The 57,671-nt window shown below is 47.7% G+C and carries 44 protein-coding genes and 2 tRNA genes (2 of these 46 cut by a window edge); 22 read left to right on the forward strand and 24 right to left on the reverse strand.

The genetic code is table 11. The annotated features are described in order from the left end of the window. Positions 1 to 3,145, forward strand: the 3' portion of a protein-coding gene (locus CWM47_RS14650) for a chemotaxis protein CheB (protein ID WP_100988743.1). 1,460 nt of this gene lie to the left of the window's left edge; 3,145 of the gene's 4,605 nt are visible here — the last part of the coding sequence; its start codon lies beyond the left edge, outside the window; its stop codon occupies positions 3,143 to 3,145. Positions 3,146 to 3,352: 207 nt separating this feature from the next. On the opposite strand, the gene CWM47_RS14655 is transcribed toward CWM47_RS14650, so the two are convergent. After that, on the reverse strand, positions 3,353 to 4,309 hold the full coding sequence (locus tag CWM47_RS14655; protein WP_100988744.1) for a hypothetical protein: 957 nt from the start codon (positions 4,307 to 4,309) through the stop codon (positions 3,353 to 3,355). Between the two features lie 277 nt (positions 4,310 to 4,586). Here CWM47_RS14655 and CWM47_RS14660 point away from each other — a divergent pair, with 277 nt between their 5' ends. The 3 genes from CWM47_RS14660 to CWM47_RS14670 all read left to right on the forward strand — a co-directional run bounded on the left by CWM47_RS14660 (position 4,587) and on the right by CWM47_RS14670 (position 8,579). Next, on the forward strand, positions 4,587 to 6,746 hold the full coding sequence (locus CWM47_RS14660; protein WP_100988746.1) for a nitrite/sulfite reductase: 2,160 nt from the start codon (positions 4,587 to 4,589) through the stop codon (positions 6,744 to 6,746). Between the two features lie 91 nt (positions 6,747 to 6,837). After that, positions 6,838 to 7,590 (forward strand): uroporphyrinogen-III C-methyltransferase, encoded by a 753-nt coding sequence (cobA, locus tag CWM47_RS14665; protein ID WP_100988748.1) that lies wholly within the window; start codon positions 6,838 to 6,840, stop codon positions 7,588 to 7,590. A gap of 272 nt (positions 7,591 to 7,862) precedes the next feature. Beyond that, positions 7,863 to 8,579 (forward strand): beta propeller repeat protein, encoded by a 717-nt coding sequence (locus tag CWM47_RS14670; RefSeq protein WP_100988750.1) that lies wholly within the window; start codon positions 7,863 to 7,865, stop codon positions 8,577 to 8,579. A gap of 60 nt (positions 8,580 to 8,639) precedes the next feature. Here the strand turns inward: CWM47_RS14670 and CWM47_RS14675 are convergent, their stop codons facing one another. The 4 genes from CWM47_RS14675 to CWM47_RS14690 form a co-directional block, all read right to left on the reverse strand. After that, positions 8,640 to 8,831, reverse strand: a complete 192-nt coding sequence (locus tag CWM47_RS14675; RefSeq protein WP_100988752.1) for a hypothetical protein — start codon at positions 8,829 to 8,831, stop codon at positions 8,640 to 8,642. Positions 8,832 to 8,992: 161 nt separating this feature from the next. Next, on the reverse strand, positions 8,993 to 11,044 hold the full coding sequence (locus CWM47_RS14680) for a beta-L-arabinofuranosidase domain-containing protein (RefSeq protein ID WP_100988754.1): 2,052 nt from the start codon (positions 11,042 to 11,044) through the stop codon (positions 8,993 to 8,995). A 184-nt stretch (positions 11,045 to 11,228) separates the two neighbouring features. After that, complete coding sequence (locus CWM47_RS14685) at positions 11,229 to 12,443, reverse strand: DUF5009 domain-containing protein (protein ID WP_100988756.1); 1,215 nt, start codon at positions 12,441 to 12,443, stop codon at positions 11,229 to 11,231. 109 nt (positions 12,444 to 12,552) lie between these two features. Further along, entirely contained in the window at positions 12,553 to 14,409 is a 1,857-nt protein-coding gene (locus CWM47_RS14690; protein ID WP_100988759.1) for a M61 family metallopeptidase, read from the reverse strand. 177 nt (positions 14,410 to 14,586) lie between these two features. Between CWM47_RS14690 and CWM47_RS14695 the strand changes: the two genes are divergently transcribed. The 3 genes from CWM47_RS14695 to CWM47_RS14705 all read left to right on the forward strand — a co-directional run bounded on the left by CWM47_RS14695 (position 14,587) and on the right by CWM47_RS14705 (position 20,650). Continuing rightward, positions 14,587 to 17,658 (forward strand): tetratricopeptide repeat protein, encoded by a 3,072-nt coding sequence (locus CWM47_RS14695; RefSeq protein ID WP_100988761.1) that lies wholly within the window; start codon positions 14,587 to 14,589, stop codon positions 17,656 to 17,658. Positions 17,659 to 17,762: 104 nt separating this feature from the next. Further along, positions 17,763 to 19,445: a hypothetical protein gene (locus CWM47_RS14700; protein WP_100988763.1), complete on the forward strand. Its 1,683-nt coding sequence runs from the start codon at positions 17,763 to 17,765 to the stop codon at positions 19,443 to 19,445. Between the two features lie 20 nt (positions 19,446 to 19,465). After that, positions 19,466 to 20,650, forward strand: a complete 1,185-nt coding sequence (locus CWM47_RS14705; protein ID WP_100988765.1) for an HU domain-containing protein — start codon at positions 19,466 to 19,468, stop codon at positions 20,648 to 20,650. 124 nt (positions 20,651 to 20,774) lie between these two features. On the opposite strand, the gene CWM47_RS14710 is transcribed toward CWM47_RS14705, so the two are convergent. The 5 genes from CWM47_RS14710 to CWM47_RS14730 form a co-directional block, all read right to left on the reverse strand. Next, positions 20,775 to 21,638: a sigma-70 family RNA polymerase sigma factor gene (locus CWM47_RS14710; RefSeq protein WP_009282104.1), complete on the reverse strand. Its 864-nt coding sequence runs from the start codon at positions 21,636 to 21,638 to the stop codon at positions 20,775 to 20,777. Between the two features lie 75 nt (positions 21,639 to 21,713). Further along, positions 21,714 to 23,840 (reverse strand): polyribonucleotide nucleotidyltransferase, encoded by a 2,127-nt coding sequence (pnp, locus tag CWM47_RS14715; protein ID WP_100988767.1) that lies wholly within the window; start codon positions 23,838 to 23,840, stop codon positions 21,714 to 21,716. Between the two features lie 151 nt (positions 23,841 to 23,991). Beyond that, positions 23,992 to 24,267 (reverse strand): 30S ribosomal protein S15, encoded by a 276-nt coding sequence (gene rpsO, locus CWM47_RS14720; protein ID WP_093822608.1) that lies wholly within the window; start codon positions 24,265 to 24,267, stop codon positions 23,992 to 23,994. 68 nt (positions 24,268 to 24,335) lie between these two features. After that, positions 24,336 to 25,826, reverse strand: coding sequence for an LptF/LptG family permease (locus tag CWM47_RS14725; protein WP_100988769.1), 1,491 nt, complete (start codon positions 25,824 to 25,826; stop codon positions 24,336 to 24,338). A gap of 98 nt (positions 25,827 to 25,924) precedes the next feature. Further along, positions 25,925 to 26,317 (reverse strand): START-like domain-containing protein, encoded by a 393-nt coding sequence (locus CWM47_RS14730; RefSeq protein WP_100988771.1) that lies wholly within the window; start codon positions 26,315 to 26,317, stop codon positions 25,925 to 25,927. A 114-nt stretch (positions 26,318 to 26,431) separates the two neighbouring features. Between CWM47_RS14730 and CWM47_RS14735 the strand changes: the two genes are divergently transcribed. The 9 genes from CWM47_RS14735 to CWM47_RS14775 all read left to right on the forward strand — a co-directional run bounded on the left by CWM47_RS14735 (position 26,432) and on the right by CWM47_RS14775 (position 37,595). Continuing rightward, positions 26,432 to 26,505 (forward strand) — tRNA-Met (locus tag CWM47_RS14735). Positions 26,506 to 26,660: 155 nt separating this feature from the next. After that, positions 26,661 to 26,894, forward strand: coding sequence for an ISAon1 family transposase N-terminal region protein (locus CWM47_RS40660; RefSeq protein WP_240625910.1), 234 nt, complete (start codon positions 26,661 to 26,663; stop codon positions 26,892 to 26,894). A 186-nt stretch (positions 26,895 to 27,080) separates the two neighbouring features. Continuing rightward, complete coding sequence (locus CWM47_RS14745; protein ID WP_100988773.1) at positions 27,081 to 27,326, forward strand: hypothetical protein; 246 nt, start codon at positions 27,081 to 27,083, stop codon at positions 27,324 to 27,326. A 479-nt stretch (positions 27,327 to 27,805) separates the two neighbouring features. Beyond that, positions 27,806 to 30,889, forward strand: a complete 3,084-nt coding sequence (locus tag CWM47_RS14750; RefSeq protein ID WP_100988775.1) for a glycoside hydrolase family 3 N-terminal domain-containing protein — start codon at positions 27,806 to 27,808, stop codon at positions 30,887 to 30,889. A gap of 290 nt (positions 30,890 to 31,179) precedes the next feature. Next, positions 31,180 to 35,082 carry a T9SS type A sorting domain-containing protein gene (locus CWM47_RS14755; RefSeq protein WP_100988777.1) on the forward strand — a complete coding sequence of 1,301 codons (3,903 nt, stop codon included), beginning with the start codon at positions 31,180 to 31,182 and terminating at the stop codon, positions 35,080 to 35,082. 86 nt (positions 35,083 to 35,168) lie between these two features. Further along, on the forward strand, positions 35,169 to 35,603 hold the full coding sequence (locus CWM47_RS14760) for a nucleoside deaminase (protein WP_100988779.1): 435 nt from the start codon (positions 35,169 to 35,171) through the stop codon (positions 35,601 to 35,603). Positions 35,604 to 35,659: 56 nt separating this feature from the next. After that, the gene (locus CWM47_RS14765; RefSeq protein ID WP_100988781.1) at positions 35,660 to 36,274 is read left to right on the forward strand and encodes a superoxide dismutase; all 615 of its coding nucleotides are present in this window, start codon (positions 35,660 to 35,662) and stop codon (positions 36,272 to 36,274) included. A gap of 113 nt (positions 36,275 to 36,387) precedes the next feature. After that, positions 36,388 to 36,463 (forward strand) — tRNA-His (locus CWM47_RS14770). A gap of 253 nt (positions 36,464 to 36,716) precedes the next feature. Continuing rightward, positions 36,717 to 37,595 carry a MerR family transcriptional regulator gene (locus CWM47_RS14775; protein WP_100988783.1) on the forward strand — a complete coding sequence of 293 codons (879 nt, stop codon included), beginning with the start codon at positions 36,717 to 36,719 and terminating at the stop codon, positions 37,593 to 37,595. A 9-nt stretch (positions 37,596 to 37,604) separates the two neighbouring features. Here CWM47_RS14775 and CWM47_RS14780 read toward each other — a convergent pair whose 3' ends face one another. Then, on the reverse strand, positions 37,605 to 38,570 hold the full coding sequence (locus tag CWM47_RS14780; protein ID WP_100988785.1) for a YheT family hydrolase: 966 nt from the start codon (positions 38,568 to 38,570) through the stop codon (positions 37,605 to 37,607). A 53-nt stretch (positions 38,571 to 38,623) separates the two neighbouring features. Here CWM47_RS14780 and CWM47_RS14785 point away from each other — a divergent pair, with 53 nt between their 5' ends. Beyond that, the gene (locus CWM47_RS14785) at positions 38,624 to 39,067 is read left to right on the forward strand and encodes a hypothetical protein (protein ID WP_100988787.1); all 444 of its coding nucleotides are present in this window, start codon (positions 38,624 to 38,626) and stop codon (positions 39,065 to 39,067) included. A 4-nt stretch (positions 39,068 to 39,071) separates the two neighbouring features. On the opposite strand, the gene CWM47_RS14790 is transcribed toward CWM47_RS14785, so the two are convergent. The 6 genes from CWM47_RS14790 to CWM47_RS14820 form a co-directional block, all read right to left on the reverse strand. After that, positions 39,072 to 39,842, reverse strand: coding sequence for a glycosyltransferase family 2 protein (locus tag CWM47_RS14790; RefSeq protein ID WP_100988789.1), 771 nt, complete (start codon positions 39,840 to 39,842; stop codon positions 39,072 to 39,074). Positions 39,843 to 39,957: 115 nt separating this feature from the next. Beyond that, positions 39,958 to 40,926, reverse strand: coding sequence for a glycosyltransferase family 2 protein (locus CWM47_RS14795; RefSeq protein WP_100988791.1), 969 nt, complete (start codon positions 40,924 to 40,926; stop codon positions 39,958 to 39,960). Between the two features lie 264 nt (positions 40,927 to 41,190). Next, the gene (locus tag CWM47_RS14805) at positions 41,191 to 42,138 is read right to left on the reverse strand and encodes a glycoside hydrolase family protein (RefSeq protein ID WP_100988795.1); all 948 of its coding nucleotides are present in this window, start codon (positions 42,136 to 42,138) and stop codon (positions 41,191 to 41,193) included. A 51-nt stretch (positions 42,139 to 42,189) separates the two neighbouring features. Then, a complete protein-coding gene (locus CWM47_RS14810) occupies positions 42,190 to 43,263 on the reverse strand; it encodes an NAD-dependent epimerase/dehydratase family protein (protein ID WP_100988796.1) in 1,074 nt (357 codons plus the stop codon). A gap of 249 nt (positions 43,264 to 43,512) precedes the next feature. Next, on the reverse strand, positions 43,513 to 43,791 hold the full coding sequence (locus CWM47_RS14815; protein WP_100988798.1) for a hypothetical protein: 279 nt from the start codon (positions 43,789 to 43,791) through the stop codon (positions 43,513 to 43,515). 74 nt (positions 43,792 to 43,865) lie between these two features. Further along, the gene (locus CWM47_RS14820; RefSeq protein WP_100993881.1) at positions 43,866 to 45,623 is read right to left on the reverse strand and encodes a M3 family oligoendopeptidase; all 1,758 of its coding nucleotides are present in this window, start codon (positions 45,621 to 45,623) and stop codon (positions 43,866 to 43,868) included. Positions 45,624 to 45,803: 180 nt separating this feature from the next. Here CWM47_RS14820 and CWM47_RS14825 point away from each other — a divergent pair, with 180 nt between their 5' ends. Together CWM47_RS14825 and CWM47_RS14830 are read left to right on the forward strand one after the other, a co-directional pair. Next, positions 45,804 to 46,178, forward strand: a complete 375-nt coding sequence (locus CWM47_RS14825) for a BlaI/MecI/CopY family transcriptional regulator (protein WP_100988800.1) — start codon at positions 45,804 to 45,806, stop codon at positions 46,176 to 46,178. 58 nt (positions 46,179 to 46,236) lie between these two features. Then, positions 46,237 to 48,435, forward strand: a complete 2,199-nt coding sequence (locus tag CWM47_RS14830) for a M56 family metallopeptidase (protein ID WP_100993882.1) — start codon at positions 46,237 to 46,239, stop codon at positions 48,433 to 48,435. Between the two features lie 88 nt (positions 48,436 to 48,523). On the opposite strand, the gene CWM47_RS14835 is transcribed toward CWM47_RS14830, so the two are convergent. The 3 genes from CWM47_RS14835 to CWM47_RS14845 form a co-directional block, all read right to left on the reverse strand. Continuing rightward, positions 48,524 to 49,594 carry a ferredoxin--NADP reductase gene (locus CWM47_RS14835; RefSeq protein ID WP_100988802.1) on the reverse strand — a complete coding sequence of 357 codons (1,071 nt, stop codon included), beginning with the start codon at positions 49,592 to 49,594 and terminating at the stop codon, positions 48,524 to 48,526. 132 nt (positions 49,595 to 49,726) lie between these two features. Continuing rightward, positions 49,727 to 50,572 (reverse strand): N-acetylglucosamine kinase, encoded by an 846-nt coding sequence (locus tag CWM47_RS14840; RefSeq protein WP_100988804.1) that lies wholly within the window; start codon positions 50,570 to 50,572, stop codon positions 49,727 to 49,729. A gap of 58 nt (positions 50,573 to 50,630) precedes the next feature. Next, entirely contained in the window at positions 50,631 to 50,879 is a 249-nt protein-coding gene (locus tag CWM47_RS14845; RefSeq protein ID WP_206170643.1) for a cytochrome b5 domain-containing protein, read from the reverse strand. A 108-nt stretch (positions 50,880 to 50,987) separates the two neighbouring features. On the opposite strand from CWM47_RS14845, the gene CWM47_RS14850 reads away from it, so the two are divergent. The 3 genes from CWM47_RS14850 (at position 50,988) to CWM47_RS14860 (ending at position 53,566) form a co-directional block, all read left to right on the forward strand. Further along, complete coding sequence (locus CWM47_RS14850; protein ID WP_100988806.1) at positions 50,988 to 51,434, forward strand: hypothetical protein; 447 nt, start codon at positions 50,988 to 50,990, stop codon at positions 51,432 to 51,434. 168 nt (positions 51,435 to 51,602) lie between these two features. After that, a complete protein-coding gene (thiL, locus tag CWM47_RS14855; protein ID WP_100988808.1) occupies positions 51,603 to 52,622 on the forward strand; it encodes a thiamine-phosphate kinase in 1,020 nt (339 codons plus the stop codon). Positions 52,623 to 52,744: 122 nt separating this feature from the next. Continuing rightward, positions 52,745 to 53,566, forward strand: a complete 822-nt coding sequence (locus CWM47_RS14860; RefSeq protein ID WP_100988810.1) for a cyclase family protein — start codon at positions 52,745 to 52,747, stop codon at positions 53,564 to 53,566. A 92-nt stretch (positions 53,567 to 53,658) separates the two neighbouring features. Here CWM47_RS14860 and CWM47_RS14865 read toward each other — a convergent pair whose 3' ends face one another. The 4 genes from CWM47_RS14865 to CWM47_RS14880 form a co-directional block, all read right to left on the reverse strand. Beyond that, entirely contained in the window at positions 53,659 to 54,570 is a 912-nt protein-coding gene (locus tag CWM47_RS14865) for a serine hydrolase (RefSeq protein WP_100988812.1), read from the reverse strand. Between the two features lie 60 nt (positions 54,571 to 54,630). Further along, a complete protein-coding gene (locus CWM47_RS14870) occupies positions 54,631 to 55,209 on the reverse strand; it encodes a hypothetical protein (protein ID WP_100988814.1) in 579 nt (192 codons plus the stop codon). A gap of 125 nt (positions 55,210 to 55,334) precedes the next feature. Then, a complete protein-coding gene (locus tag CWM47_RS14875; RefSeq protein WP_100988816.1) occupies positions 55,335 to 56,408 on the reverse strand; it encodes a mannose-1-phosphate guanylyltransferase in 1,074 nt (357 codons plus the stop codon). A 151-nt stretch (positions 56,409 to 56,559) separates the two neighbouring features. Further along, on the reverse strand, positions 56,560 to 57,671 hold the 3' portion of the coding sequence (locus tag CWM47_RS14880; protein ID WP_100988818.1) for an efflux transporter outer membrane subunit. It continues 373 nt past the right edge of the window; only the last 1,112 of its 1,485 coding nucleotides appear in the window; its start codon lies beyond the right edge, outside the window — the gene reads right to left on this strand; the stop codon is at positions 56,560 to 56,562.

Raw genomic sequence — 57,671 nt, forward strand, 5'->3', positions numbered from 1 at the left:
CTCTGTTATGCCGATGGTAAGCCATCTCAACGATGGATTAGGCACGTCGTCCATACAGAGCAATACCCTGTCAATCAAAGATATACATAAAAAAAGTAACCCAGTTCCACATGGGCTACGAATTCATTCAAGCCAGGAGGCAGATGATGAACAAAGAATTACTCACAATCGGACTATGCAAACACCTGGCCAGCCTGACGATTTGGACCAACGCGTCGACGAGTTATTGAAACGATACACGCCTGCTTCAGTAGTTGTGAATAAAGATATGGAGATTCTGCGGTTTCGGGGGTCAACGAGCTTGTTTTTAGAACCCGCTCCCGGCAAAGCCAATTTTAACCTGCTTAAGATGGCCAGACCTGAGTTAGTCTTCGATTTACGAAACGCCGTCAGTAAAGCCATGAAGTCGGATCAGGCGATATCGAAAACCGGGTTGCAAATGCAGGTTCGGGGACAAAACTATCAGGTTACCATTAATGCCGTTCCGTTTCAGTCGCTAACTCTGGAGTCGTTTATTCTGGTTCTTTTTGAGGAAGTTGTCCCAACAGTGCTTCCCGTTACCGCCCCCGCTCAACTTCGAAACCAGCGAATAAAGGAATTGGAAGCCGAACTCGCCACCATGCGTGACGATATGCGTTCGATGCTCGAAGAACAGGAAGCCGGTCGGGAGGAACTGCAATCGGCGAATGAAGAGATTATCAGTTCGAATGAAGAACTTCAAAGCATAAATGAAGAACTGGAAACCAGCAAAGAGGAAATCCAGTCGAACAACGAAGAACTGCAGACCATTAACCAGGAATTGCAGCTGAGCAACGATCAGTTGTCTGAAGCCTACGATTACTCGGATGCCATTTTTGGCACCATCCGGGAAACGGTACTGGTACTCGACAAAGACCTTCGGGTACGAACGGCCAATCGGGCTTTTTACAAAACATTCCGTATCGAACCCGACGAAACCGTTGGGCGGCTGCTTTACGAACTGGGAAATCGACAATGGGATATACTGGCACTGCGAACATTGCTCGATCAGGTAATTGAACACAACATGCCCATACAGGGGTATGAAATGAACCATTCGTTTGCTGAGTTAGGGGATAAAGTGCTCCGGCTGAATGCCCGAAAGGTTATTCGGCTTCAGGGACAGGCGGCTATTCTGCTCGCCATTGAAGACATTACTGACCACAAACAGGTACAACGATTACTCGAATTTCTTCAAAGTATTATTACCCACGCTCCCGTTTCGATCCAGTTGTTTAAAGCGGCACGAAATGAGCGCAATACAATTATCGATTTTCAGCTTGTTCCATTGGCCAGCGAATTAGGCCAGCGTGAAGTCCAAACGGTAGAAGAGTTATACAAGACCAGTTACAAAGCGCTTTACAACGATACGCAACAAAGCAGCCTGTTTTCCCGGTATGTGCAGGTCGTTGAATCCGGCGAACCACTCCAAACCGAACTACCATACGGCGAAAAAGGGGATTCTGGTTGGCATTTGATATCAGCCAATAAATTTGATGATGGTTTTTTACTGGTTAGCTCCGACATAAGCGATCGAAAGAAAGCGGAAGAAGCTGATGCCCAACGAGAAAACCAGTTACGCCGGTTGCTGGAAAACACACCCGATGTCATAACCCGCTGGGACAAAAATCGGCAACTTGTTTATGCTAATGCTGCCTTCGAGGGGCGAATTGGCAAAGCAACCCCCCTTATTCTAGGCCAAACCTTTCTGGCGATGGGCCAGCCCGAATCGATCGCAATGCCGTACATGGCAAGTTTGCAGGAGGTGCTCGAAAGCGGACTGCCCAAAGAACATTACAACGTTTTCCCCAGTCCGGAAGGCACTATTTTCTTTCATACCCAGATGGTTCCAGAACTAGGGGCAGATGGGTCGGTAGAAGGCGTTCTGGCTATTGCCCGCGATATTACCCAGTTGAACGAAGCCGCTAATCTGAAACAGGCTTATGAAACCATTCTGAAGGCTGCGCTGGATCGAAAAGCGCAATCGGAACGGCTTCAATTTATTCTTGATTCCTCGCAAGCTGCCATCCTTACCCTAACGCCGGTCTACAGCGACGAGTCAGGAGAAGAATCGAACCGGCTGATCGATTTTCGCTTCGAGATGGTGAACCAGGCACTGGCTACGTTTATCGGGCAGCCCGCCAGTGTGCTCCCCGGAACCCGAATAAGCCATTGGTTTCCAATTGATTTACAGGGAGATACCTTACTGCAGAACTGCATACAAACCTATTTGACGGGACAAATCCATCGGATTGAGTGGCATTACCCCAGTCAGGACCGGGATAAATGGTTCGATATGGTTATATCCAAAGTTAACGACGAGCTCCTGATCACGTTCACCGATTTCACCGAACTCAAGCACCTCCAGCAACAACTCGAAAAGTCGATAACCGACCTCCAGCGATCAAACGCCAGTCTGGAACAATTTGCCTACGTAGCCAGCCATGATTTGCAGGAACCCCTTCGAAAGATTCAACAATTTGGCACGATCATTCAGGCCAATTATGCGCCTAATCTGGGCGAAGATGGTGCCGATCTGATTAGCCGGATGCACTCGGCGGCATCGCGACTACAAGTCATGATCAGGGATGTGCTGGCTTACTCGCGGCTGTCGGGAAAACGGGAAATCTTTATACCCGTTGATTTGAATATCGTTGTCAACGAGGTCATCACTGACCTTGAAACTACCGTTGCTGACCAGAAAGCTGTCGTTCAGGTCGATTTGTTGCCAACAATCAACGGTGATAAAGCCCAGCTTCGGCAGTTATTCCAGAACCTCATCAGTAATGCCCTTAAATTCGTCACCACCGACAGAGTACCAGCGGTGATCGTTTCTTCCAGACTAGTGGTTGGGTATGAAGCTGGCATGGTTCTGTCTCCATCCGATGAAAACAAACGGTTTGCCCTGATTGACGTAACTGATAACGGAATCGGATTTTCACCGGATCAAGCTGAATTGATCTTCCAGGCGTTCCAAAGGCTGCACGGTAAAACGGCCTTTGCCGGTACGGGCATTGGCCTGGCTATTGTGCAGAAAGTGGTTGAGAATCATAAGGGGTACATTGTCGCCGAAGGCCGACCGGGCGAAGGCGCTACGTTTCGCGTACTGCTGCCTGTGGATGTATAATGCATGAACCATGAATACTCTGGCTTACACCTATTTATAGATAGAGTAAAAAAAGGTTTAACCACAGAGACGGTCCGCCGTTGCAGCACAAAGGGCACAGAGTTGTCCAGTGGGGGATTGTCTACCCCATTGGACAACTCTGTGCCCTTTGTGCTGCAACGGCGGACCGTCTCTGTGGTTAAACCTTTTTTTAGCCTGGTTGAAATATCAGCTGACCGCTTTGGTTGACCCACGGTCAAAAAAGGGCCGAATGAACAAGAACGTCAGCAACCAGAAAAACGCAGGTAACAGTACGAGCGAATAATCCGGACCATAATCGGTCGACATCAAATCATCAACAGATTCGTCGAACAGGGTAATTAACGTATCCCCGGGCTTTAGGGCATCATAATCAGCCTCGCTGATCGGAATGACCCGTTCACGCTGTTGCTGCGCAATGGTCGCTTCATATCTATACCAATCAGGGCCTTTGGAGGAATGGTGCCCCACCACTCGTTTACGTGTATCGAGCACATGAACAGGCAACACGATCCCGTGTGCTTTGATGTGTTGATAATATTGAACGTATGCCCACCCATCGTAGGTCAAGAAAATGGCCGCAATCGCCAGGCTGGCAACAAACAGGAATCGGGCAATAGCGGATAAAAACGGTACCGGAATAATCGTAACGATGAGGCCTGTGATACAGAAAAATGAAGCAATAGAGAGTAGCAGACAAAACAGCAACAGCCGATGCTGATTAGTAAGATCACGAATGCTCGTCCACTCGATCAGGCGTGATTTTCGTTTCGATTGATCAAACCGAACTTCGTGACCAGGTTGCCGAAAGGCATCATAGCCGGGATGGTATAGCAAGTTTACCTTGTCTCCTCCCCCAACATAGGCACTATCCATAACGAAGCGGCTCTGATAGGTCTTCCCTTTGTAAGTAACGGTTAGATAGGTACTATGGCTCATGATGTCCCGCCACGACCGCTGTTTCTGGTTAGCTTCATCAACGCTCAAGGCAACCAGATGCCCATGCTGCTCAAATTCGTCCTGTAACTGTCCCTCTTGATAGAATTCCCAGGAAATCCAGGTTAATCCGCCCAAAATAACCGCGACAACAAGCGAAAAAAGAAAACTGTATAGGCGGCTTGCCGCTGTCAAAAGTCGTTGTACCATCGGGATTAATCGAACGAATCCTATAAAGATAAAGGAATCAGGGAACGGCTAAATAGACCATTTCGTAAACGGTACAAAAAGTTGCTGCCCAGATTAAAAGCGCCAAAATCACATAGCTTCATAACCTATACTTATCGACCATAACGATAAGTAGGGCTAATAGCGAACTAAATTGGCGTTAAAAATACTTATACTTGCACATGAACTAGAACGCCGGGACTTCCGGCGTTTCGTTTTATTATTTTAGTTGATTAAGTCTATAGACTACATACTACCTATGTCTATCCAATTGACCGACAACGTTAGCCAGGCTGCCCGGCGCGATATACTGGATCTGGAACAAAAGATCAGTTCCTTCCGCTCGGGCGATATTGCCGACGAAGCTTTTCGTAAATTCCGGCTTACCCGTGGCGTTTACGGCCAGCGGCAGCCCGGCGTTCAGATGATTCGCATCAAACTGCCTCATGGACGCATTACGGCTGCTCAACTTGTGCGCATTGCCGACCTGTCGGACAAATATGCGACGGGAAATCTTCACGCCACAACCCGGCAGGATATCCAGCTACACTTCGTGAAACTGGCGGATTCGCCCCAGCTTTGGGCCGAACTCGAAGATGCGGGCATCACGCTAAAAGAAGCCTGCGGTAACACGGTTCGGAACGTGACGGGCTCTGCCCGCGCTGGTGTCGATCCGTTGGAGCCTTTCGATATTACGCCCCACGCCTATCATATTTTTGATTATTTCCTTCGCAATCCCATTTGCCAGGACATGGGCCGGAAATTCAAGATCTCGGTTTCGTCAAGCGAAAAGGATTCGGCTTACGGCTACATGCACGATGTAGGTCTCGTTGCCCGTGTGCAGGATGGCAAACGTGGATTCAAAGTGATGCTGGGCGGTGGGCTTGGCGCACAGCCGTTTTCCGCACAGACAGCTTATGAGTTTCTGGAAGAAGACCGGGTAATTCCGTTTATTGAAGGAGTCATTCGGGTATTCGACCGCTACGGCGAACGCCAGAAACGCCACAAAGCCCGCATGAAGTACCTCCTCAACGACATTGGGCTGGACGAATTACTGCGCCGGGTGGCTGAAGAAACACCTGCCTTAAAAACTAAACTTTTTTCGGTCGACGATTCCCCGTTTTCGGTGAGCGATCAGTATAATGAACGTCCTGAAGTGACTGGCTATCAACTGGATACTGACAATCAAAAACTAGCTAATTGGTTTAAAACCAATGTTTTTGAACAGAAACAGGCCGGTTGGTACGCTGTTCAACTGCGGGTGCTATTAGGCGATATGAACGCAGAAACGGCCCGGTCACTGGCGGAAATTGTTAGCAAATATGCAGCCGATGACATTCGGGTTACGGTCAATCAGGGCTATTTACTTCGGTTTATCCGGCCGGAAGACCTGCCAGCCGTATTCGAAGCCCTCGACGCGTTAGGGTTGGCGAATCCCGGTTTCGACACCACAGCCGACATTACCACATGCCCCGGCACAGACACCTGTAACCTTGCCATTTCGAGCAGTTATGGTATTACCCGGGCGCTTGAAACAATGATGCACGACGAGTTTCCTGATCTGGTCTTCAACGACGACATCAAAATCAAGATCTCGGGATGCATGAACGGCTGTGGTCAGCACTCGGTGGCGAATATCGGCTATCACGGCTCATCGCTTAAGAATGGCGCGTATGTGTTGCCTGCGTTGCAGGTATTACTGGGCGGTGGTTTCAATGGCAAAGGTGAAGGATTGATTGCCGATAAAGTCATTAAAATACCGGCAAAACGCGGTCCTGAGTCCCTCCGCTCTTTACTCCGCGATTTTGAAGCCAACACATTCGATGGCGAATATTACAGCGATTACTACGCCCGGCAGGGAAAAAACTATTTTTATCAACTTCTAAAACCCATCGCCGATCTGAAAACACTGGTCGACAGCGATTACATTGACTGGGACCATACCGAACAGTACGTAACAGAAGTTGGTGTTGGCGAATGCGCCAGCGTGTTGATCGACTTAGTTGCCACCACCTTAACCGAGGCAACCGAAAAACTGGGCTGGGCACAGGAAGCTTTCTCGGATGGTCGCTGGGCCGATGCGCTTTATCACGCTTATAACGTATTCATCACCGGCGCAAGGGCCGCGTTGATGAGCCGCGATATTCCAACCAATACGCAGCACGGTATTGTCAGTGATTTCGACAAAAACTTTGCCACCGGTACGGCAAACAACGAATTCAACTTCCACAAGGCTGAAGGCGATTTCAAAGCACTGGTCTTCAGCATAAACAAACAGGAACCTTCTGAGGCTTTTGCCCAACAGTTCCTGGCACAGGCCGAAATGTTCCTGCAAACCATTCAAGCCTTCCGCGAAGCGCAAATTGAGCGGGAAGGCACCCCCGAATTGCAGGAATTAAGCCAGGCACAGGATAGCTAAAGGTGAAAGAGCGAAAGAGTGAAAGAGCGACAATTAATACGCCATCCACTCATTCGCTCTTTCACTCTTTCACTCTTTCGCTCTTTAAACAATGAAACTCACTCTCGTAGGAGCTGGGCCAGGTGACCCGGATTTAATTACGGTAAAAGGCATTAAGGCGTTGCAACAGGCCGATGTGGTGATGTACGACGCGCTGGTTCATACAGACTTGCTTGATTATTGCCGCCCCGATGCCCTGAAGGTTTACGTTGGAAAACGGCGTGGAGCCTATTCGTGCATGCAGGAAGACATTAACCCCCTCATTGTGCATTATGCGCAACAATACGGCCATGTTGTACGATTGAAAGGGGGTGACTCGTTTGTCTTTGGCCGGGGTTTCGAAGAAATCGAGTTCGCCCGTCAGCACGGGATCGACACGCAGGTGATACCGGGCCTGTCGAGCAGCTATGCCGTACCGGCTTCGGCGGGTATTCCGCTAACGACTCGGGGGGTTTCAGAAAGCTTTTGGGTGATAACGGGAACGACCAAAGCCGGGCAACTGTCGAACGACCTGCATCTGGCAGCCCAATCGACCGCAACGGTGGTAATCCTGATGGGCATGCATAAACTTGCCGACATCATGGCGGTATTCGCCGGTAGTGGTAAATCCGAAACGCCCGTTGCTATTATCCAGAACGGTACGCTGGCCGACCAGCAAAAAGTCGTTGGTCGTGTTCAGGATATTTTAGAGAAAGTCAACGAATCGGGCATTGGTAATCCGGCCATCATCGTCGTGGGTGAGGTAGCGGGGCTTTCATTGACCGAGCTACAGACGATACAATCGGTTAATCAAGTTCCATACTAGAATAGGATGTTTACGCAAACCTGTTCGTGATCATGTATATAAAAGAAGCCCTTTCTGTGTAGTGAGGGCTTCTTTTATATACATGATCTACTATTTCAATACTTAGTTAAATTGACAATTCGGACCTACCAGGCGAAAAAATAGTGAATTTGTGATTTAAGAATTTACTTATTATCAATTATTCATTTTAATTTGATCTATTAAATAAGCACCACTTGGTTACGAGCCTATAACTCAGCAAAAAAGTAAATTTCCTTTCTAAACTTAAACGTATGAGAACCCTTTTTTGCTTCTCACTCCTCTTATTCCTTTTATCCTGTAAACCTACGAACGTAGAGACCATAGCCCCCGAGTATCCAGACTGGTACACTATTCAGTCGCCTATTGATAAGGAACTACAAAGCGTGTGGGGTAATCGCGATAAAACCTTAGTAATAGCCACCTTCTCTGAGGTATTTCGCTCCACCGATCAAGGAAAAAGCTGGAAAAAAGTTCTTCAGCAATCCATCGGCATATTCGGCTTGGTTTCCTATAAGGATACTCTATTTACGCTGAATGGCTTGCTCAATAGCCGTTATCTGGTTAACCCAGGTAATTACAGTATCGATGATGGGAAGAACTGGCAACGGTATACCCGACGAAATCCCGTCTTTGACCCATCAGAAAATGGATCGAAAACTGCGTATTCAATTAACCCGGTCACGACGGCAAATAGCCTACAGTATACCATCAACCAGGTCTTTTTAGATGGCCCCGCTGCTACAACGGGCATCTTTGAAACGCCGGGTGTTATCAGGTCTGATGGTCGACGTATTGACCTTCCTCAGCTTCATCAATTACATAGTCTGTATCTTGATGACCAGGAGCGGCTTTATATTACAGGAACGGATGCAGTTTGTAGTAGCGGCCATTCGGGGCAAAGTTTTTCATTTTGCAACAGCAAAAATGGTCGGGGGGTGGTTTATATATCAAAAAGACCACAGCCTTAGCTTTACAAAACCTGCTTGCTGCGCCTGGATAGATGGTTTATGTTGTACTCGGTGCTAACTCTAAATGTTCGTCTTGGCTGTTTTCCTGCCTGATTTTCCGTAGAATAATAAAGCAAACAAGGCTTCACCCAAAATAGGCGTGGCTATCGCAATCATAATGGCAAATACCGAGGCTACCATAATACTCAATCCCCGTAAAGGTGTGACAGTCGAATCGTCTAAGTCCTGATGGCTTGATTTGGCTTCTTGCATACGTTTGTTAGTTTTCCTGAAAATACTATAAAAAAGTACTGGTTGCGGGGTTAAAAATAAATTAGTTAACCAAACAATACCATCAAAACGCTAGTCGAATAAACGAGTGTAATTAGCCTTTTGCAGGAATTAGTCCATTGGTTCCAGCTATTAATCCTACCTCATTTCCTCACCACCGGAAATTGTGAGATTCGCAGGGTTGTACAACCGTAAGGCACCAGACTTATTTCCTCTTCCTCTTTGGCTGTTTCCAACCCGCTGGTTATGCTGAACGGAATAGGCCCTGTCATGTCATTGTAAAGCTGCCAGGATGGTATGCGCCGGGCTTTGACCCGAATTTCTGAAGGTGCATTGTCCAAATTCCAGGGGAAGGCGTTCACCGTTTCTTTTGTGGTAACTTTCAGGGCTTTTTCCAATTGATTTTCGGGCACGTCGACAAGCCCGTAATTCCAGGGTGTTGTCGGCCGAACTTCAATGTATTGGTCGCCATAGTTTATTGGGTCTTTTTCATTTTTTACCGTTTTTGACTCCTCTCCCATTTTCAGGGCGTAGGTCAGTGGACCACGCTCTATAGAGGTTGAATTTTCATACCATTTGCTGGTCTTTACGTGCATGGGTAAGTGTAACTCAACCACATCGCCGGATTTCCAGACACGGTTTACCGCCACAATCTGATTACCGGCAATTTCTTTCCATGTTTTCCCATTGACCAAAATCGTTGCATGTCGGCACCAGGCCGGAATACGCAAATGCAACGGAAAATTGAGTGCTTTCCCGATGGTAGTAGCCTTCAGCGTAAATTTTACGGTTTCCTCGAAGGGGTAATTGGTTTCTTCCACGAAGGTCACTTCGGTGCCATTTCCTACGTAAGCCTTTACCTCGCTGGGCGAATACACCAGGGCAGCAAGGCCTTTGTCGGGCCGCCCCGGCGTACCGGTAGCATACCAGAGGTTTTGAGTAAACTTCGGCCACCCCTGGTGCATATTCGACGTACAACAGGGATAACCCGTTAGTAAACCCATGCACACATCGGTACCGCCATGATTTTGATCGAAATTTCGAACATGCCGGGTGAGCATCACCTGATTTGCCTGTTGAAAATACTGTCGGCCCATAAAATCGTCGGTAACCTGGGCGGGCAGGGCGTTGAAGGCAATTTTCTCTAACTGGTCGGCATACGCAACGCTTCCGGTTATATTCAGCATACTTTCCAGACTAAACATCATCTCGACAGCACTGCACAATTCGGAACCCTGCGTCGGATTGTTTCCATGTAGAGCCTCATCGCCCCCGTAAAGGCCATGCGCCATACCGTTGAAGTGACGATTGTCGGCAAGTCCCTTATCGACAGCCTGTACGTACTTTTGATCGGGATGTTGCTGGTAATAAATCAGTGGCTCTTTGATACCCTGTGCCAGATTGACACAATGGATACTCCCCTGTTCGCTCAACATGTTCGTTTTCAGAAAGCCGTTCGTATAATCGAAGGTTTGCTTATGGATTAAATCAGCAAGGTCGAGCAGGAATTTATCGCCGGTTTGGTTGTAGAGCCAGTAAACGACCATCAAGTTGTCGCCACCACGATAGCGAGCCCAAAACGTCCAGTGATCGAGCGGGTGTTTTGGGAGTTCTTTTAATTGGTACGCAAAGTAATCGGTCATCAGCCTGATCACCCGCGGGTCGCGCGTTGCGGAGTAGTATTGCTTCAAAATCTTGAGCATGACCATTTTAGGCCACCAATCCTCACAATTGTCCCGTTGCAAGCCTGCTTCCTGTGGGTAATTTTTTAACGGTCCGAAATAGCCGTTGGGTTGCTGGCTGTTGATGGCCCACTCTATCCAGGGCTTGGTTTTTGCAATGAGTTCCTGATCGTCCAGGAGGTAGGCCAAGGGTAAAAGGCCGTCAATCCAGTAGGGCCCCCGCTCCCATTGGTCGCCATCGCCCCCGAGCCAGCCGTTGCGTTTACCCATCACAAGTGGATAAAGTTCGTCAAGCCGTCCGGAAGCACCTGTCTTTTGTCGAAGCAGCATTTCCTTCAACCACCCCTTCGCTTTGATCGCACCTAACGGCAATTCAATGTAGGGATTGGGGCGCAGGGGTTTCCGATTGTTGATGTAGGAGACAACTGGTGAAGGGGTAGCGGTGTTTTTTGGCTGGGCGAAGGTCTGACCCAGAAGCCCCAAAAAAAGCAGTAACGGAAGAGGTAGGCGCATAAATACGTACAGAATTGATAAAAAGGGATGATGAATAATGTAGAATTGTTAAATTCAGACAATCAGTAGTTTATCTTTTTTTATTTCATTCTTCATTATTCATTCTACACTATTAACTATACATTCAAGGCGTGCTCCTGTAAAGGTTACTGCCTGTTCGCCGGGCTTTTCGGGTTTGGCTGACTTATAACTTTAGTCGAATCCCGATTTTATTAAGTAATCCAGTAATCCAAACGCACAGAAGGGCGAATAAAAAGGATTTTAGCAGACCAACGCCACCCGTCAACAAAACTTTGGGTAAGTGAAGGTTTAGCAGCGTTGTAAAGGCGTAGGCAAAATATGGGATCAGGTAGCATAACAGGGTATCTGTGCCAGCGGGCTTAATAAACGTAAACCAGTTCGCATTTTTACCCTCATCAACCAGCCAGTAGATGGCCGTAAAGATCAAAATTGTGAGAGCACTACACAGAAATAACCAGGCGGGTGTAGCTGCCAGTTTACTGAGACCCCAGAATGTGCGGGTGTACATCGATAAACCGATCAGGGCGATAGACACTATGACGAAAACAAGTGTCATCCGTTTAGACTCACCCTGCTGGCGGTACTGTTGAAAAAGAGTGGAGAGGACCACGCCCCCCATCGTCAGGCCTGCCATGGTGCCTCGGCTTATGGCACTGGGAATGAACGAAATAGCGTTGGGAAGCAGTTCGGCAGACGCGATCATGCTTAGTAAGCAAAAACCGGCCCAGGCAGCGACTAAAACGCCAATCCGGTTTTGGGAAAAAACAGTTACCAGAGCTGCGGCCAGATACGACCAGCCAATGAGGCCCAGAATTCCCCACCAGTGTGTTGCGAATCGACTTCCCTGTTCGCCCCGATACATGAAGGCCATGCCAACCAGGATGCCTATTGCCACTAGCTTACCTGTCAGCACTACCCACTTAGTTGCCGTTTTAGGGTAGGCATTCCAGAGTACGATAAAGCAAATACACGCTACTACATTCCAGACCAGTCGGTGCATTCCGGTAGCCGCTTCATCGATCGACTCCCCGTTAACCAGATAAACGCCCATTACCAGCAAGGCAACCGAGCGCATGATGACATGACCAATAAGTGCAAGGTCTGAGTCACCCTTTTTCCGTCGGGCGTTAACCGCAAACGGGAGCGACATGCCTACGATGAACAGAAAAGCAGGAAATACTACATCAGCCAGTCCCATACCATCAACTCCGCCCGGCACGTGCTCTAGCCAGACGGGAATATCGGTGAGCGACCACAGGTCATTGACAAAAATCATCAGGATCATTGTCAGGGCTCGTAAAATATCGATTGAGTCGACCCGCATGGGTATCGTGAGCGACCGCGCTGGTTGTGCAGGAACTGTTTCTGGTAGAGGCATACTGTGTTTTTGGTATTCTGCTACAACCTACAAAAAAATAAGACAGGCTCAGTGGATTACTAGGCCTGTCTTATTTTAGTACTCTTGAAGCCCAGCCTAAAATAAACCTTTAATTTATATACAGCCATTTCGCATATAATGCCTTTTGCGCGGCAGTCTGGTTCTCTACGGGTTCAATCCGGTAGCTAACCAGCGGATTCTGTGTTAAGGTAACGGGGATTTCGCGAAGAAGCCCGGCCCGGTTAACCAGCACGATTATCTTATCGCCCACCTTACGACCGCTAATAAGGCGCAAAAGGTCATCACCCACGCGAACACCGTTTACGGATATAATTTCATCGCCAACATTTAAGCCATCCGTATACGCTGCTGATCCACGCCGAACACTGGAGATCGTTGATTTACCGTTGGCCGGGCTGGTCGCTGCCCCCAGAAAACCGTCCTGCACTTTAGCCGCTACGTTGGTCAGTTTCACCCCCACAGGTTCAAAGTAGGCATTGTAGTTTATAGGCTCTGATGTGTTCACACCGATGTTGAAGAAGTCATCGAGTTTACGACCGGCAACCTGTTCGGCCGCCTTACGAAACTCGTCATCCGTAAACCCTCGCTTTTGCTTTTTGTAGTATTCAGCATACAGGAGCCGTAGCAGATCGTCCATGTTCCGTTGGCCGTTGGTTCCTGCCAGAATGGCCAGGTTTAACAACGATCCCAACACGCTGCCCTTGCTATAATAGGATATCGTTGTATTGGCCGAGTTTTCGTTTGGCCGGTAGCCTTTAATCCACGCATCCCAACTCGACTCAGCCGCCGATTGAACGCGCGTACCCGGTTGATTTTCAATTTCGGTAATGCTGCTGGCGACCAGATTGAGGTAAGCCTCCGGCGTATGAAACCCGGCTCTTCGCAAAATATACTCCTGATAAAATGAGGTACATCCTTCTGATAGCCAGAGCATATGGGTATAATTCTCGTTCTCGTAATCGAACGGTCCCAGCGCTACCGGCCGGATGCGCTTTACATTCCAGAGGTGGAAATACTCGTGAGCAACCAGCGAGAGAAAGCGTTTGTAATTCGCGTCGGTGGCGTAGGCATTGCGTGTCGTTTCGAGGGTTGTTGAATTAAGGTGTTCAAGACCGCCCCCACCCGGCGGAATGTGATGGACAATAAAGGTATAGTGTTTGCAGGGGTGTTCGCCTACAACCGTGGCAGCAGCTTCGCAAACGCGCTTGTAATCGGCCGATAAACGTTGCTGATTATAGTCTACATCGCCAAACATAGCCACCGTATGCGGAACGTTGGAAGCCGTGAAGCTGAAGGTTTTCTGATTACCAATCTCAATGGGGGAATCGACCAATATGTCAAAATCGGCTGCTTCAAACGTATTTGCCTGTCCATCGACTGGTTCAAGTCCTGTTGTTACGCTCTTCCAGTCTTTGTAGGGTTGCACCACCACGCGCAGGGGAATCGTCTTGAGTGCATCATGATACATAAATACTCCGGCAGGGGTTACGTAACCGTGGTCTGCATCAACGAAACTCGTTCGCACAGTTAACTCGTTTGCATACACCCGGTAACGAATTGTCAGGTTGTCCTCTGATGAATAGACGCGCCAGGCATTTTTCCGAATTTTATCGCTCGAAACAGCTTTACCACCGGCAGAGGCCGTGAACGCTTCTACATTTTTGGCGTATTCGCGAATCAGATAAGAACCCGGTGTCCAGACGGGCATTTTGATGTCTAGGTAGCCATTTTTCTTCGCATTTGTGGCACTTGCCACGTTTTTCAATTGCATTTCTACCTCGAAATAGTGCGTCTGTGGCTCGGGCATCGATAGCACGTAGGTCACAGTTGGTGAGGCTGCCGGAGGGGTTTCCTCATCGGCAATAACAGGCGTAGCAGTTGATGAAAATGGAATAAAAAATGTCCAGACAGTAAGTAAATACAGAAGCCGGGCGTTTTTTTTCATACGGAAACAGGAATACCTTCGTTTTTTGTCCAGATTTGACGTGATATTTGTCAATTTATCGGCGAAACTACGACGCAAATCAGACAAAAAGTAGTTTCAGGGTCAATGTTTCAGGTTTATGCACCGAACGCTACCCATTGAAACTGAAACCTGAAACATTGACCATAATTTTTCTCTATGCCCTATTCATCCGCCCACCTGGGTCAACACCAATCGCTCCATACGCGAATCAGTCGGTTGCTGATTTTACTGTCCCTTGGGTTTTTTACCATCCTGTCGGCTTCGGCGCAGCGAACGCAAAGTAATGCCGAACCTGATTACCATTATCGAAATGGCCTTGAGCTCTTCGAGAAAGCCAATTATGCGGCTGCCCGATACGAATTCCGGCAATACCTTGAGCCCCGACGGGCCGGTGGCTCCCAGACGCTGCTCACGACCGGCGATCAGAATGCGGTAGAAGCTGAGTATTACATTGCCCTCACCAGCCTCTATATCGACGAACCGGGTGCTGAACTCCTGGTGGACCGTTTCGTTAAAAATCATAGCCAGCACCCAAAGGCCGGCCAATTATACGGCGATCTGGGAACGTACTATTATGCCCGACAGGATTATACAAAGGCGATTGATTTCCTTCAGAAAGCGGTATCGCAAGGCGGCAGTTCGGCGCAGCAAACGGCCTTTAAGTATCAGTTGGCCCTCTCCTACTACAACACCCAGAATTTACAACAGGCTTTACCATTACTAAATGAAGTAAAAGTTGATGCAAACTCACCCGATGCACCAGCCGCTTCGTATTATGCCGGTGTGATCAACTTCCGGAACCGCAACTACAACGAAGCTGTCGCCGATTTCCGACGGGTCGAAAACAACCCTACCTACCAAAACCAGGTCCCTAACTGGATTGCTCAGTCCTTGTATAAGCAACGTCGGTATGATGATCTGCTAACTTATACCGAACCGCTCCTCCGTCGCAACAATGGAGCGGGCATGACCGAAGTGGCCCTCTTTACTGCCGAAGTTTTTTATCAGCAAAACCAGTTTGCCAAGGCCATTCCGTATTATAAACAATACATCAACACGGCGGGAGCTAAAGCGCCGGGAGCGGTGAAGTTCCGCTATGGACAGTCGTTGTTCCGCACGGGGGCTTACAATGACGCCATCACGCAACTTAAAACGTTGACAGGCGGCAAAGACACTACGGCTCAATATGCAGCGTACACCCTCGGTGTCAGTTACTTACAAACTCAGAACCCGACCTATGCGTTAAATGCATTCGATCAGGCCGGGCGGCTGACGTTCAACCGGGATATTCAGGAGGAAGCGCGTTTCAATCACGCCAAACTACAATTAGATCAGAATAACGGGGCCGATGCCGTAAAAGAACTGACGGCTTTTTTGAAGCAGTATCCCGATAGTAAGTTCGAGAATGAAGCGAACGAGCTGGTTGGCGAAGCCTATTATGCGTCGAATAATTACCCGGCGGCCATTGCCTACATTGAAGGCCTCAAACGCCGGACGCCTAAAATCAACGCGACCTATCAACGGTTGACCTACAATCAGGGTGTAAACGATTTCAATGCCGAACGCTACCAGCAGGCCGTTGCCAACCTAGACAAATCCCTGAAATTTCCGGTCGATAATGACCTACAGCAGGCCGCTCAATTCTGGAAAGCCGAGTCATATTCGGCGGGTAAGCAATATGATACCGCCATCCCCTTATACGCCAGTATTTCTAAATCGGGGTCAGGAAACTACGCGGCAAAAAGCCTGTATGGGTTAGGCTATGCCTATTACAACAAAAAGGATTACACGAAAGCGCTGCCCTATTTCCGTGATTTTGTGAATCGTGGCGCTGATGCCGACGACCGGTCTCAAGTGCAGGACGCAACAATCCGGCTTGCCGATTCGTATTTTGTGACGAAACAATACGAAAATGCCCTTCGCTCTTACGATCTGGCCATCGCGCAGAATGCCCCTGATAAAGATTACGCATCCTATCAAAAAGCCCTGATCTTAAGTTATGTTGGGCGAGATGCCGAAGCAAAAGCCCAGTTCGAACAAGTGCAGCGTCAATACCCGAACTCGCGCTTTGTCGATGAGTCACTCTTTCAAAAAGCCAACGTTGATTTCGAAAAAGGATCGTATCAAGTGGCTATTCAGGGCTTCACCCGCTTAATTCAGGACAAGCCCAACAGCGCACTCATACCAGCCGCTCTACTGAAACGGGCCATTGCTTATGGTAATGTGCAACAATATGACCCGGCCGTTGCCGATTACAAACGCATTCTGGATAATTACGGCAATTCTGACCAGGCGCAAAGTGCGCTGTTGGGCATTCAAAATACCCTGAACGATGCCGGTCGGCCCGAAGAGTTTTCTCAGGTTTTAGGACAATACAAGAAGGGCAATCCGGGCAGCACGGATGTTGAACGGGTACAGTTCGAAAATGCCCGGGATATCTACTCCAGCGGCAAATACCAGCAGGCCATTCAATCGCTTCTCGCCTTCATGCAGGAGTACCCGGCCAGCCCGAGCACGAACGAAGCCCGCTATTTTCTGGCCGAATCGTACCGGCAAACTGACGACGCTGCCAATGCGCTGCGTTATTACAATCTGATTGTTGCCGACAACAAATCAGATTACCTGGTTCGGGCCGCCACTCGCGCGGCTGATCTGGAAATAAAACAGAAAAATTACGCTCGGGCGATTCGCAACTATCAGATTATCCAGAGCCGGGCAGGCAGTAAAGCCGAACAAGTTACCGCTCAACTGGGCCTGATGGATACCTACTTTGCTATTCCCAAGCTTGACTCCGCTACCACAATTGCGCGGGATGTTGCCTCGGGTGGTAACGTCGTGGCAGGGGCGCAAAACCGGGCTCAATTGATGCTCGGAAAGATTGCGTTGGCCAAAAATGACTATAAAACAGCCCAGTCAGACTTCGAGAAAACCATCGCACTGGCTAAAGATATCAACGGTGCCGAAGCCCAGTATCACTTAGGTGAGATTCTCTATCGGCAGAAAAAGTATAAAGAGTCTGTCACAACGCTGTTGAAATTTAATGAACAGTTCAGTGATTTTGAGTACTGGAAGGGAAAAGCCTTTATACTGATTTCAGATAATAACGCTGCGCTCGACGAACCAGCACAGGCCAAGGCTGTCCTGAACTCGATCATTGAAAACTCATCCGACCAAACCATCGTTGCCGAAGCCAAACAAAAGCTGGCCACACTAGAGTCTAAAAATTAATGAAGAGTGCAGAATGAAGAATGAAATGTTGGTAGTCGATTTGTCAATGGACTGTTATTTATTTCTCTTCACTTTTCATTCTTTACTACGTTTCACGCTACAATATGACCCTACGTCCCCTGTTAACCCTTTCCCTTTTTTCCTGGTCGACTGTGCTTTTCGCACAGCAGCCGAAGCCAACGCGTCCCGTTAAAGAGGGCGAGGTGGATAATCAGGAAATTACCGTTGAGAAAAGTCGTAAAATCGACTTACCCCCCGCTAATCGAATTTTCAATAAAATTCCGTCCATCAAACAATCAGTTGAACAGCGGAAGCTGACTTACGAATTTGAGGATCGGAAACTAACCATCGGTGATCCTAAAATAACCCCCGGCGTACTTGCCCCGACGACGGCAAAGCCCGACGAAACACCGGCCTACAACAATTACGTAAAGCTTGGCGCCGGAAACTATAGCTCGTTTTTGGGTGAGGGTTTTGTGGGTATAAACAATTTATCCAATCTGGCACTGGAGGGCTCCATTCGACATCTGTCTTCGGGCATCGGGCCTGTCGACGGGAAGAATTCGGCACAGAGCGATACCCGGCTTCGGGTTACGGGTAAGTATTTAGCGGATGCGTTTAAACTTCAGGCGGATCTTGGATTCGACCGAAACACGTATAACTTTTACGGATACAGTCGCGAATACGCAGCCCAACCTACGTTCGACCCGGACTTAATCAAGCAGCGGCTCAACACGATCAACGTTAAACTTGGTATTGAAAACGCCAATTCGGACAACGCCATCGACTACTCACTTCGTACGGGTATCACCTCCCTGCGCGACCGTTTCAATGCATCCGAGACCGATTGGGCGACTAACTTCAATGCCTCCCTGGGCCTTACTGACGAGCTGATCGCCTTAGTATCTGCCGATGCGTTTGTTACGCAACGCACCGACGGCTCAATTATCGACAACCGTAATCTGTTTCGGGTAAAGCCAACGTTTAAGTACACCTCTTCGCTGTTCACGATAACGGGGGGGATCAATGTTGCTAATCAAACCGATCAACGGCAAGGTATAAATGATACCCGGGCCTTTCCGGTAGTCGATATTGACGTTGCGCCCATTACCAATATTCACGTTTTTGCGGGTATCGACGGCGACATTAACCGAAATACGCTTCGTTCGTTATTGTCTGAGAATAAGTGGCTTGCGCCACAAGTTCTATTGGTTAACACTGTTAAGTCGTGGGATATATATGCTGGTTCCAAAGGAAATGTCGGTGGCGGGTTCTCTTACGAAGGTAAAGTATCCTATGCCCGCTACCGTAACTTCTCGGCCTTCAATAACACCAATCCAGACACGACCAAATTCTTCGTTCTCTACGATGGTGGCGTGTCAAATGTGCTAACAATATCGGGGCAACTGGCCTACGCCCAAAAAGACAAGTTCCGCTCGACACTGAAAGCTGACGTCTTTAATTACGGTCTTGAGCGACTTGAACAAGCCTGGGGACGTCCGCAGGTGGCTGCTACCTGGACCAACTCGTACATCCTGAACAAAAAATTATTTGTCACCGCTGATTTGTATTTTTATCAGGGTATCAAAAATAAAAACTTCACAACGGGCGTCGTGTATACACTGAAGCCTATTTACGACGCCAATGTAAAAATTGACTATTTCTTAGGGAAGCAGGTATCGGCGTTTGTTTCGCTTAATAATATCTTCGGGCAGAATTACCAGCGATATTTGTATTATCAAACGCAAGGGCTTAACTTTCTCGGCGGAATCAGTTATTCATTCTAATCGTTCCGTTGACTTACACTATGGCTGCTGTTAAAGATTACCTAAAAAAGTTGCTGTATCAGTACGACTGTGTGGTTGTTCCCGAGCTTGGGGCTTTCCTTACACACTACCAACCGGCAGCCTTTACGGAAAGCAGTGGTTTGTATTTGCCCCCTCGTAAACGGGTTGCCTTTAATGAGGCTCTTCGTTTCGACGATGGGATTCTGGCCAACTATATTATGCTTCATGAGCCTGTAAACCGCGAGGGCGCTCAAAAGCACATTAGTCAGTTCGTTACGGAGCTTCGTCGAAAAATCGAAACAGATGGCCGGTTTGAAGTTGACAATATCGGCACGTTTACCCACAATGACGAAGGTCGTTTACAGTTCGATCCCAGTTTGCGGCATAATTTCTTTGGTGAAGCCTATGGCATGAGCGCCATATCGTCGCAACTGGTTCATCAAAAACCAAAACCAGAGCCGGTTCTGGACGCAGTTCCTGTTACAGCCGTTGGCCCTGTTTTAGTTCAAGATGATGATGTCACCCTGACGCCTTATCGTCCATCGCGCCCCTACTGGCGTGTGGCGGCAGCCGCCCTGGTGATCGGGTCACTTGGTGTATTTAGTTATTTCTCGGTAATTAATCCTGGTCAACCCTTACAAAGCAGCCTCGATCCATCAAACCTGCTTCGTTTGCCTGCTTCCTATTTCAACCAGTCAACCGCTGTAGAAAAAACGGTCAAACCAGTCACTGTTGCCTCTGAGCCTGTTATTGAACCGGTTGCTGTTGTAGCCAAGCCAGAAACCATCCCAGTCGCAGAAGTAGTTAAGCCAACGGAAAGTGCACCAGCGAAGCCTGTACCAGCGGCTATTGCAATAAAGTCAGCGGAAATTAAAGTAAAACTTGAAGCAGCTCCTACTGTCAAACCATCGGCTGTAAATTCCATTCCAGCGAGAAGAGCTATTTTCACTAAGGCTGTTAGAACAACACCTTACTACACAGTAATTGCGGGCGTTTTTTCCAGCAAACGAAATGCGCTTCGCATGAAGCGTCAACTTCGTAAAGCCGGGTATTCTGACGCCTTTGTTATTTTGCCAAACCGTGGGCAGAAATCCACATTATATAAAGTTGCAGCTGCCGGTTCTGCTGATCGCGATGAAGCCATTGCCAATATGGCTGCTATAACTGAGATAGCTGGTTCAGGAGCCTGGCTTTATAAGAATTAGTTACCATCTTTTCTATAAAAAAAGGACAGCCTCAAGGCTGTCCTTTTTTTATGCTTTGTGTGATACAAACAAAAACGGCCCCCACTTTCGAAGGAGCCGTTCTGCACACGTACAAACAGGAATCTTAACCCAAATACGTCTTCAGCGCTTTTGACCGTGAGGTGTGGCGGAGCCGACGAATGGCTTTCTCTTTTATCTGCCGAACCCGTTCACGGGTAAGGTTGAATTTCTCACCAATTTCTTCGAGTGTCATAGCGTGTTCGCCATTAAGACCGAAGTAGAGTGTGATCACATCTGCTTCACGTTGTGTTAGCGTCGATAACGCTCGTTGTACTTCTTTCCGAAGTGAGTCGTTAATCAGGCCGGAGTCTGGTTTGTCTTCACCGTCGTTTTCAAGTACATCGAGTAAGCTATTCTCTTCACCTTGCACAAACGGCGCATCCATCGACACGTGACGGCCCGAAATCTTGAGTGTGTCAACTACTTCCGCAGCTGAAATCTCAAGTACTGCCGCCAATTCCTCTGGCGATGGCTCCCGTTCAAACTTCTGTTCCAGGTCGGAGAATGTCTTCGAAATCTTGTTCAGCGAACCTACCCGGTTGAGGGGCAGACGAACAATACGCGACTGTTCGGCCAGGGCTTGAAGAATAGACTGACGAATCCACCAAACAGCGTACGAGATAAATTTAAATCCACGCGTTTCATCAAACCGTTGTGCCGCTTTGATCAGGCCAAGATTCCCTTCGTTGATCAAGTCACCCAACGATAGCCCCTGATTCTGGTACTGTTTGGCAACCGACACGACGAAGCGTAAGTTCGCCTTCGTTAATCGCTCCAGCGACAATTGGTCACCTTCCCGAATTTTTTGGGCCAGCGTTACTTCCTCATCGGGCGTAAGCAAGTCCACTTTACCAATTTCCTGCAAGTACTTGTCTAACGACTGGCTCTCGCGGTTGGTTATCTGTTTTGAAATTTTTAGCTGTCTCATAATCCGTTGTCCCCGGTGGAGTGACTATATAACGCTTCCGTTTGACGTAACATTACACGAAAAAGTAACAATGACTTACGCAATTTTGTTCTCCGGCTTCGGCAGCAAAACTTTACGCGATAAACGATACTTTCCGGTCTTTTTGTCCACGTCGATCAACTTTACCGTTATTTCCTCCCCTACCTGCAGTACACCGTCCATGGTTTCCAGACGCTCCCACTTAATCTCGGAAATGTGCAAAAGTCCATCTTTACCGGGCATGAACTCAACGAATGCACCAAACGGCTGAATCGTTTTCACTTTGCCTACATAGGTTTCGCCAACTTCCGGTACAGCAACGATGCCTTTCACACGGGATACGGCTTTGTCCATGCTTTCTTTGCTGGTGGCAAAGATGCTAACCCAACCCGCATTGTCATGTTCGTCGATGTTAACGACAGCACCAGAATCTTTCTGGATATCCTGAACCACTTTACCACCGGGCCCGATAACCGCGCCGATCTGGTTTGTGTCAATCTTGATGACCATAGCACGGGGAGCATGGGGTTTCAAGTCCGAACGAACATCTGCGATGCCCTTCATCATTTCGCCCAGTATGTGCAACCGGCCCAAACGAGCCTGCTCCAGTGCCTGTGCCAGTACTTCATACGACAAACCATCAACTTTCAGGTCCATCTGGCAAGCGACGATACCTTTTGTTGTACCTGTAACCTTGAAATCCATATCGCCAAGGTGATCTTCGTCGCCAAGGATGTCCGACAGAACGGCATACTTATCGCCATCTGAAATCAAGCCCATGGCAATCCCGGCTACGGGTGCTTTGATCTTGATACCAGCATCCATCAACGCCATCGTACCGGCACAAACCGTTGCCATCGACGATGAGCCGTTCGACTCCAGAATGTCGGATACAATCCGAATGGTGTATGGGTTCTCTTCGGCAGGTGGCAATACTTTTTTCAGTGATCGGTGAGCCAGATTACCGTGACCAATTTCTCGACGACCAGCACCCCGGTTAGGCTTCACTTCGCCCGTTGAAAAGCCGGGGAAGTTATAGTGCAACAGGAATTTGCTGTACCCCTGGTACATGGTTTGATCAACAATCTGTTCGTCGGTTTTTGTACCAAGCGTAACAGTTGTCAGCGATTGCGTTTCGCCCCGTGTAAACAGTGCGGAACCGTGTGGGCCTGGCAGATAGCCAACTTCGGCAGAGATCTGACGAATCTGGTCCAGTTTCCGGCCATCTAAACGGGTACGCTCGTCAAGCACTAACCGGCGCGACGCTTCCCACTCCAGGTCGTGGAAATAGGTTTTAATTAAGCTTACGTTTACCTCTTCTCCCTCGGCAAACGATGCTAAGTATTCGTCACGAACGGCTTTGAAACCATCCGAACGACCTTTTTTGCTTGGGTTCTGCTGGAGGGCAACGGCATAAATTTTATCGTAGGTAGCGGCACGAACGGCAGCACGAAGTACTTCGTCGTGCGTTTCGTGATTGTATTCACGCTTTTCGGTTTTACCAACCTTTGCTTCCAGTTCTTTCTGCGCCTGGCACTGAAGCTTGATGGCTTCGTGAGCAGCTTTAATTGCTTCCACGACTTCGGCTTCTGAACATTCGTTCATTTCGCCTTCTACCATACAAATGTCTTTGCTGGTAGCAGCCACAATCAGGTCGATTGTAGCGCGTTCCAGTTCCGATGTTTTTGGGTTGATCTTATACTGACCATCGATTTTGGCAACGCGTACTTCGGAGATTGGCCCGTTGAACGGGATATTCGACACGGCCAGGGCCGATGAAGCAGCCAATGCAGCCAATGCATCAGGTTGCACTTCGGGATCTGCCGAAATCAACGTGATCATCACCTGCGTATCGGCATGGTAATTATCAGGGAAAATAGGCCGCAGGGCGCGGTCTACTAAACGGCTAATGAGGATTTCGTGATCACCCAGGCGACCTTCGCGACGTTGGAAGCTTCCCGGAATCCGGCCAGCCGAAGCAAATTTTTCCTGGTAATCAACAGATAAAGGAAGGAAGTCGACGCCTTCTTTGGCATCTTTACTTGATACAACGGTTGCCAACAGCATGGTGTCGCCTAACCGTACAACCACCGCACCGTCGGCCTGACGGGCCAGTTTTCCGGTTTCGATGGTAATTTCCCGCCCGTCGGGCAGCGCAACGGATTGCGTGGTGATTTCAAACATACAGCTTATTTTGAATACGTTCTCTTACAGCTTTAAACCGCTCGGCAGCTTCTAGCTTACCTTTTTACTTACTTGTTATTCCTGCTTATAGAAACAACAAAAATGAGGGAATCTACTGTTAGCAGATTCCCTTTTTGTGGGTTGTCCCAAATTACTTCCGGAGTCCCAGCGCAGCCAGGATAGCCCGGTACCGCATGATATCCTTTTTGAGGAGATAGTTCAGCAGGCGACGACGCTTACCAACTAATTTTAAAAGACCCAGTTGAGTGCCGTAATCGTGCTTGTGAACTTTCAGGTGCTCAGTTAAATGACTGATCCGATAGGTAAAAAGCGCGATCTGGGATTCGGCCGACCCGGTGTCAGTTGCACTTTTGGCATGACCCGAGGTGGAGAATATCTCCTGTTTTTTTTCGGTCGTTAGATACATCTTCAGACAGCTAATTGATTAAAAATTATGAATTCGGGTGCAAAGATAAGGAAAAATAATTGTAATTATTAACTGACAACGTTACCGCTCTTAATGAATCGTTTTCTCAGTCGTTCCCACGCAATTAAGTAAACATCTTTATCGAACAGACGTGAATCGTGCCGGGCACGCTGCATTAACAGCAGGCCAAGCGGGAAAAGCACAATGTTGGCGAGCCAGGCACCAATTGGCACCCAGAGTAAACCGTCTTTCGCATACTTGTCGCCCGCAATCGTTAATATATACAGGAAAATAAAAAATACGATGGCAATCAGCACGGGCAAACCGAAACCACCTTTTTTGATAATGGCCCCCATCGACGCACCGATCAAAAACATGACGAAAACCGAAACGGCCTGCGTGAATTTGTGGTGGCTTTCTAACTGATACCGCCAGACGTTCTTTTCCTTTTCGGTCAGGTATGTTACGTTCGACGTAGAGTAAGACAGGATACTCTGCGCCTGACCCAGGGCCGCCTGCGCCAGATCGGGCGTGGCAACCGTTTGTTTCCTCAGCAGCGAGTCAAGCCATTTCCCTTTCGTTAGCTTCTTCTGTTTCAGCACAGCGTCGGCCTTGAACTGGTACGTATAATATTGCCGTGAGCTCCCCGCTACGTTCAGACTGGTTGTCGTATAATCTTTACGCAACGAATCCGTAAGCTTGGAGAGTTGGTTGAGGTCTTTCATGAACTCGTGGTACTCAAACTGGTTCTCATCGGTTCGTTTGATCCCGAATGATTCCAGGCTGATAACGAGCCGATAGTCCTTAAAGCCATTCCGCATGTATTGTGCTCCCTGCGCCGTCGATCCATTGCTGGCGTAACTAATACTATTGTCGGAATACTCCTGGTAATCGTTGCCGTTAAAGAGTTGAAAAACAAGGTACGTACGATCTTTATCCGTGTACATCCGCCCCGAATCGGCCAGGATAATCTCGCGATTACCTGATTCAATACCGCTGACCGGGTGTTTATAGATGACCAGCCCCTTCAGCAAATCGCCTGTAATGCTGTTTTTAGCGGCCTTCACTTTATGATCTACCTTTATACTATAGCCCGGCAAATCATTATAAAAGATACCTTCCTTTAGATTGAGCGTGGCTTTGGCGGTTTTTATGTCATAAAGCAGACTATATCCTTTCAGATTAGCCCAGGGTGCTACGGAATTATTGAACCAGAACGAGAAGGCGCTAATACCTATGGCCACAATAAGCAGGGGCTGCATTGCCCTGGTTAGGGAAATTCCTGCGCTTTTCAGTGCCGTCAGCTCAAAAAATTCGCCGAGGTTCCCGAACGTCATTAACGACGACAAGAGTACCGCCAGCGGCAAAGCTGTTGGGATCGTTAGTAAAGCAAAGTAGAAAAGAAGGCGGCCGAAGGTGAGCAGATCGAGGTCTTTGGAAACGAACTCGTCGATATAAAACATCAGCAGTCGCATCAGGAAGATGAAGATGACGACGCCAAGGGTTAAAAAAAACGGCCCCCAAAACGAGCCGAGTACTAATTTATCTATTTTCTTCATTCTAATGTATAATGCAGAATGGATAATGAATAATAGTCTATACGTAAGACGTTATCCTCATTATTCATCGTTCCTTTTCCCTTATGCATTAACAAAATTTAACTACCAACAATCTCTTTTAGCTTATACATAAGCCCATCCCAGAGATCCTGAAGCTCTTCTTCATCGGCGGTTGACGAATAATCGGTGATCCGTAGAAAGGTTGATTGTGTCAGTTCGCTTTGATCGACCCGAAAGTCCACATAGTTGTTATCGTTGCCGTTTTCGTCTGTGTCCAGAAATTCAAAACGCACACCTTTATTTTGCCGCATGGAAACCTGACGGGCAATGTGGCTCTCGTTGTCCCATTGAAAGTCAAGCCGTTGTTCCGGCATTGTATTTACCTTACTGGCAAACCACTGCGACAAGCCTGATGCGGTGCTAATGTAAGGAAACAGCATTTTGGGAGATGCCCGAAGTTCGTATTCAGCAATAAACTTAAATTTCTCCATAATTTTTCTCCTTTAGGAAAAGGGGTCATTGGCAAAGGTAAACGATTTTTTTTGCGAATGTCAACGACTTTTTTTGCTTCAAGCCGTTTTTTCCTTACTTTTGTGAAACGAAACGGCGGGGTAGCTCAGATGGTTAGAGCGTAGGATTCATAACCCTAAGGTCGGCAGTTCGATCCTGCTCCCCGCTACTTATAACTAAGCTCCATTTGTATGCACAAATGGAGCTTTTATTTTACCGCTACCCAATAGAGTAACACTGGGTTGCAGAAACCGGATCAATTCCAAAAGTTGTGGAGAGCGTTGTATTTTTCTAGGTTTGTGTTCTTAATCAAACCTACTTGCTTTGGAGAGTTTCTTACCCATCATCCAGTTCCTGTTGCCTGAGTTTATTCTGGAAAATTTCGAATTGACATCCATTGACCGGCTCCAGGGCGTCTTTCACGTTCATATCGAAGAGAAAAATGCCGATCAGCGGGATCCGGAACGTAAAAACCTACTCTCCAAAGGTTTCTTTCCGACTATCACGGTTCAAGATTTCCCCATTCGTGGGCACCAGGTTTTCCTCCACACTAGCTAGCTAGGGTGCAATGAGTGGAGTGGGTGAAGTGAGTGACCTTGGAACTGGAACTGACTAACTCCACTTACTCCACTCATTTCACCCACTCTACCACACTCAAAAATATTTTTTAAAAATTTAGTACTATGTATTGCAAGATACCAAACTAAACCCATATCTTTGTATTGTTCTTAGATAGCAGCGCTCATGAAAACTCTCCTTATAGTCGGCATTTTATTTTTAGGCATTAGCGGACAGGCATTTAGCATGGGCCATCCGCATAATATGTTTGCCGCCCGCAAACAGATGCGGTCTAAAACAGCCACATCGGTAGCTAAAACAAAATCGATAACCTCAACTTGCTGGCAGCAAACCGTTCAGGCAACCAAGGCGGCTATCAGCGAACGGTTGCTGGTGGCTCTTACAAATGTGAGACCGGCACGGGCTTACTAAGCCTTTAAGAGATAAGCAAATACCCCCTTTTCGTCTAGTATAAAACCAGTCGTATAAACATACGGTGCTGGTTTCTCCTCCGCCCGTATTTGGGCTTTTTTCATTTTAACTCCTCCCGGAAATTCAGTAATCCTTTCCTAAGTATTTTGTATGTTACTCTCTAAAAAGCTCTTTACCATAAGTTGTCAACAACCGAATCGTCACTTTTTTGCGTTTAGTTTATAGCCTGGGCATCATTATTACAAAACTTTTTCTAGTAATAAGCGTACATAAGTTGTTGACAATCTGAGCAAAGCATCAGTTGCTTTGTGTTTTAATATTGTATTAATCCACTAGCAAGAACAATTGTCATACATTATTACGTTAAAAACTTAGACAATTCGGTGATTGGCTATGGTTTTCGACAGTGTTTGGCTATTTTTATGGTCTGGCCAAAAACCACCGTTAACTGACCAATTCTTTTTACCCATTGAGTGCCCATGCGGAATCTTGTTTTACGACCAATTTTACTCGTCGGCCTGCTGCTCGTCAGTTTGTTGACTGCTTTTGGTTTAACGAAACCGGGCCGTAATCTCTGGGCGAGAATGGCCCACCGGGCAGCTATCAAAGCAACCAGCAAACGGATGGTAGCTCCAGCGGTTAAACCAGCCATTATCCCATATAAATATGGGCCGGCAGCCAAACCGGTTGAGGTGTTCGTTATGTCTGACAGTGGCCAGCACTGGGTTGACAGTGTTTTCCATACGATGACACCCGAGCAGAAAATTGGCCAGTTTTTCATGGTAGCTACTTTCTCCAATCGCCATGATAATCATTATCAATACATCGACCATCTTATCCAAACCAACAATATTGGGGGGTTAATTTTCTTTCAGGGCGGGCCATACCGGCAGGCTGTCTTGACAAATCGTTATCAGGCAGCTTCTAAAATTCCATTACTGATTGGCATTGATGGCGAATGGGGACTGGGAATGCGATTAGACAGCACGATGGATTTCCCCAAACAAATGTCGCTGGGTGCCATTCGGGATAATGAACTGATCTATCGAATGGGGGCCGAAATCGGACGGCAGTGCCAGCGGCTGGGTATCCATATCAATTTTGCGCCTGTATCAGACATTAATAGCAACCCCGCCAATCCTGTCATTGGCGTTCGGTCGTTTGGCGAATCGAAGGAAAACGTTGCGCTGAAAGCATCAGCTTATATGCGGGGGCTTCAGGGAACCCACGTTATTGCCACCGCCAAACACTTTCCGGGTCATGGCGATACAAACACCGACTCGCACCACTCACTGCCAACTATTAGCCGGTCGTCGGAACAAATGCGGGATATTGACCTGTATCCATTCCGTAAACTTATTGCCGACAGTTTGATGGGTGTTGTAACAGGCCATTTGCATGTGCCTGTAATGGACAATACGCCTGCCCTGGCCGCAACCCTGTCGGAAAAGATTGTTACTGAGTTACTCAAAAAAGAGCTTGGCTTTCGGGGTCTTGTCTTTACCGATGCGCTCAACATGGGTGGAATCAGCCGGTCGCCGAAAGCAATGGACGTAAACCTCCGTGCTCTTATGGCTGGTAATGACATTTTGCTGTATCCCGAGAATGTTCGGGAGGCAACCGTGAATATTTTGAATGCACTTCAACAGGGCATTATTTCGCAGGAACTGATCGATGAAAAAGTCAAAAAGATTCTTCGCGCTAAATACTGGGCTGGCCTCGCCCAGTACAAACCCATTGACCTTGCCGGTTTATCGGCGGAGCTAAATTCGCCCGAAGCAAAATTATTGAAACAGGAACTCTGCGAACAGGCGGTAACTATAGCCACCAATCAAAATGATCTGTTACCACTCAAGCACCTGGATACCTTACGGCTGGCTTCGGTTGCTATTGGTGCCGAACCGGGCAATGTCTTCCAGAAAACGCTTAATCAATACGCGCCTTTTCAAACGCTCGCCTATCCAGCGAAGCCAACTTCGGAAGCCGACCTGACGAATATCGTCGCTCAGATTGGCGATGCGAATACGGTGGTCGTGAGTTTCCATAAAATGAGCGAATCGGCCTCAAGGAAATATGGCATTACCAAACCTTCGCTCGACTTGATCACCCGCCTGAAAGATCGGGGTGTAAACGTGATCGTTACGGCGTTTGGGTCGCCTTATAGTTTGCAGCAGTTTACGGGTGCCGATGCGCTTGTCTGTGCCTATCAGGAGCTTGACGATATGCAGCGCGTAGTGCCACAGATACTCTTCGGTGGCTTGGGTGCACGCGGTATGTTGCCTATTTCGATTGGCGACATGAAAGTAGGGATGGGCCTGACCCTTAGTCCCGAAGGACGACTGTCGTCAGGCTCTCCGGAAAGTGTGGGAATGAAATCGGCGGTGTTGAATCAAATTGATGCAATTGCACAGGGAGCCGTTAAAAACCATGTTGTACCTGGGTGTGAAATTCTGGTAGCTCGCAAAGGCAAAATTGTTTACAGCAAAAACTTCGGTGCATTAACCTACGCACCCAATGCCGAAAAGGTAACGGATGAAACCCTGTACGATCTGGCTTCGCTGACAAAAGTGCTGGCTACCTTGCAGTCGGTAATGGTTTTATACGACCGTAAGCAAGTTGATCTGACGCAGAAAGCATCTCTTTACCTGCCTGAACTACGCGGTACTAACAAGCAGAATATTACTCTTCAGGACTTGCTTTGGCACCAGTCGGGCATGGTGTCGTTTTATCCAACTACCTGGGATCGTACTCGTTTGCCAGGTGGGGGCCTGAAAGCCGAATATTACGCATCGGTACATGACAGTTTACATACTCTTCAGATTGCCCCTACGCTCTGGGGCGTTTCTGCCCTGCGGGATTCAGTCTGGAAATGGGTGGTCCAGTCGCCGATGTCAAAAAAGGTCGATGAGTCGGGTAAACCTGCCTTTGTCTATAGCGATTTGAATTTTTTGACATTGCAGAAAGTGGTTGAACGGGTTAGCAAACAACCGCTCGACAAGTTCGTAACGGACAATGTGTACAAACCATTGGGGTTACATCAACTTGGTTTTACGCCCTTACAGCGTCTTACAAATCCAAAATGCGCCCCAACTGAACAGGACACCTATTACCGGAATCAGCTTCTGGTGGGTACGGTTCACGACCAGATGGCGGCAGTGCAGGGGGGACTTTCCGGTCATGCAGGGCTATTTGGCAATGCCCGTGATATTGCTACGCTTCTGCAAATGAATCTTCAAAAGGGTGTTTACGGTGACGAGCGCATTCTTCAGCCAATGACGGTGCCCTACTTTACTCAAACGCTGAGCAATCGCAGCCATCGGGCTCTGGGTTGGGACAAGCCTAATCCCGAAAGTGCCAGTAGTGTGTATATGGCTCAGCAAGTTTCTCCACGTTCGTTTGGCCATACGGGTTTTACGGGTAACGTAGTTTGGGTTGATCCAGATCAGGAATTGATTTTCATATTCCTTTCCAACCGAATTTATCCAACGGCCGGTAACAACTCCATCAACACAACGAAACTCCGCCGACGTATTCATGAAGTAATCTACTCGGCTGTCCAGTAACGGCCAGAAAGAATCAGAAAACATTTGGTATCAATAAGTTAACAAATATTCCTTTGTCATATGCCACTTCTTCACTGAAGTGGCATTTTTATTGTTGTAGAGATTTATAAGTAGTACTGTCCATACATATCACCTATTTTCTATTTATCTGTCTCAATATCAGTATACTAATATTGATAAAGTTTTTATATCTACCCGCACGTCCAGACAGGTTGGTCGTTCGCAGCATCTGTATATCGTATATAAATGCGTTAACTTTAGGCTCTAAACTGCTTTTACTTTTCTATTTTATGAAGGGACGTATTCTCTACTCCTGCTTAATTGTCTGCTTATTTTGTACTGGACTGAGTATCTCCAGTTATGCCCAGGCAATATCTAATGTCACGTTTCCCGCAGCGGCTGTCTGTCCCGGAAGTAATGTAACAGTTTCATTTACGACAAGTGCCCAATTTGCTGCTGGAAATATATTCACGGCTTATTTGTCTGATGCAAGTGGCACGTCTTATCCCACAATAATAGGTACTGTCACAAGCCGAACAACTGGAACGATTAACGCCACGATTCCAACGGGAACGGCTACCGGTTCGGGATACAAAATTCAGGTGAAGGCAACTAACGGCGTATCAGCCAACTCGTCGGCTACACTCACGGTCAGTCGTCCAACTGCACCAGGTGTAACACCCCCATCATCACCTTACTGCGAATCGGATGTAGCCCCGGGCTTACTCGCAACAGCTTCAGGCGGAGGTAGTCTTAATTGGTATGGCACCAATTCGTCGGGGGGAACAGCCTCAAGTACACCAACCGTACCCAGCACTGCTGCATCGGCGATTGGAACAACCCTGTATTACGTCAGCCAGACAGTTGGTGGCTGCGAAAGCCCACGGGCCTCTATTTCGGTTACAGTTAAAGGTAAACCCAGTACACCGGGAGTAATAACACCTTTAACTTATTGCGTGGGGCAACCCGCAAGTGCCTTAACGGCAACACCAGGAACCGGTGGGTCGCTCAACTGGTATTCTGTTGCATCAGGCGGTACAGCTTCATCTGCAGCACCCGTTCCTGTAACATCAGCAGCCATTAGTAAGACATATTATGTAAGCCAAACGCAAAACGGGTGTGAAGGACCACGAGCATCCATCACGGTGGTTGTCAATGCTATTCCTGCCGCACCAACAGCTACTGCTCCCGCTCCTTACTGCGAAGGAGCAACGGCATCAGCCCTTTCTGCCACAGGCCAAAACCTGTTGTGGTACGGCACGAATGCATCAGGCGGATCGGGCTCTGGTAGTGCTACGGTTCCCAGCACGTCAGTCATTGGTAATACCGTGTATTATGTATCTCAAACGGTGAATGGCTGTGAAAGCAGCCGGACGGGTATTACTATACAGGTAAAAGATTCACCTGGCGCACCAGCAGTTACTACCCCTTCACCATATTGTCAAAATCAAACCGCTACAGCTTTAAGTGCCATTCCATCTACCGGCGCAATATTGAACTGGTATGGAATAAGTTCCTCAGGTGGCTCACCTTCTGCAACGCCAACTATTCCGGTAACAACCCAGGCTGGTACTATTAACTACTACGTTAGCCAAACCCTGAACGGGTGCGAAGGGCCACGGGCATCGATTTCAGTAACGGTTAAGGGTACCCCAAGTGCGCCAAGTGTGTCAAGCCCGCTTGTTGCCTGTCAAAATCGAACAGGCTACTCGCTGACAGCCTCTCCATCCAGTGGTGGTTCGCTCAACTGGTATGGTACGTCAGCGTCAGGCGGATCTTCGACATCGACACCCCCCATACTGTCAACGGCAAGTGTAGGATCAGTAACTTATTATGTCAGTCAGTCGGTAAATGGGTGCGAAAGCGCTCGATCTGCCCTTATCGTCACCGTTAACGCTGTCCCAGCTGCTCCAACAGCAACCGCTCCCTCTCCTTATTGCGAAGGTTCTACCGCTACAGCCCTTTCGGCCTCCGGGCAAAGTTTGCTCTGGTACGGCACCAATGCATCGGGCGGGTCAGGGTCAGGCAATGCTACGGTTCCCAGCACGTCAGTTATTGGCAGTACGGTGTATTATGTATCTCAAACGGTGAGTAGCTGCGAAAGTGAGCGCACAGGGATAACGGTACAGGTAAAAGACACGCCGAATGCTCCCGGCACATCGGCCGTTGATTTCTGTCAGGGGACTAGTGTCCCTACCTTAAATGTTTCGTTAACGTCTAACGCTACTGTTAACTGGTACGGTACCAACTCCTCGGGAGGTACACCCTCAGCAACGGCACCTGTACCTTCTAATTCAACGGTTGGCACTACCGTCTACTACGTCAGCCAGACATTAGTTGGTTGCGAAGGGCCACGTGCCAGCCTAAGTGTCCGGGTAAAATCCACTCCGTCAGCACCGGGAGTTAACTCCATTAGTTTTTGTAATAACAGTCAGGCTCAGCAGTTAACGGCCTCGGGTACAAGCTTAAAGTGGTTCGATGCATCTGACAATTTGCTTGGTGGCGCTCCAACGCCCAATACGGGAACAGTAGGGAATCAGACGTTCAAAGTATCGCAGACAACAAATGAAAACTGCGAAGGGCCAAAAGCCAGTCTGATCGTTACAATCAACCCCTTGCCTAGCCCTCCCGGCGTAAGTAATCTGACCTACTGCCAAGCGCAGGATGATCAGCCACAGCAAGGAATAGGCCCATTGACCGCCAATGGGCAAGGGAGCTTGAAATGGTTTTTTTCGGATGGAAGTCCGTCTGCCAGCCCACCTACACCATCTATTCAACAGTCTGGAACACAAATTTTTCAGGTAAGTCAGGTAGTTAACAACTGTGAAGGTGCCAAAGCTATCCTTCAGGTAACGGTTACAACGCCACCAGCACCAGTTACACCGAAACCAGTGGTTACGTACTGTATTAATGATAAGGCCGTTCCGCTGGAAGCTGTTGGTGAAACAGGTAGCCAGTTGAAATGGGTTGACCCATATGGTAAAGTTACAAACAACGCACCAACGCCATTGACGCTGAACACAAATGTACAGCCACAGGGAGATCCTTTTTATGTCTACCAAATTGCGTCAAACGGGTGTTACAGCGCCCGATCAACGATTCGCGTAGTTGTCAATACAACCCCAACACTGTCTCTGTTTGCGCCAACACCCGTTGTTAATCTGGGCATAAAGGCCCCTTTACAATTGAAATTTACTGGCTCTGGCCCTTATAGCTACAGCCTTACGGGTGGTTACTCCGGCATAGCCCGTATCGATACAACAATTTCAGTGTTACCTCGTGGAAATACCACCTATCAGGTAACATCAATTAGTAATGGTTGCGGAACCGGTTTACCAGGGAATCCGGCAACCATTGCGGTTCGTGTGCCATCGGTGTCAACTAGTTCATTAACGGCAACTACTTTGTGCGCAGGTACATCATTGTCGGTTCCATTTGTTACCGCAGGAGAGTTCAATCCGGGCAACGCATTCCGAATAGAGATGGTTAGCGTAACAGATACGACAAAAAAATATGCCGTTTCGACAAGCGCCAATAACTCGCCGGTGACAGGCTCTATACCTACTACCTTATTGAGCGGACAATATTACGTTCGTATAAAAGCCGACAATCCGGAAATAGCGATCATAGGTAGTAATAGTCCCACATTACTGACAGTGCGCTCGTTTCCAACGGCAACGCTAACGGGTACGCAGAATATTTATGAGGGCACACCAGCGAATCTGACACTCACCTTTGGGGGGGATGGCCCCTGGAATGTGACGTATGCCGATAGCCTTAGAAACTACCCACTAACAGTTACCACAAACCCGTATGTAGTTGAGGCCCGGCCAGTCCGCACCACGACATACAGCTTAGTCAATGTTTCTAACAGTTGTGGCACCGGGACACTGTCAGGTACTGCGGTAATAACAGTACTGCCTTTACTGGGTGTTGACGATAATTCGCTCGATCCGTTGGTAAAAGCCTATCCTGTACCAACAGCGACAACGTTGATTGTTGAATTGAATTTGCCGTTAACGCATGACCCGGCCACGTTATCGTTGACCGACTTAGGGGGTCGACCCATTTTACAGCACACGACCCGAAATCAGCTGAATGAGCTGAATCTTACTGCACAACCCAGTGGCTTATACCTGTTGCGTATACAAGTTGGTGATCGGCAAACAGTTAGAAAAGTGTTGAAGCAGTAGAATCGGTTATTGGTTACAAGTTATTGGTCACTATAATTAGTAGTAAATAACGATTGACCAATAACTCAATAAATAACCTACCCAACATGCCCGACGACTATTTCATGGAAATGGCATTGGTTCTGGCCGAAGAAGCCGCCGATAATGGGGAAATTCCCGTTGGTGCCATTGTCGTTTGCCGAAATCGGATTATTGCTAAAGCACGAAACCAGACGGAGCAGTTAAACGACGTAACAGCACATGCCGAAATCATGGCAATTACATCGGCAGCGCAATATTTAGGGGGTAAATACCTCACTGATTGTACCATGTACATTACGCTGGAGCCCTGTGTCATGTGTGCCGGCGCTCTTTTCTGGGCTCAGCTTGGGCGGTTGGTTATTGGGGCCAGTGATCCCAAACGCGGCTACAGTCGTATTCAGCCGTCGTTATTACACCCAAAAACCCGGCTCGAAACAGGTTTACTTGCCGAAGAGAGCCAGGCATTGCTGGCGAAGTTTTTTAGTCGCTTAAGAACATAATTCACAATAGGGTTGTTAATTCAACCGAATAATCTTCCATCTAACTAATTAGTAAAATGGCTTTTGTACTAGACCCACTTCCTTACCCAAGTGATTCGCTCGAACCGAATATCGATAAACAGACAATGGAAATTCACCACGATAAGCACCATAATGCCTACGTGACGAATTTGAATAACGCTATTGCGGGTACTGACATGGAGAATAAATCCATTGAAGATCTGCTGTCCAGTGTAAGTAAAGCACCAATTGCTGTGCGTAACAACGGTGGTGGTCATTATAACCATACGTTGTTCTGGAACACAATCTCAGGCAGTGGTGGTGGTCTGCCGACAGGTACCCTGGCTGATGCAATCACACAGAAATTTGGTTCGTTCGATACCTTCAAAGAAGAGTTCACGAAGGCAGCAACTACTCGTTTTGGTTCTGGTTGGGCTTGGTTGATCGTAACTCCCGAAGGTGAACTGGCTGTCACATCATCGCCAAATCAGGACAACCCATTGATGGACGTTGCCGAAGTAAAAGGCTTTCCTGTCATTGGCCTGGATGTATGGGAACATGCATATTATCTGAAATACCAAAACCGTCGTCCCGATTATATTGCCGCTTATTTCAATGTGGTTGATTGGAATGCCGCCGAGAAGCGCTATCAGCAAGGTAAGCAAGCCTAGTTGAGCAATGAATTATGAGTTATGATTATAACGGGTGATTAAGTTTCACATAAATTTTCCGTCATTCATAACTCATAATTCATAATTCATCACTACTTTTGCACTCCTAAAACGGTGATTGTAGCTCAGTCGGTTAGAGCGCCGGATTGTGGTTCCGGAGGTCGCGGGTTCGAGCCCCGTCTTTCACCCAGTAAAAAAAGGTCTTGATTCGTTCAAGGCCTTTTTTGTTTTCCCTCTGGATTAATATGAATAATGGCCTTTTATGAACTATATGCTATTCTCTTCAATCCAGCATTTATACTACTTTGAAAGAGCGCACTGGTACCAAGTGCTGCCTTTCTGTACTGAAAAATATTTTTTTGTTTAAACTTGGGGCTTAAACGTTAAACAAAACTAAAAATTCCGTAGTTTAGTATTTGTTATTTACAACGGACAAGGACTCATGAGTACGTATTCAATCAGAGATTTAGAACAACTTTCAGGTATCAAAGCGCATACGCTTCGGATTTGGGAACAACGATACACGATTCTCTCACCTGACCGAACAGATACTAACATTCGTACCTACGGTGATGAAGACCTTAAACGAGTTTTGAATATTTCTCTATTAAAAGACCACGGCTATAAAATTTCGGAAATCGCGAAATTTTCTACTGATGAACTAAACAGGGAAATAGTTAAGATCTCCGAAAGGCATCTTAGCTACCCAGACCAGATTCAAGCGCTAACCATCGCTATGCTGGATCTAAATGAAGATCGTTTCGAGAAAATTATCAGCACGAACATTCTTCAGGCTGGCTTTGAAAATACAATGATCAATATCATTTACCCATTTTTAAACCGTATAGGCACATTATGGGTAACGGGATCTATCGGGCCGGCACAGGAACATTTTATAACAAACCTGATTCGTCAAAAAATCATTGTTGCCATTGACAGCCAAATAGGTTCGCCAACTTCCTCTGGCAAAAAATACATGTTATTTTTACCAGAGGGCGAGTTTCACGAAATTAGTCTTCTATTTGCGCAATTCATTATTCGCTCCCGGTCCAATAAAGTCATTTATCTGGGGCAAAGCCTTCCTTTCAATGAGTTAGTGTTTGCGCATGAATTGTATCAACCCGATTATATTTTTTCGGTACTTACCACGGTGCCGTCAAACCACGAAGTTCAGCCTTTTGTCAATCGTCTGGCGGGTGCTTTCCCAAACACACAGGTACTGTTAACGGGATATCAGGTCGTTGGTCAGGACATCACCCCTCCCGACAACACAATCATTATCAATCAAATAACTGAGTTGATGCGTATTGCCAGTAATTGATTCAGGTTTTTAAGCCAGATTTTGAGCAAACGAAAGCGCACGACGCTCAGCATACGTGTAGACATCGCCCGATAGCTGAAAACCAACATGGCCGCCGGTTCTTGGTGTTTCCAGAAAAATATGGGGGTGGGTTTCGGCGAGCCAGGCCGGGGAACACTCAGGCGACAGAAGCGGGTCATTCTGTGCATTCAATAGTAAGGTTGGAACGCATATACCCGGCATAAAATTAACCGCTGAGGCCTGTTCATAGAAATCGTCGGCACTACGATAACTGTTAACCGGAGCAGAAAAAAGCTCGTCAAAATCCCGCCACAGTTTCACCTGCTTCAACTTACTCATGTCCAGTCTACCCGGAAATTGTATTGCTTTCTGGCTTAGTTTGACGACCAGTTTCTTCATGAACCGATTCCGGTAAAACCGGTTAAACGGCCGGTCGAGCAGCTTGGCACTGGCACCCAAATCGGTTGGTGCCGAAATAGCTACTCCACCCTTAATGACGTTGGGTAACTGGTTACCATGAACTCCCAAGTATTTTAGTGTAATATTTCCCCCCATACTGTAGCCAACCAGTACGACTTCGCTATACGAATTTCGTTGAAGGGCATGCGCGATAACCTCGCCGAGGTCCCCAATCTCACCGTGATTATAGAGTCTGAATGCCTGATTCATTTCTCCGCTACACGAGCGACAGTTCCAGGCCAGAACATCGTACTTTTGCTGCGCAAAGAGTTTGGCCGTTCCGAGCATATATTGCCGGGTACTATCGCCCTCCAGCCCATGCGTTAAGATAACCAGACGGTTTTGACCCTTATTTATCCAATCAAGATCAACAAAATCGCCATCCTGTAACGTCAACCGTTCGCGTTCATAGGCAATGCCCGTTACGGCGCGCGTAAGGCCGGGAATGATCGTTTGCAGATGACCGTTGTACTGATAGGCCGGAGGACCGGGATAGGCAGAAGGTATAAGCGGCATATTAACTAAACAGCGGATACGTTAGTAACGTTATTCCAGAACAAACTAACACAATGCAGTTCGCGAAATATTTGTCCGTCATTTTTGCCAGCACGATCAAATTTGTTGGAGGGCCGTTGTCTGGAGCGGCACTTGGGTTAAATTGGTTCGAAACAGCCATTTGCACCATGTTGGGCATGATGATTAGCGTTGTGCTGGTTATTTACGCAGGTGCGGCCCTGCAAGCCTTATTCAGCCGGTTTCGATCGGCCCCTGCCAAACGATTCACGAAACGAACACGTCTGGCTATTCGTGTCTGGAAGCGCTTTGGCCTTGTCGGTATTTCCTTTCTTACCCCCTTATTATTAACCCCAATAGGCGGCACTATTCTGGCACTATCGTTTGGCGTTAACCGGAGTAAGGTAATTCTATATATGCTGATTAGCGCTGTTTTATGGGCTATTGTCCAGACACTGGCTTTTTATCAGATTCCCGGACTGAAGGGCATGTTTGGGTGAACGGCTACCGGCTAACCGTTTGGGGCACAGATGCCGGCGTTTTTTTTCTGAAATCGCCCTGCGAGAAGTACTTCTCGATCAGACAATACATCAAAATAAAAAAGTAGCGGCTACCCATTTCTTTGATCTTCAATTTCGACTCGCCGTATTTTCGATTTGTCCAGCTGTTTGGTACAACCGCGTACGAATAACCACGAACGATGGCTTTGAGGGGGAGTTCGACCGTTAAATTAAAGTGGGGCGCCAGAAAAGGCTTTACACCTTCAATAGTTTCACGTTTATAAAGCTTAAAGGCGTTGGTGGTGTCATTGTATTTAATGCCCATCACCATTCGAACAATGAAATTAGCGACTCGGTTGATCAATTTTTTAAGCTGTGGATAGTCGATCACCTTGCCACCAGCTTCCCAGCGGGAACCGAAGACCGCATCGACATCCGAATCGAGCATCTTATTATAAAATCGAACCAAATCTTCCGGATCGTCAGACAAGTCAGCCATGAATACCGCAACACAATCGCCCGTGAACCGCTCCAGACCATACCGAACGGCGTAACCAAACCCATTGGGTCCCGGATTTGTGTAGTAAACGAGTGTTGGAATTTCAGTCGCGGCTAATTTCTCCAGTATGGCTAGCGTACCATCTTTGGAATTATCGTTCGTAACGCATATCTCATGAGGAATTCCGTGCCTGGAAAGGGTTTGATAAAGGGCACGTAGCGTTGGGGGCAACGACTCCTCTTCGTTGTAGGCGGGGATAACGACGCTTAATTTCATAGGTAAAAGTAAACAGAACCCAGGTAAAACTAACCTCTGGGTTTACTTTCCGAAGCGTTTCTACCGTCTCAGTTTAGCTGGTTATACGTGTGTTGGCTGGCTTCTTTAGACAGAATTAACCATTCATGAGTCGGTGTAAGCCGATGGCTACTACCCCATAAGCACGCTGCACAACTGGTGGCGTCAGGTGGTTGTAAATAACCTTTTTGAAATCAGCCCAATCTGGTTTTGCCAATGAATAATAGATGGCAGCTAGGCGCAATTTCTTTATATATGAGTCTCGAAACTGGGTGCTGTTGAGCATCATTTTATAATAGCGAGCTATATTCTTTCTCAATACACTATCAAACTTATAGTCCAGCTCGCGATTGATATTGCTGTACATATCGATGCGGTTTTTCAGGAAAACTGCATCGTCATACTTGTCGGAAAAGCTTACTCCGTTTCTATTTTTCCTGTACACCGACATCAAGTCAGGCAGATAGCCGATTTTGCCCAATTTTGCTTTTAAAATCAGCCGTGGAATGTCTCCGCTAACCGACTCCCGAAACCAGGCTGGATATTCAGCAATGGAATTGCGACACATGGTGGAGGATGTGGCCATGAACCAGATTTCATCCTCTCCAACTAAGTCCTCTATTGTGTAGAAGGGCTTCATGTCGGGGCCGTTCAATACGTGCGAAGGCTTGCCATCTTCATACGTAATGAGCGCATTGTGAAATGTCAGTGAATAATCAGGATGAGCGTCTAACAGATCAGCCTGTTTTTGCAACTTGAGCGGGTCAATTAGATAGTCATCGCCATCAATCAAGGCATAATACTCTCCTTTTGCTAATTTCAACGTTTCCAGAAAATTAATCCCGCCGTTTTTACCCATATTATAGGGGTGCAGCACACCTTTGACCAGACCCGGATACTTGCGTTCGTATTCCTGAATAATCTCCCGCGTACCATCGCTCGAAAAGTCATCGCCGACCAATATTTCAATAGGAAAAGTAGTCTTTTGAGCCAGTACACTATCAATGGCCTCTCGGATAAAATTTTTCTGGTTATAAGTGATAATCAGAACACTGACTTTTAGCATAAGAAGATATTTTTTCGTTTACAGTCATTCGCTGATGACTCTAAACGACCTACTAATGAAGGGTCTTCAAAGTTAAGTTTTTAACCGTTCGTATTTAAGCTTTCCAACCTTGGTGCTCGTCTTTTCCGTATGGATTCAACGCCAGAATAGTACCTGCTTTTTGCGAATTAAGTGAGTGCCAGTGCCGACCGGAAAATCTTTCTCTTAATGGGTAATGCGTTATTTGCGGATGGAAATAAGGTTGTCTTCTATTGGTTATGCAACTCAGCCTGCTGGCTGAGTTGCATAACCAAATCCCGAGGCACCAAAACCATTTCCGTTGTACAACATAACCCACTGCTCACGATGATTGAAGATATGGCAGTAATCCATCATCATTGAATCCCAGCCATCTATTGACCGTTCAATTCCAGCCAGATCGTCTCTTCGCTCCCAGGTAATACCATCGTTCGACTGAGCATATCCAATGCGGTAACTCTGCCGAACATCAGTACGATAATTGGTTGCATTACGGTACGAAAAATACATTTTGTACAAATCACCGTCTTTATAGACCGTTGGGCGGCCAATGGCATCTGTGAACTGATCGTATCCTACACAGACATGCCCTGTCCGTTTCCAGTCAATACCATCTTCCGATTCGGCATACTTAACGTCGTAAAAAGGCTCGGGATGCCCGTCTATTACTTCTATTTTCGTACACGACAGGTACCACATACGCCACCGGATTGAACCATCAGGCTGTTCTTCACGCATGACGCAGGGCTGGGCTATCCAGACCTGATCGTAAATGGACCGATCGAGTAGGGGGCCTGTATATTTCCGTTCAAACGTTAACCCGCCATCGCGACTGATAGCCAAACCAATACCCAGCCGATAACTTGCCGTTTCGCTTTTGTTCCAGCCAGTGTAGTAGAGCCAGATTTCATCGCCTACCGGTAAAAACCAGGAAGGCATGGTTCCTGTTTCATCAAACATGCCAACTGCACCTTTTGTCAAGCAGGCTTTGTTATGAATGTATGTCACTTCCGACAGATTATCGGGGTTTAGTTCAACGAAGGAAACGGCCGATGCGCTGTCTTCATCACGCGTGGAAAAGTACACCCGCACTTTGTCTTGCATAACATACCCAAACGGAACTTGCGCGTGGGTACGGCTAAACGATTTCGAGCCGTCAGGTTTATAAACCAGTCCTTTTTTTTCCCAGGTCATTCAATTCGAGTCTTATACTGTACTGATAATTTACCCCCTACTTACTCAAGATTAAAGGGTTGGAGCCAACCGGGTAATCATACTGTCGTGGATCTGAGTCATCGTTTCTGTCAAATCGAATGTCCAGTCCCAACCGGGATAATGCTGTTTAAACTTAGTCAGGTCGGAGATATACCAGATATGATCGCCACTGCGATTGGTCTCCGAATACTGATAATTCATTTTATTGCCCGAAATGGTTTCGCAAAGTGCCATGGCTTCGAGCATGGAACAGTTGGCGTAGCGACCACCGCCCGCGTTGTATACTTCGCCCGGACGTGGATTCTGGTAGAAATGCCAAAACATGTTCACCAGATCCCAGCTATGAATATTGTCGCGAACTTGTTTGCCCTTGTAGCCAAAAATAGTGTATTGATTGCCTGTAATGGCACATTTCATCAGGTACGACAGGAATCCGTGCAATTGAGCGCCTGAGTGGTTCGGGCCTGTGAGGCACCCACCCCGGAACACAGCGGTATTCATACCAAAGTAACGGCCATACTCCTGCACCATGATGTCGGCAGCCACTTTAGAGGCTCCAAAAACAGAGTGTTTGGTGTGGTCGATACTCATATGCTCGTCGATACCATTCTCGAAATAAGGGTGATTATGGTCTATTTCCCAGCGCGTCTCGGTTTCGATAAGGGGCAGGAAATTTGGATTGTCGCCATACACTTTATTGGTTGACGTGAAAATGAATACCGCTTCGGGGCAATGCAGGCGGGTCATTTCCAGCATATTGAGCGTACCAACAGCATTAACGCCAAAATCGGTGAACGGCTCGCGAGCGGCCCAGTCATGGCTTGGTTGAGCTGCTGTATGCAGTACAAGTTTGATATCAGTACCGAATTCGCGAAAAATCGTTTCCAATTGCGATACTTCCCGAATATCGGCTGGCCGATGGTGATAATTAGTATAGGTTTCGGCAAGGCGATTTCGGTTCCACTCCGTTGACCCATCAGCACCAAAGAAGTATTGCCGCATGTTGTTATCAATACCAATTATCAGATCGAATTTATCGGCAAAGAAAGCAACGGCTTCACTGCCTATCAAACCAGCAGACCCTGTAACTAATGCAATTTTCATATCATTTATTTTAATAGTACAATTTATATGTCATTTATTATACGTATTGGGGGTTCTCTAACCAAATAATACTACTTCTTCAACTTTTCAACGGAACAAAGTAACGGAAAAAATCAGACTTACATTCCCTTTGGCTACCTCAGTCATACAAACAATCAATGCTTTTTAGGGAGTGGGCAAATAAAACGACAGCGACAAATCAGCGGTTATGCGCCAATTCATCGCTGTCGTTATGTTCGTCAGGAAATCTTATGCTCCCTGTCCCAATGTACCGGCACCAAATAGTTTTTCGCGGATTTTCTGGGTCCGTGCGTCCAGATCTGGATTTGGCGTGTACTTATATTTTGTCTGTACAGCAGAAGAGTCTCTGCCGGTTCCGTATACTTCTGGATCACCTGCCCGATAGTCTGCCCGGTAGTCGTCGACGCGATAGTCGTTCTGGCGAACAGAGTTATATTTTTGATAGTCGCAGGATGCCAGCGATAATACTGCTACAGCCAACAAACCTATGCTTAGTACGCGTTTCATAGCCACTTGATTACGAATTGATTCGGCAAAAATAGGTTAGACCACTTAGGTTTCCAAACGAGAAGGCTCACTTCTTATATGTCAACACTTTTTAAGATTTCAATCTCACCCCAAACAAAGCCCATTAACTCCTGAATATGGTCATGAGAAAAATCGAAGGGCACATCGGCTGCTGCGTAAATCTCACCAATTGATGCTTTGTAGCCTAAACTCAGCGCTTTTTTGTACCCGGCCAAACCAGCTTTCGGATCGCGTCGGTAGTTACGCCAAACGCCAATAGCGCCCAGTTGCGCAATGCCGTATTCGATGTAGTAAAAGGGTACTTCATATAGATGTAACTGCCGCTGCCACAGGTATTCCTGATAAAAGGCGAACCCATCCCAATTGGTTATAGAATCGGCAAACTGGTTGTAAATCCGAAGCCAGTTCTCCCGACGTTCGGCGTCTGTGTGGGTAGGATGCTCATAAATCCAGTGCTGAAACTTGTCGATGGTAGCCACCCAGGGTAAGGTCTCAATAATAGATTCGAGGTGTTGAAGTTTGGCCCGGCGGAGTTCATCAGGATTGTCAAAAAATACATCCCAATGATCCATCGACAGCAACTCCATACTCATCGACGCTAATTCAGCCACTTCCATCGGCGGGTTACGGAATGCCTTTAAGACCAAATCGCGGGTCAGGAAAGAGTGAACGGCATGACCGCCTTCGTGTACCATCGTTACCAGGTCGCGCAGGCTGGAGGTAGCGTTCATAAAAATAAAGGGTACACCAATTTCTTCGAGCGGATAATTATAACCACCCGGTGCCTTTCCCTTACGCGATTCCAGATCGAGGTGGCCCATTGCCCGCATGATCCGCAAATCGTCGCCCAGTTCTTTATCGAGTCGGTCAAAACACGTGATCGCTTTTTCGAGAAGTTCGTTTCCGGTTGCGAACGGTTTCAACGCCGGACGACCCTCCACATCGACCTTGGCATCCCAGGGACGTAATAGATCAACCGAAACGTCGGCCCGCGCCAGTTTCTCTTTGCGCTCTTTGGCAAGTTTGTTCACAAAAGGCACAACGGCCTCGGCGACCGATTCGTGGAAATTGAAACAGTCTTCGGGGGTGTAATCGAATCGGCCAAGGGCGGCAAACGAATAATCCCGAAAGTTGGCAAACCCAGCGTTGACCGCTATTTGATGCCGCAAATCGCGCAGGCGGTCAAACAGTTCGTCAAGCGTTGAGTGATCCTGATAACGCCGTTCCCAGATTTTGCGCCAGGCTTCTTCGCGTACAGCGCGATCCGTCGATTGAATTCGGTCGCTGGCTTCGGGCAGGGTCATTTCGCGGCCATCGATTTGCACTGTCATGGCCCCAACAATGGCCCCGTACTTACGCTCTTCAGTTTGAAGCTCGGTTTGCAACGGAATATTTTCGTCCCGATATATCTCAATGGCTTTCTTCATACCCCGCACCATCACATCGTAGCCATCATCGGTCAATTGACTCAGAAAAGGGCTGTTTACGGCTTTAAGGTCAAGGTCGTTGCCATACGTAGTCATGGCTGGCTGGATTTCGGCAATGAAGAAATTTAGCTGATCAACCAATTTCTCGTTGGCCGTATCGCAGGTCATGCGAATGTAGCGCCAGGCGAAGTTTTCGGACAGGTATGATTCCAGTTCGCTTCGGTCAATGAGCCACTGTTTTAGTTCATCGGCATTATCAATCGAGCGATCCAATAATTCCTCATAGAGTGGTTTTACATCGTCCCAACTGGTCAATTCGATAGTCTCCCCAATAAAGGAACGTGTTGGCCGGGCAGGCAGATTAAGTGATTGATTTGCTGTCATAGAAAGTATAGGGTGGCCCAAAAGCCGCATAGCCATAGGCTATTTTGAATGTACTGTTTAGTTAGAAATAGTTGGCTCCTAGCCATGTTACTGTAAGCTATTATCAAACTTTTTTGTTCACAAATTTGCAACTACGAAATTGTTCGTATATGTTTACTACGAAATCATTCGTAGATAGTTATGAAGCCCACTGACTCTGAACTAGAAATACTGCATATACTTTGGTTCAATGGCCCCAGCACAGTACGACAAGTACACGAAAAGCTGAGCCAAAGCCGCGATATAGGGTATACAACGGCCTTAAAACTCATGCAGATTATGCACGAAAAGGGTTTTTTATCCCGCGAAGAAGATGCCCGCTCGCATACATACGCGGCCATCGTGAGCGAAGAAGATACCCAGCGCAATTTGGTGGATCGTTTTGTAGAAACGGCCTTTCGGGGTTCGGCGTCCAAATTAGTGATGCAGATATTGGGTCAGCATAAAGCCTCGCGGGAGGAACTGGATGAGATCAAGAAACTGCTGAATGATCTGAACCAGGATTTATCTGAATGAGGTGATTTACCTGATTTTCTCAAACGAATATTTTTCTAAACCAACAGACAATACGTTTATGAACGCTCTTGATTTCTTATCCAACCCGGTTGCCAATGCACTTGGCTGGACGTTGCTCCATGCCGTTTGGCAAGGATTTGCGCTGGTATTACCCATTGCGGTAGTTTTACACCTTTTGCGTAACCAGTCGAGTGAGTTGCGCTACCGCATAGGAACGCTGACTCTGTTAAGCCAGTTGCTGGTTTCTGCCATAACATTCGTGTGGTATTATAAACCATTGGCGGACACTTTTGCCCCCAATGCGGTCTCTATAAATGCATATGCACTACCCATTCGCTGGCAAGATGTAGCGAAAACGCTGCCCTGGCCCCAGCAAATGCAGCTTTTTCTGGAAAATCATTTAAGCCAGTTCGTCTTTATTTACCTGATTGGTGTAGCCCTTTTTGGGTTGCGATTGGCTGGTGGCTGGCTCTATTTACAACGGCTGATAAAAACTGCCATGCATCCCTCAACAGCCGTCTGGATGCAACTTACCGAGCGACTTCGGTTAACGCTTGACGTTCGGGCTGTAGTCCAGGTGCGGGAATCGTCCCGTATTGCCGTGCCAATGGTTGTGGGTGTACTTAAGCCCGTTTTGTTATTGCCCGTTGCGCTGGTTACGAACCTGACAACGCGCCAGATAGAAGCTATTTTAGCCCATGAACTGGCGCACATTAAACGGCATGATTATGCCGTAAACCTATTGCAGTCGGTTGTGGAAGTACTTTATTTCTTCCATCCGGCTTTGTGGTGGCTGTCGGCGCGGGTACGTGAAGAGCGCGAACATTGCTGCGATGATCTGGCGGTGCAGGCTTGTGGTGGCGACGGGCGTATTCTGGCACAGGCGCTGGCTCGTGTTGAAGAATTGAGACTGACGGCAGTAAACTCGTCTCCTAAGCTCGCGATGGCATTTGCCACAAACCGCCAGCAACTATTGCATCGGGTACGGCGGATGCTGGGCGTGCCATCGCGACCGTTTATCTCAAATGGTAGTTTGGCGGGGTTGACCCTGGCAACGATTCTACTAATGAGTGTGTCCGTTTATGCGGTTCAAAAACAGGATAAACCTAAACACAAAATCAGTCGGCCACATCCGGTATCGACGCGCAAACATAAAATTGACAGCGATTCAGAGTATGAAATGGTCGATAATCAAACGCTAAGTCGTATTATCTGGAAAGGACATAAACTATCTGCTGCCCGCATACAAAAATTACAGCATATACTTGATCAGGTTATGGCCGGACAACTGTCGCTCGACGACGTTTCACAACCCGACCGGGATATCCTGTTAACGATTATCGAAAAAAATAATGCGTTCGATCAGGGCATGGGGGCATTGGCGAATGGCTTAGCGCATATCGACTATAGCAATATCGTTGCGTCGGCATTAGCGGATGTGCCGCTTAGCCCGGACGGAACGGTGGAAGGATTAGCCAAGGTTGATTATAACAACATTATTAAAGACGCTTTTTCTTCTTTGGCGCCCTCGAAATCGTTGCTCGATTCGCTCGACAAACAACGTCTCTCCCACCAACGCCAGCTAGACAGCTTAAGTCAGCTTACGGCTCAACGGTCAAAGCAAATGCAGACAATTCACCTCCAAATGGAAAAGCTCCGGTTTCCAATCGAAGAACTTCAGCGCAACCAGGAAGTACTCAACTGGCGGAAAGATAAACTGATGGAGCAACGTAACGCGCTGGTTGAAAAACACCAGAAACTACTGTATAACGATGGTAAGCAAAAACTAAGTCAGGACGACATCGAGAAGCAGTTAGCTACCCTTGAGCCGGAAATCAAAAAGCTGGAAGGTAATATGGAAGCATTGAACAAGCAGTTCGAAGCGATCAACGCAAAGGAAGACGAAGTTAAACTGCCGATGGAGAAATTAGAACGCGAATCGGAGCAACTGGAAGAGCAGATCAATAAACTTTCCGAGGAGGTTGACCGACACGGTGATGGCATGGCTAGACTATTTCCGGAGCGACTGGAGCGTTTAGATAGAGTGGAAGCGCTGGAGTCGACTGAGCGTCCTCTTCGCATACCCCGCCCACCAAAACCACCAAGAAGTGTGGCTCCGGCAGCACCTTCAGCACCCCTGCATGCAATGCCTGCGCTAACACCAGCCCCGGCTTTAGCACCAATGCGGAGCCGGGTGAATGTACCAAAAATACCTCGGACAATGCCGAAACCCGCCGTGGCACCAAAACCCGAGTAATGTAAACCGGGCGTCCCGTCCGGGTGTGAAAGGCGAAGCAACAACTGGCAACATGCTACACACCCGGACGGAACGCCCGGCACTACACTTAGTCAATTTCAATAACGACGTCTCGCCCAACGGGGTGCGCCACGCAGGTAAGCACATAACCGGCTTTTAATTCGGATTCTGACAGGCCGTCTTCTTCATCTAATTTTACCTTACCAGACGTACACTTGCCCAGGCAGGCTGTACACATACCCGCCTGACAGGAATAAGGCAAGTCAATATCCAGGTCCAAAGCAGCCTCCAGAATGGTCTGGTGCGGAGCTACGGCAAACTTATACTCACTGCCTTCATACAAAATCGTCACTTCGGGAGAACCACTGTCGGCGGCTGTAACCGGCTCTTCAACCACTTCACCAGCGGCAACAGGCGCCGAGACATAACTCTCTTTATGGACACGCTCCGTGGGAACACCCACCAGCGACAAAGCCGCACGGGCCTCAGCCATCATGCCATCGGGACCACAGAGGTAAACACTCGCATTCTTCAAGTCGGCACTGGGGACCTGGTCGAACAGTTTGGTTAACGTGTGTTGATTTAACCGACCTTCGGCTCCTGTCCAGCCCGGCGAGGGTTGGCTCAGGATGTGGCTTACCTGAAAGCGCGACTTTCCGTAGGCCTGTTCCATCGCATCCAGATGGTCCTTGTAAATAATAGACTCCTGGTTACGGTTTCCGTAAATGAGCCATACGCGGCTGTTTGGCTCAACGTGTAACGCCGATTTAGCCATCGAAAACAGCGGTGTAATGCCGCTACCCGCACCAATGAGTATAATAGTCCGGCGGTTTTGCGGTTCAAGTTTGGGAACAAACGTACCCATCGGCTCCAGCGATTCGATAATGTCGCCCGGCTTGATACGGTCAAAAAGATAATTGGAAGCCAACCCGCCCGGCACGCGTTTTACCGATACAGATAACGATACATCAACGTGGGGCGATGAGGCCATTGAGTAGGACCGACGCACCTTTTGACCATTGACGTTGAGTAAGAAGGTCAGAAACTGACCGGGTTGATACCGAATTTCTTCACTGATGGGGTGCCAGAAACTTATTGTTACAGCGTCGGCCGTTTCCCGGTCGACGTCTTTTACTTTCAAAAAATAACGATTTGCCATTACTATCCAGATTGTCTTTCAACACAGAACGAACGATAAACGAGTGGAGTTACGCTGCGTTCCAGTTATGTAAGCTACCCGTTCTTTTCGTTGACTGCTTTTTCGACAAAGGTACAAGTGAACAATGGGAACTTACCTCTTTTTGTAAAAATCAACTAACTCGTCGGCAGGGGCTTTGTTAATACGACCCATTGTTAAGCCTGTTTGTTTAACCGCCTGACGCAGAGGCTCGGCAAAATAATAGGCAATTGACCCTACAAAATGAACGGGCCATTGTTCAGCTTCGGGAAAACGCTTCACGTAGGTTGTCAAAAAAAGTGTAAATGCGTCGGTTACAAGGTTGTCGATATAGGGGTGTGCCAGATGATCGGACAGGAAGGGCGTGAATGAGGCAAAATAGCGATTTGGGAAAGGTTTTTGATAGGCGTTCTCCAGTAACGTTGCCCGATCGAGGGCGTAACGCAACCGAAAATCGTCGCGAAGTTCATTGGGAAGTCGTTCCTGAAAAAAGTCCCGAACCAGCGTTTTACCAAGATAGCCACCGCTTCCTTCATCGCCCAGCCAGAAACCCAGCGACTGAATACCCCGGATAATTTCAGAGCCATCATAACAACAGGCATTGGCACCTGTTCCGAGAATACAAACAATGCCCGCCTGATGCCCCACCGCAGCCCGGGCAGCTCCCAGCATATCGCTGTTTACCTCAATGGTTTGTAGACCCGGCAATACGGCTTGTAACCCATCGGCAATGATGTGGTTCACCGATGGGCCAGTGCAACCTGTTCCATAATAAAATACGTCTGTTACCAGCGCCCCGTTTAGGTGAGGCAGCAGTTGCGCTTCTAAGACAGCCGCTATTTGTTGGGCATTTTGATAATATGGATTGAAGCCATCCGTTTGAATAGCAAGGATCTGACCTTCATCGGAAACAAGTCGCCAGTCGGTTTTAGTTGAGCCACTATCAGCGATTAAAAGCATATTTTGTGTCAAGTACAAGCGTTGCGGTTTCAGGTTTGAATAGCTTCAACATGAAACCTTAAATTAGTTTGCCAACAGCGGTAAATCGGGTAAAAACGCCGTTGGTGTGGGGTGCATCGACAAGTTCGTCGGTGAGATCCTGCCCGGCCCAGTGTTCATAATGCTTGCCATTTCGCCAAAGCCGTGAGGCCGACAGGTCGTAGATAATGCCATTAAACGCGCACCAGATTTCGTCGCGATCCTGCCCATTACGCAGGGCCAACTGCGAACGGGTGTACACAGGCAGCGGTATTTCATTGATCGGCATTAAGCGTCCATTTAGTCAAACAACTATGATTATTAAGTATCATTTTGTGAGTGAGAACAAAATTAACGTAACTTTAGCCACTTCTGATTCTATTGCATTTGATTAACCATGAGAAAGACTCATTCTATCGCTTTTCTTTCGCTAGTAACCCTGTTTTGTGCTCTAATAGGCTGTAAGGGCAATAAAGTAGCTCCTGTTTCGGAGCGAATCGCCAAAGTCTGGTCGGCGAGCAAAGTAGACGAGAACAAAGTAACGGTCTACACCAAAGCCGGAACAGCAAACGTTCGTAACTACACTGCCTTTAGGCTTGACCTGAGTGCGGCACCTACAGTTAAATACACTGATTTCGACAATAATACATTCGTCGGAAAGTATTCTGTTCCATCAGATACGCGCCTTGTTCTGACAGAGTTAACTCCTTCGCCAACGGGTGCTAATGGCACAATTGAGTTCACGATCAATTCAATTGACGACAATACCCTGAGCCTGTCCCGTACTACAGCCAGTCAGAAAACGGGCGGCACAACAAATGATTACACGTTGACGAATCCATAAGGGTTCCGTAAACCAATTCATAAAAAAAGCCGTTCCGTATGTCAATCGGAGCGGCTTTTTTGTGGCCATACCCACGGGCTTCAGTCCGTATTTTTTAGTTGTTACCAACACGGACTGAAGCCCGTGGGTACAGCCATGAAAAAGCCGGGCCGCATTAATTAATACATAATGACTGATCTCAATAAAATCGGTGAAATTGGCTTGATCGAGCGTATTCGGCAAGCAACAACAGCACCCGCTCATTCGGAAACGGTACGTGGTATTGGCGACGATGCCGCCGTATTCGACTGGGGCGACAACTATGGTTTACTCTCTACAGATATGCTGGTTGAGGGCATCCATTTCGATTTGACTTACGTTCCCTTAAAGCATCTGGGCTACAAAGCCGTCACCTTTGGCGTTTCGGATATTGCCGCCATGAATGGCCTACCTATTCAGCTAACGGTTAGTATTGGCCTTAGCAGCCGATTCCCGGTCGAAGCCATCGACGAATTGTATGAGGGAATTCGGGCAGCCTGCGAAGCCTATAACGTCGATTTAGTGGGGGGAGATACTACAGCCTCACGGTCGGGACTTATTATCTCGGTGTCGGTGGTGGGCAAAGTTGCCAAAGACCAGATTACATACCGTAACACCGCCCAGGCCAATGATGTCATTTGCGTTACCGGCGATTTGGGAGCGGCTTACCTGGGCCTTCAACTATTGGAACGCGAAAAGCAAGTCTATCTGGCCGACCCCAACATGCAGCCAAGCCTGTCTGAAGAACGGGCTTACCTGGTTCAACGTCAACTCCGCCCCGACGCCCGCACCGACATTGTTCACGAACTCCGCGATCTGGGTATTCGCCCTACATCAATGATCGACATTTCGGATGGTCTGGCTTCGGAATTGCTACACCTATGCCACCAGTCGGGTACGGGCGCAGTGATTTTCGATGAAAATATTCCCATTGATGACCAGACGCACCTTGCCGCCGACGAGTTTAAGATCAGCCCGATAACGGCGGCTCTGAATGGGGGCGAAGATTACGAACTCCTGTTCACTGTTCGTCCGCAGGAGTTTGAGGCACTATCCGTGAACTCAAGAATCACGGCAATTGGCTACATGACAGCGAATCCCGCCCAAATTGTACTGTCGACCAAAGCCGGTCAACAAACCACTATTCGGGCGCAAGGCTGGAATCAGTAATCTGGCGCGGGTATTTACCCGTGCCTTTTTATTTTGTCAGCATTCGCTGACACAGGAAAAGACAACCGTCAGCGAATGCTGACAAAATAAAAAGGCACGGGTAAATACCCGCGCCAGAAAGAATGCAAAAACGAGTTCGGTTTGATTTTGAGTTATACTTCACCAACGGCGGTAGCTTGAAAGGTGAAGATTTTCTGTTGGATATTGATGGCGACGACATCTCCGATCAGGCATTGGCTGATTATGTCATTGCTGATCTGCGTCTGCTCATGGTTGGCCAAACCAGGATTCTTAACAAAGAAATCATTATCGAAGCTCACAAGAGAGCCCCAACTCAAGAGACTGGGCAGCGAAGTCGGTTAGTCGATTTGAGTCATACGATTGAAGATGGTTATGAAGCTGGCACTGAGTTTCAGATTGGCAAAATTGAGATGGTAACCAACACCGGCACCTATCTGGATTGTCCTTTTCACCGGTATGAGAACGGTAAAGATTTGTCAGAGATTGGACTGGATGCATTCACCGACCTCGAAGGAACCGTAATTCATGTACCGCATACCGACACACTGGCCATTACGGAAACACACGTACACGGCTACAAAGTTAGGAATCGGGCAGTACTGATTCACACGGGCTGGGCTGAATTCTGGAACACCGAAGCCTATTACGAAAACCATCCGTTTCTAACAGCTGGTGCTGCAGCCTACCTGCGGGATTGTGGCGCAAAATTAGTTGGCATCGACTCGCACAACATTGACGACACGCGTGGCAACAGTCGTCCGGTACATACTACGTTGCTGGGGGCCGAGGTTCTGATTGTCGAGCATCTGTGCAACCTGTCTTTACTTCCCACAACTGGCTTTACGTTTAGTGCTACACCACCCAAATTCAAAGGCGTTGGTACGTTTCCGGTTCGGGCACTCGCGAAGGTTTTGATTGGTTGATTGGTGAATTAGTGTAGTGGTTAATTGGTGTAGTACTTAATTGAGTAGTCCAGTGATGGTTACACTAATCAACTACTCCACTACTTACCACTTTACTTTACATACTTATAGATCATTTCTGAAACGGTGGCCATTGTTTCTATTGTCGCTTTATCATCTTTAATATCCTTCGATAGAAGCACGACTACATACTTGCGGCCATCGGGCAGAAACACAATGCCCGAATCATGCCGAACGCCAGTAATAGAGCCTGTTTTGTGCGCTACTTTTACCTCTTTGGGTAGCTTTCCGGGAATGGCGTCGTTGAATTTTTGATCCAGTAAGGTTGTAATCATTGCTTTCGATGCTTCGGGACTTACCGCTTTACCGGTGGCAATCTTCTCAAAAATCAGCATCAGGTCGTAGGCGGTCGTTGTGTTGTTTAGTCCTTTGGTAAAGGCTTTACTATCTTCCACACCCCGCCGAACCTGAATGTCTCTGGCTCCCAAATCGCGCATGGTTTGCGTGACGTTTTGAGCCCCGACCCGCTCAATAACCATATTTGTTGCTAGATTGCTGCTTATAATAATCATGTTGTAGACCAAAGCCGCCAGTGTTCGCTTGGTGCCTACCGCTTTGTAAATACTGGTATCGCTATCCTGTTCGGCATGAAGGCTATAGGGGCTGCCATCTACAATACTTTTAAACTCGGTCGTGATCGTCATGGTGTCAGTGAGTGCCAACTTATGCTGGGCGGCCTGCTTGTAGACCTCGATCATAACCGGTGTTTTCATGGTACTGGCCGCATGAAACACCTCGTGTTCACGAATCAGGACTTCTGCACCCGTAGATAAGTCTTTAAACGCAACGGCGAAAACACCGGGTTGCTTACTCAACTCCTGCTCTATCTGCTGGCGCAGTTTGGGGAGTGTTGGCCTGGATTGGGAGAAAACGGATAGCCAAGGGGCCGATAAACAAATCAGGCTGATAGCCAGACAACTCGATGTCAATTTCTTGAACCCCATAACCGCACGTTTCTAGTTTTGATACTGGGATCAAAAATGCGGTCAATTCGGCACATTTCCTTATGGCACCCGCACGAATTTCGAATAACAGGCCCGCTCGCAACGAGGCAATATGGTTAATGTTTGGGCCTCAATTTTCACGCCCTGTGCAAAAGCAACGGTAGTCCGGTTTGTACTGATATATAAATTCAGGAATAAGCTGTCAGGGTAGGTCGTATCGACTCGATAATACTTTGTGGGAAGGTAATAGGTCATTTCAGCTCCCTCCGACGTTAGCTGCCCGTCTGTGCCGAAGGTTAGCGTCTGGGCTGGGTTAGCGGCATACTGTCTCGTTGTATCAACTGACTTTGTAACTTTTATTGACGTCTTTTGATATTGTCCCGGAACAAGCACGGAGTCTTTTATGCCAACAAATAACCCATTCTGGAACAGAGAGTCTTTCTTATAATGCTCGGCTACGTAAAATGAGTCTTGTACGTAATAGTCAACATTTATTGGATATAACCGCTCAACCAGTCGCCATGTACCTGTAATACGCGCATCGCCCGCCCCTGGGGAGAAGGCCGCCGTTGTATCTTTACAATTTACAAGAAGGCTCGCCAGAAACAGGGTCAGGCTCAGGTAGAATACTTTTTTCACAAGCTAGTCGGCAGTTCGTAAAGCTAACGAACAGGCTGTTCCTTCCATTGCTTCGTTGGCTTTTTCTTGGTAGGTCTTTTATTGTTCATCCGTCGGACGAACAATAAAAGACCTACCGAAATAGCTTAAACAAACTCCGTGCCTCTTTCTTTGGCGTCGGCAACGAAAGCTTTCACTTTCTGCTCTTCTTCTTTCCGGCAAATCATCAGCACGTTATCATACTCGGCTACAATGTAGCCATCCAGGCCATTTACGACCACCAGACGGTCTTTGGGGGTTTTGATAATACAGTTCTTGGTATCGTATAACAGAATGTGGCCATCAATCACATTGAAATCGTCGTTTTTGTCCGACACTTCATAGAGTGATTTCCAGGTTCCTAGATCTGACCACCCAAAGTCGCTTAATACAACATATACATTGTCCGCTTTCTCCATCACACCGTTGTCGATGGAAATGCTTCCGGTCAACGAATAGGCTTTGGCGACAAATGCTTTTTCACGTTCGGAGTAATAGGCATTGTTTCCTTCCTCGAAAATCTCGGCTACTTCGGGCAGGTACGATTCAAATGCGTTGATGATCGACTTGACGTTCCAGACAAAAATACCTGCATTCCAGACGAATTCGCCACTTTCTACAAACTGTTGAGCCAGTTCGAGATGCGGCTTTTCGGTAAATGTCTTTACCCGGAGGGGACCCGTCTTTCCCGCTTCCGGTATATATTGGATATAGCCGTATCCTGTATCGGGGCGGCTTGGCTGAATACCCAGGGTCACTAAAATATTCTGCGCCTTTGTGGCATCAAGTGCCGTCTGAATAGTCCGTTTGAATTCGTCTTCTTTCAGAATAATATGGTCGGCGGGGGCAACAATGATGTTGGCTTCCGGGTCACGCTGGGCTATTTTATAACAGGCATAAGCAATACAGGGAGCCGTGTTGCGGGCAATGGGTTCGCACAATACCTGATCGTCGGTCAATTGCGGAAGTTGCTGCTGGCAAAGGTCCTTGTAAAGAGAGCTGGTAACGATATAAATATTTTCGGATGGGCAAACCCCATCAAAACGGTCGGCAGTCTGCTGAAGTAATGTCCGGCCTGTGCCCAGTACGTCGTGAAATTGCTTCGGATAACTTGTACGGCTGAAAGGCCAGAACCGCGTTCCGACACCCCCCGCCATGATTATTACATAAGTATGATTCATGGATGCTAAACTGATTTATGACAAAAATGTCACTATAAAGTTGATTTACAAAGTGCTAGTATTCTTATATAAAATAAATAATCTATAAAGTTTACAATTACAGAGCTATAGTACATAAAAATGCTCACTAACAACTTATACATTATAAAACCTAATAGTCCCCCCCAATTGTTCGAAGAAGGGCTACCGCATACTGAACTTCCTGGCTGCGAAGCTGTACTAATTGCTGCTCGGTTGTCAGAATAGTCCGTTGAGCATCGAGTACTTCCAAATAAGTAGCTAGTCCGCGCACGTAAAGTTCGCGGTTATATTGTTCTGTTCGGCGTGCCAACGTCAATGTTCGCTCCTGCAACTCGATTTGCTGACGCAGAAGAGTCAAATTATCCAGTGCGGTTTCGGCATCGCGCTGGGCTAATTGGAGAGCCTGCAAATAAATTTGCTGATTGGTTTGGGTTTGCTGTCTCGACAGGGCGATATTTTGTCGTGCCCGATGACCTTCGTAAAGGGGCACAGAAGCATTTATGCCAACAATGTATGTACCAGCACTGGGTGTTACCCAGTTGCCTATTTTACCCGACAAAATACCACCCGATCCAATTAAGGTAACTCGTGGTTGCGTGCTGGCTTGCTGGAGAATTACCTGGGCAGCTGCCACCTGATTTTGTCGAATATACTGCACCAAATCAGGTCGGCGCTGAAGTTGTTCGGCAGTGACGCTGGCATAGGGATAGGTTGGTACCGCAGATGGCAACGCACCCGGTGGCACCGAAAAGTCGATGGGGCTTTGGCCGCACAACTGGGCCAGCCCATTAACGAGTTCAACGCGGGCGCGCTCCAGTCCTTTGAGCGTCACCTGCAATCCCGCGTAGTCTGTTTCGGCACGCTGTACATCAATCTGATTGATTAACCCTACCCGAAAGCGTTCGCGGAGGATAGACAGGGTGGTGTCACGCGACTGGATATTCCGACGAAAAACGGCCTGTTCAGCGTCGTTTCCCCGAATGAGCATGTATGTCCGGGCAATATCAGAAGCCAGCGACAGTCGAAACGATTGATAATCGGCATCGCTGGCTTGCGCCTGCAAATTAGCGACGGTGATTCCACTCCGAATCCGCTTGAACAAATCCAGTTCATAGCTGGCGTCAATGGGTAACAGTTGGAACGTATTCAACTGAAAACGTGGTAATAAATCGGCCTGATTAGCAACAGAAAGTGGCCGGCGTTCTGACAAACTCTGGGTAGTAATCAGAGCCGAACTCCGCA

Source organism: Spirosoma pollinicola, from assembly GCF_002831565.1.
Lineage (GTDB): Bacteria > Bacteroidota > Bacteroidia > Cytophagales > Spirosomataceae > Spirosoma > Spirosoma pollinicola.

What these genes read in the sequence shown, in the direction of transcription:
- CWM47_RS14655 (WP_100988744.1), bottom strand. Translation starts at nt 4,309, where the DNA reads ATGGTACAACGACTTTTGACAGCGGCAAGCCGCCTATACAGTTTTCTT.
- CWM47_RS14660 (WP_100988746.1), top strand. Translation starts at nt 4,587, where the DNA reads ATGTCTATCCAATTGACCGACAACGTTAGCCAGGCTGCCCGGCGCGAT.
- cobA (WP_100988748.1), top strand. Translation starts at nt 6,838, where the DNA reads ATGAAACTCACTCTCGTAGGAGCTGGGCCAGGTGACCCGGATTTAATT.
- CWM47_RS14670 (WP_100988750.1), top strand. Translation starts at nt 7,863, where the DNA reads ATGAGAACCCTTTTTTGCTTCTCACTCCTCTTATTCCTTTTATCCTGT.
- CWM47_RS14675 (WP_100988752.1), bottom strand. Translation starts at nt 8,831, where the DNA reads ATGCAAGAAGCCAAATCAAGCCATCAGGACTTAGACGATTCGACTGTC.
- CWM47_RS14680 (WP_100988754.1), bottom strand. Translation starts at nt 11,044, where the DNA reads ATGCGCCTACCTCTTCCGTTACTGCTTTTTTTGGGGCTTCTGGGTCAG.
- CWM47_RS14685 (WP_100988756.1), bottom strand. Translation starts at nt 12,443, where the DNA reads ATGCCTCTACCAGAAACAGTTCCTGCACAACCAGCGCGGTCGCTCACG.
- CWM47_RS14690 (WP_100988759.1), bottom strand. Translation starts at nt 14,409, where the DNA reads ATGAAAAAAAACGCCCGGCTTCTGTATTTACTTACTGTCTGGACATTT.
- CWM47_RS14695 (WP_100988761.1), top strand. Translation starts at nt 14,587, where the DNA reads ATGCCCTATTCATCCGCCCACCTGGGTCAACACCAATCGCTCCATACG.
- CWM47_RS14700 (WP_100988763.1), top strand. Translation starts at nt 17,763, where the DNA reads ATGACCCTACGTCCCCTGTTAACCCTTTCCCTTTTTTCCTGGTCGACT.
- CWM47_RS14705 (WP_100988765.1), top strand. Translation starts at nt 19,466, where the DNA reads ATGGCTGCTGTTAAAGATTACCTAAAAAAGTTGCTGTATCAGTACGAC.
- CWM47_RS14710 (WP_009282104.1), bottom strand. Translation starts at nt 21,638, where the DNA reads ATGAGACAGCTAAAAATTTCAAAACAGATAACCAACCGCGAGAGCCAG.
- pnp (WP_100988767.1), bottom strand. Translation starts at nt 23,840, where the DNA reads ATGTTTGAAATCACCACGCAATCCGTTGCGCTGCCCGACGGGCGGGAA.
- rpsO (WP_093822608.1), bottom strand. Translation starts at nt 24,267, where the DNA reads ATGTATCTAACGACCGAAAAAAAACAGGAGATATTCTCCACCTCGGGT.
- CWM47_RS14725 (WP_100988769.1), bottom strand. Translation starts at nt 25,826, where the DNA reads ATGAAGAAAATAGATAAATTAGTACTCGGCTCGTTTTGGGGGCCGTTT.
- CWM47_RS14730 (WP_100988771.1), bottom strand. Translation starts at nt 26,317, where the DNA reads ATGGAGAAATTTAAGTTTATTGCTGAATACGAACTTCGGGCATCTCCC.
- CWM47_RS14745 (WP_100988773.1), top strand. Translation starts at nt 27,081, where the DNA reads ATGAAAACTCTCCTTATAGTCGGCATTTTATTTTTAGGCATTAGCGGA.
- CWM47_RS14750 (WP_100988775.1), top strand. Translation starts at nt 27,806, where the DNA reads ATGCGGAATCTTGTTTTACGACCAATTTTACTCGTCGGCCTGCTGCTC.
- CWM47_RS14755 (WP_100988777.1), top strand. Translation starts at nt 31,180, where the DNA reads ATGAAGGGACGTATTCTCTACTCCTGCTTAATTGTCTGCTTATTTTGT.
- CWM47_RS14760 (WP_100988779.1), top strand. Translation starts at nt 35,169, where the DNA reads ATGCCCGACGACTATTTCATGGAAATGGCATTGGTTCTGGCCGAAGAA.
- CWM47_RS14765 (WP_100988781.1), top strand. Translation starts at nt 35,660, where the DNA reads ATGGCTTTTGTACTAGACCCACTTCCTTACCCAAGTGATTCGCTCGAA.
- CWM47_RS14775 (WP_100988783.1), top strand. Translation starts at nt 36,717, where the DNA reads ATGAGTACGTATTCAATCAGAGATTTAGAACAACTTTCAGGTATCAAA.
- CWM47_RS14780 (WP_100988785.1), bottom strand. Translation starts at nt 38,570, where the DNA reads ATGCCGCTTATACCTTCTGCCTATCCCGGTCCTCCGGCCTATCAGTAC.
- CWM47_RS14785 (WP_100988787.1), top strand. Translation starts at nt 38,624, where the DNA reads ATGCAGTTCGCGAAATATTTGTCCGTCATTTTTGCCAGCACGATCAAA.
- CWM47_RS14790 (WP_100988789.1), bottom strand. Translation starts at nt 39,842, where the DNA reads ATGAAATTAAGCGTCGTTATCCCCGCCTACAACGAAGAGGAGTCGTTG.
- CWM47_RS14795 (WP_100988791.1), bottom strand. Translation starts at nt 40,926, where the DNA reads ATGCTAAAAGTCAGTGTTCTGATTATCACTTATAACCAGAAAAATTTT.
- CWM47_RS14805 (WP_100988795.1), bottom strand. Translation starts at nt 42,138, where the DNA reads ATGACCTGGGAAAAAAAAGGACTGGTTTATAAACCTGACGGCTCGAAA.
- CWM47_RS14810 (WP_100988796.1), bottom strand. Translation starts at nt 43,263, where the DNA reads ATGAAAATTGCATTAGTTACAGGGTCTGCTGGTTTGATAGGCAGTGAA.
- CWM47_RS14815 (WP_100988798.1), bottom strand. Translation starts at nt 43,791, where the DNA reads ATGAAACGCGTACTAAGCATAGGTTTGTTGGCTGTAGCAGTATTATCG.
- CWM47_RS14820 (WP_100993881.1), bottom strand. Translation starts at nt 45,623, where the DNA reads ATGACAGCAAATCAATCACTTAATCTGCCTGCCCGGCCAACACGTTCC.
- CWM47_RS14825 (WP_100988800.1), top strand. Translation starts at nt 45,804, where the DNA reads ATGAAGCCCACTGACTCTGAACTAGAAATACTGCATATACTTTGGTTC.
- CWM47_RS14830 (WP_100993882.1), top strand. Translation starts at nt 46,237, where the DNA reads ATGAACGCTCTTGATTTCTTATCCAACCCGGTTGCCAATGCACTTGGC.
- CWM47_RS14835 (WP_100988802.1), bottom strand. Translation starts at nt 49,594, where the DNA reads ATGGCAAATCGTTATTTTTTGAAAGTAAAAGACGTCGACCGGGAAACG.
- CWM47_RS14840 (WP_100988804.1), bottom strand. Translation starts at nt 50,572, where the DNA reads ATGCTTTTAATCGCTGATAGTGGCTCAACTAAAACCGACTGGCGACTT.
- CWM47_RS14845 (WP_206170643.1), bottom strand. Translation starts at nt 50,879, where the DNA reads ATGCCGATCAATGAAATACCGCTGCCTGTGTACACCCGTTCGCAGTTG.
- CWM47_RS14850 (WP_100988806.1), top strand. Translation starts at nt 50,988, where the DNA reads ATGAGAAAGACTCATTCTATCGCTTTTCTTTCGCTAGTAACCCTGTTT.
- thiL (WP_100988808.1), top strand. Translation starts at nt 51,603, where the DNA reads ATGACTGATCTCAATAAAATCGGTGAAATTGGCTTGATCGAGCGTATT.
- CWM47_RS14860 (WP_100988810.1), top strand. Translation starts at nt 52,745, where the DNA reads ATGCAAAAACGAGTTCGGTTTGATTTTGAGTTATACTTCACCAACGGC.
- CWM47_RS14865 (WP_100988812.1), bottom strand. Translation starts at nt 54,570, where the DNA reads ATGGGGTTCAAGAAATTGACATCGAGTTGTCTGGCTATCAGCCTGATT.
- CWM47_RS14875 (WP_100988816.1), bottom strand. Translation starts at nt 56,408, where the DNA reads ATGAATCATACTTATGTAATAATCATGGCGGGGGGTGTCGGAACGCGG.